Genomic DNA, 53724 nt, shown 5'->3' with positions numbered 1-53724 from the left:
GGCAACCGCGACCTGGGCAAGTCCGGCCTGGTGCTCGGCCTGAAGAAGACCTTCTGAACCGTTCCCCCTCAAGGAGCTTCCATGAAACTCGTCACCGCCATCATCAAGCCCTTCAAGCTCGACGAGGTGCGTGAGGCCCTGTCGGCGATCGGCGTGCAGGGCATCACCGTCACCGAAGTCAAGGGCTTCGGGCGCCAGAAAGGCCACACCGAGCTCTACCGGGGCGCGGAGTACGTGGTCGATTTCCTCCCCAAGGTGAAGATCGAGGCCGCCATTTCCGACGACCTGGTCGAGCGCGTGATCGAAGCCATCGAAGGCTCGGCCCGCACCGGCAAGATCGGCGACGGCAAGGTCTTCGTCTACGACCTCGAGCAGGTCATCCGCATCCGCACCGGCGAGACCGGCAAGGAAGCCCTTTGAACCCCCCAACCTGAAGAGAGTGCAACCCATGCGAAAGCTTCTTGCCTGCCTGGCCCTGGGGCTGGGCCTCCTGAGCGGAGGCGGTGCCGCGCTGGCACAAGCCCCCGCGCCCGCCGCCGCCCCGGCCGCGACGGCCGCCCCCGCCGCCGAAGCGGCGGCGCCTGCGGCTGCGGCCCCCGCCGCCACCGCGCCCGCTGCGCCTGCCGAGGCCGCCGCGGCCCCGGTTCCCAACAAGGGCGACACCGCCTTCATCACCACGGCCACCCTGCTGGTCATCCTCATGACCCTGCCGGGCCTGGCCCTGTTCTACGGCGGCCTGGTGCGCAGCAAGAACATGCTGTCCGTGCTCATGCAGGTCTTCGTGGTCAGTTCGCTGATCTACGTGCTGTGGGCCCTGTACGGCTACAGCCTGGCCTTCACGGGCGGCAGTCCCTTCATCGGCGGCTTCGACAAGCTGTTCCTGCTGGGGGTCACGCCGGAATCGGTCGGTGCCACCTTCAGCAAGGGCGTGGTGATTCCGGAGCTGAGCTTCGTCGGCTTCCAGGCCACCTTCGCGGCCATCACCTGCGCGCTGATCGTCGGCTCCTTCGCCGAGCGCATCAAGTTCTCCGCGGTGCTGCTGTTCGTGGTGATCTGGTTCACCTTCTCCTACCTGCCCATCGCGCACATGGTCTGGTACTGGGACGGCCCGGACGCGATCACCGACGCTGCCTCGCTGGAGACCGTGACGGCCAACGCCGGCTGGCTGTGGGCCAAGGGCGCGCTGGACTTCGCGGGCGGCACCGTAGTGCACATCAACGCCGGCGTCGCCGCGCTGGTGGGTGCCTACCTGGTGGGCAAGCGCATCGGCTACGGCAAGGAATCGCTCACGCCGCACAGCCTGACCCTGACCATGGTCGGCGCCTCGCTGCTGTGGGTGGGCTGGTTCGGCTTCAACGCCGGCTCCAACCTGGAAGCCAACGGCGTGGCCGCCCTGGCCTTCGTCAACACCCTGGTCGCCACGGCCGCTGCCACGCTGGCCTGGATCGCCGGTGAGGCCATGTCCAAGGGCAAGGCCTCCATGCTGGGCGCCGCCTCCGGCGCCGTCGCCGGCCTGGTGGCCATCACGCCGGCCTGCGGCTTCGTGGGCCCGATGGGCGCCATCGTGATCGGCCTGGTGTCCGGCCTGGTGTGCCTCTGGGGCGTCAACGGCCTCAAGCGCATGCTGGGTGCCGACGACTCGCTGGACGTGTTCGGCGTGCACGGCGTCGGCGGCATCGTCGGCGCCTTGCTGACCGGCGTGTTCGCGGCCCCCTCGCTGGGCGGCACGGGCGTGTACGACTACGTGGCCAACGCGGTGAACCCCGAGTACTCCATCGCCGGCCAGGTGTGGGTGCAGTTCCAGGGCGTGATCACTACCGTGATCTGGTCCGCCGTCGTGGCCTTCATCGCCTACAAGATCGTCGACCTGCTGGTGGGCCTGCGCGTGAGCGAAGAGGAAGAGCGCGAGGGCCTGGACATCAGCAGCCACGGCGAAACCGCCTACAACCGCTGAACTCCCGGTGACGACGGCCGCTGCGGCGGCCTCCACCTGGACAACGAGCACGTCTCCCAGGACCTTGGCCCGCCACTCGGCGGGCCTTTTTCATGCCCGCGGGACAGACGCGCGCACGCAGCGCGCTTGGGACAGGGTCCTACACGCCCCGCGCCGCATGCGAAGTACGGTGTTTCCATGCCCACCGCTTCACAACCCCGCGAGTTGCGCGTGGCGAATTCGAAAGCCGACACGCCGCGCGTGGTGCTCTTCGGCCGGTTGGACGACGGCAGCTTCGTCGCCCGCCGGGTCGCTGAAGACCAGGTGCCCTACACGCCAGCCTGGCCCCACGCCACGGCGCAGGTGATGGTGTACCTGGAGCCGGACGAGGAGCAGCTCGAACACATGCTGGCGGCGCTGCACGACGGCCGGCTGGAGTTCGGCCGTCTGCAGGAGTACGGTGGCCTCGATGGGGGCTTCTCGACCGTGCCGGTCTGAGCGCGGGTATGACAAGTTCGACCGCCCCAGGCCGAACGGGCCGCGCGGCCGGTCGGACTCACTCGCCTTCGGGTGGCACCTGCGCCAGCACCAGCTCGATGTGGTCGCCCGTGCGCGTGAAAGCGATCCCCTCGGCTCGTGCGAGCAGCTGCACCTCGGCTGCGCTCAGCGCACGGTAGGGCGGCTCGCCCAGGACGCCTTCGGGCCCTTCAACCGGTTCGAGCGACAGCACCACCCGCACCTGCCCGTCGGCAAGCTGGGCGCCAAGGGTGATCTCCGCGGGCGGGCCCGCCTCGTCGGCCAGCAGGAACAGGCACGCCGGCAGGAGCTGCCGCAGACCGGTCCGCGGCACGCTCCACGGCGCCTCGATGGCGTCGTTGCGCAGGACGAAGCCGCGGAAGCCGAAGCTGCTGCCCAGCAGGTCGACCGTGTCGCGGACCACCTGCTGAACGGGCATGGTCCGCCCGGGCTCGGGGGCCATCCACGTGATCACGTCCAGGCAGGACCGCACGGCCGCACGCGAGAACCCGGTGATGCGCGCCGCCGACTCGCGCAACTGCTTGAGGTCGGGCTGAGGTGCCGCCAGGCGCCGCTCCAGGACTTCGCCCGTCATGGTGATGGGCTGCAGCTCGGCCATCAGGTCATGACGGATCGCAAAGGCCAAGCGCCGCAGCAAGGCGTAGCGCGCGGCCTCGGTCGCGGCATCGACGGGGGCGGGGGAAAGGTGGGGACGTTCAGAAGTCATGGCGGATCCGGCGGCCCATGTTAGCGGCTGAGTGCCCACGGCACCATGCCCTGTGCACAATGGCTCGCATGGACTCCTTCGAGTGGCGCAGCCTCACCGCCCGGGCGCACAAGACCGGCGAATCTCCGTTCTGGCATCCCGACGAGCAGCGCCTGTACTGGATCGACAACGAGGCCAACGAGCTGTGGCGCGTGGCGCCCGGCCAGGAGAGCGCGCAATGCTGGCCGATGCCGTCCGCCCCCGGCTGCATCGCCCCGGCGCGCAGCGGCGGCCTGGTGATCGCGCTGCGCGACGGCATCTACCGCGCACGCCAGTGGCAGGGGCCGCTGGCGTTGCTCGCGCCGGCGCAGCACGACACCGCCACCACCCGCTTCAACGACGGCAAGGCCGACGGCCAAGGGCGCTTCTGGGCCGGCACGATCTACGAGCCGCGCGATGCGCCCGGCGCCGCCCTCTACTGCCTGGACGCCCGCAGCGGCGCGCCGACCCTCGTGCGCAAGCTCGATGGCGTGACCAATGCCAACGGCCTGGCGTTCGCCCCCGACGCGCGGACCCTGTACTGGGCCGACACCAGCCGTCACCTGATCCGCGCCTGGGATTTCGAACCGCAGGCCGCAGGCCTGGGCGGCGAGCGCAGCTTCCACGCCTTCAGCCCCAAGCCCGCCGGCTGGCAGCCGGGGCAGCCCGGCTACGGCGGCCGCCCCGACGGCGCGGCCATCGACGTGCACGGCAACTACTGGTGCGCCCTCTACGAAGGTGGCCGGCTGCTGCAGCTGTCCCCGCAGGGCGAGGTGCTGCGCGACCTGCGGCTGCCGGTTCGCTGCCCCACCATGCCCTGCTTCGGCGGGCCGGACCTGCGGACGCTGTACGTGACCACCGCCAGCCAGGGCCGGCCCGCCGACGAGCTGCAGGGCCTGCCCCTGAGCGGCCATGTCATCTGGGCACAGGTGGACACGCCCGGCCGGCCGGTGGACTTCTTCATCGACTGAAAGCGCGGGGACGGCGCGGGCAGCGCGTACCATCGCGCCCGATGGCCTCCGCACTGTCGCCTCTTGTCGATCGCATCCGCCAAAGCGCCGCCGCCGGCACCCCGCTGCGCATCCGAGGCGGCGGCAGCAAGGACTTCTTCGGCCAGCCGGATGCGGCGCACGAAGTCCTGTCCACGCAAACGCTCACCGGCGTGGTGAGCTACGAGCCGAGCGAGTTGGTGGTCACGGTGCGCGCCGGAACACCGCTCGCGCAGCTCGAAGCCCTGCTGGCCGAGAACGGCCAGTGCCTTCCCTTCGAGCCGCCGCACTACGCCGAGGGCTCGACCGTCGGCGGCATGGTGGCGGCAGGCTTGTCCGGGCCGGCGCGCGCCAGCGTCGGCGCCGTGCGCGACTTCGTGCTCGGCCTGCAGATGGTCAACGGCCGCGGCGAAGCGCTGGTCTTCGGCGGCCAGGTGATGAAGAACGTGGCCGGCTACGACGTCTCTCGCCTGATGGCCGGCGCCTGGGGCAGCCTGGGCCTGATCACCGAGGTGAGCCTCAAGGTCCTGCCGGTGGCGCCGGCCGAGGCCACGCTGCGCTTCGAGATGGACCAGGCCAGCGCGCTGGAGCGCCTCAACGCCTGGGGCGGCCAGCCGCTGCCCCTGAACGCCAGCGCCTGGGTGGACGATGCCGGCGTCCCGTGCCTGTACCTGCGCCTGCGCGGCGCCGTGGCCGCGGTGGAGAGCGCCTGCCGCAAGCTGGGCGGCGAGCGGCTGCCGGACGTGGCCGGCGACTGGACGGCCAGCCGCGACCTGCGCCTGCCCTGGTTCCAGGAACGCGGCGATCGCGACCTGTGGCGCCTCTCGGTCCCGCAGACGGCCCCGGTGCTGGACCTGCCCGATGTCCCCTATGTCGAGTGGCACGGCGCCCAGCGCTGGGTCCGCGCCACGCCGGGCGAAGGGCGGGCCCTGCGCGAAGCGGCCCGCGCCGTCGGCGGCAGCGCGACCCTCTTCATGGCGGGCGGTGCGAACGACACTTCGCGCGCGCCGCGCCTCGATCCCCTCGCACCGCCGCTGGACCGCATCCACCGCGCCCTCAAGCGCGAGTTCGACCCCGCCGGCATCTTCAATCCCGGCCGTCTCCACCCGGATCTCTGACCCATGCAAACCCAGCTCGCGCCCGAGTTCCAGGACACGCCCGAAGGCCAGGAGGCCGAGGCGATCCTGCGCAAGTGCGTGCATTGCGGCTTCTGCACCGCCACCTGTCCCACCTACCAGCTCTATGGCGACGAGCTGGACGGCCCGCGCGGGCGCATCTACCTGATCAAGCAGGTGCTCGAAGGCCAGGCGCCGACCCGCTCGACCCAGCTGCACCTGGATCGGTGCCTGACCTGCCGCAACTGCGAAACCACCTGCCCGAGCGGCGTGGACTACGGGCACCTGGTGGACATCGGCCGCAAGCTGGTGGACGAGCGCGTGCCGCGCGGCGCGGGCTCGCGGGCCCTGCGCTGGGCGCTGAAGGAGGGCCTGCCCTCGCCGCTCTTCGCCCCGGCCATGAAGCTCGGACAGGCGGTGCGCGGGGCGCTGCCGAAGGGCCTGCGCTCGAAGGTGCCCGAAGCGGTGCCGGCGGGCCGCTGGCCCACGCGCGAGCACGCCCGCAAGGTGCTCATGCTGGCCGGCTGCGTGCAGCCGGCCATGGCACCGAACATCAACGCCGCCACCGCGCGCGTGCTCGACGCGGCGGGCATCCAGACCCTGGTGGCGCCCGCGGCGGGCTGCTGCGGGGCGCTGAAGTTCCACCTGAACGACCAGGACGGCGCCCTGGACCAGATGCGCGCGAACGTCGATGCGTGGTGGCCCTTCATCGCGCGTGGCGAGGTGGAGGCGCTGGTGATGAATGCCTCGGGCTGCGGCGTGACGGTCAAGGAGTACGGGCACCTGCTGCGGCACGATGCGGCCTACGCGGACCGGGCCGCCCGCGTGAGCGAGCTCACGCGCGACCTGAGCGAGCTGCTGCCCACGCTGGTGGAGGCGCTGCGCGGCCGCACGCGCCCGCCCGAGGGCGTGCTGGCCTGGCATCCGCCCTGCACGCTGCAGCACGGCCAGAAGCTGCGCGGCGGCGTCGAGCAGTACCTGGGCGAGCTGGGCTTCACGCTGCGGCTGGCGCCGCAGGAGTCGCACCTGTGCTGCGGCTCGGCCGGCACCTACTCCGTGCTGCACCCCGAGGCCGCCGGCGCCCTGCGCGAGCGCAAGCTGGAGAACCTGCAGGCGCTGTCGCCGCAGGCCATCGTCTCCGCCAACATCGGCTGCATCACGCACCTGCAGGCCGGCACCGCGCTGCCGGTGCGCCATTGGGTGGAAGTGCTGGACGTGGCCCTGGCCGCCTGAGCGCCGCCCGCTTCAGGCGCGCACGTCGATCTCCAGGTTGTCGATGAGCCGCGTGGCGCCCAGCCGCGCCGCGCCGAGCACCACGAGCGGGTCGGCCGATTCCGGCGGCTGCAGGTCGCTGCGCCGGCGCACGCTCAGGTAGTCCGGCGCCCAGCCGCGGCGGCGCAGGGTGTCCAGCGCCTCCCCTTCCAGGGCCTCGAAGTCGCGCCGGCCGGCCCGCACGCGTCCGGCCACCCATTCGAGCTGGCGGAAAAGATGCACCGCTTCGTCGCGCTCGCGCGGGCTGAGATAGCCATTGCGCGAGGACAGCGCCAGGCCGTCGGGCTCCCGCTCGGTGGGGGCGGCCACGACGTCGATGGGCAGCGCGAGCTGCCGCACCATGCTGCGGATGACGAGCAGTTGCTGGAAGTCCTTGCGGCCGAATACCGCCACCTGCGGCTGCACGCAGGCGAAGAGCTTGAGCACGACGGTGCTCACGCCGGTGAAGAAGCCCGGCCGGAACTCGCCCTCCAGGACGCCGGACAGCTCGGCGGGCGGCTGCAGGCGCCAACGCTGGGGCTCGGGATAGAGCTCCGCCTCCTCCGGCGCGAACACGATGTCGCAGCCTTCCCGGCGCAGCGCCTCGCAGTCCGTCGCCAGGTTGCGCGGGTAGCGATCGAAGTCCTCGTGCGGCAGGAACTGCAGGCGGTTGACGAAGATGCTGGCCACGGTGGTGTCACCGTACTGGCGCGCCTGGCGCAGCAGGGACAGGTGGCCTGCGTGCAGCTGGCCCATGGTGGGCACGAAGGCCGTCCGGCCGGCCTTGGCCAGCGCGGCGCGCAGCTCAGAGATGGTGTGGATGATCTGCATGGCTCGTGGGTCCCCAGCATGGCGGCGCGCGCGCCGCGAGTTCAGTAGGTATGGACGCCCTCTTCCGGGAAGCGCCCGTTCTTGACCGCTCGCACGTAGGCCTGGACGGCCTTCTCGATCTGCCCCGCGTCTTCCATGAAGTTGCGCACGAAGCGTGGCGTGCGCACGGTCTGCAGGCCCAGCACGTCGTGCAGCACCAGCACCTGCCCGCTGCAGCGCGGGCCGGCTCCGATGCCCAGCACCGGGATGTCCAGTTCGGCACTCACCTGGGCCGCGAGGCCCGAAGGCACCAGTTCCAGCACCAGCATGGCGGCGCCGGCCTCCTGCAGTTCGCGCGCGTGCTGCAGCAGCAAGCCGGCCTCCTGGGCATCGCGCCCCTGCACGCGCCAGCCGCCCAGGGCATGGACCGACTGCGGCGTGAGGCCGAGGTGGCCGCACACCGGAATGCCGCGCTCGCTGAGGAAACGCACCGTGGCCGCGGTCCAGCCGCCGCCCTCGAGCTTGACCATGTGCGCCCCGGCGCGCATCAGCTCGCAGGCGCTGGCCAGGGCCTGCTCGGCCGACTGCTGGTAGCTGCCGTGCGGCAGGTCGCCGATGAGCCAGGCCCAGCGGTTGCCGCGCGCCACGCAGCGCACGTGGTAGCTCATCTGCTCCAGCGTGACCGGCAGGGTGGTGCCGTGCCCCTGCAGCACCATGCCCAGCGAGTCGCCCACCAGCAGGCAGTCGACGCGGGCGTCGTCGAGCACCTGCGCGAACAGGGCGTCATAGCAGGTCAGGGCGGCGATCTTTTCGCCGGCCGCGCGCATGTCGCGCAGGCGCTGCAGGGTGACCGGTTTGCGTCCCGTCAAGACTTCTGGCATCCAGGCTTTCCTCAGGAAAAAGAGCCTGGAGTGTAGCCATATCGTTTGCTATCAGCGCATTGAAAGAAGCCAGAAGCCCACATGGGTCGCGGCATGCGCGGCCATGGCCACTTCCAGCCCGCTGCGACGGAAGAGCCAGCCATAGACCAGACCCGCACCGGCGTTGAGCGCCAGCGTGCGGACGACCCAGCCGGGCGTGAGCTCCACCACCGTCGCGAGCGCCGGCAGGTGTCCGGCCGCGAACAGCAGCGCCGCCACAACATTGGCCGTCCAGAACGCCGCCGCGCCCAGGGGCTCGGTGCCGCGCCGGGCCAGCTTGTGCAGCAGCCAGGCGACCAACACGAGCCAGCCCCAGCGCGCGAGCACTTCCTCGGCCAGCCCGCCGTAGAACAGGCCCACGGCGAGTTGCGGCAGCGGCATGGGCGCCGAACCCGAGAGCAGACGCCCCTCGGGATCGAGTCCGGGCTGCATCCACAGGTCGAGCCCGCGCAGCGCCAGGGCCAGCAGCAGTCCGGTGCCTGCGGCCTGCCACCAGGCTCGCGGCGGCACCGGCGCTGCGGTCCCGGCCAGCAAGCTGCCGAGCCCGACCCGGTGCGCCAGCGCCGCGCCCAGGAGGCTGGAGACGGTGAGCAGCAGCAGCGGGTTCAGCAGGCTGAGCGCCAGCAGGACCGGTGCGGGCAGGCCGGCCAGCTGCGGCGGAAGCGGCGCGCTGCCCAGCTGTCCATGCAGCTGGAAAGCGAGCGCCGCCAGCCCGAGCAGGCTGGCCGCCCAGGGGCCGGCGAAGCGGCGCCCGAAGGGCGCCAGGGTGGTCGGAAACGTCTGGGCCATGGCGCGAGCATACGCAGGCGGCCGGCGTCGGTCGTCGTTCTGCGGCCCACGCGGCTGTGCCGCGCGGCGGTCAGGTGCTCGGCAGCTCCCGCAGCGCCCGGCGGGTGGGCCACGCCGACCAGGCGGCGGCGAGCACGATCAGCGCCGCGCCGACCCAGGTGCGCAGGCTCGTCTCGGCCGCCCCCAGCCAGACCGATGAGGCACTGGCGAACACCACCTCGGAGAGCATCACCAGGGCCGTGGTGTGGGCGGCGAGCCGGGCGGCGCCGAACTGCAGGGCCACGTTCCCGAGCAGGAAGGCCACGGCCAGCCCGAGCGCGTAGGCGAAGGCCGCGGGCGGCGCGACGGGCGCTTCGGCCACGCCCAGCTGCATGCCCAGCCAGGCGGCCGCCACGGCCATGAGCGTGCCACCGCCGAACATGGCCAGCACGCGCGACTCGGCCGGGGCCGCCTGCAGGCGGCGCAGCAGGATGTTGGTGAGCGCGAAGGTGAAGCCGCCCATGAGCGCCAGCCAGTCCGGCAGGCTGCGCGGCAGGGGCAGGCCGGCCTGGCCGGAGTCGAGCACCACGGCCACCCCGAGCAAGGCCAGCAGCAGCCGCAGGAGCGCCACCGCCGTCGGCCGCTCCCCCAGCAGGACCCAGGCGAGCAGGACCGCCCAGGCGGGCATGAGGTAGAACAGCAGCACCACCCGCACCACGTCGCCCACGGTCACGGCCCAGTTGAAGCCGATGTTGGTCAGGCCGGCCGCGATCGCCAGCCAGCACAGCGAGGGATGGCGCACCGCGTGCCGCAGGGCGGCCGGGCGCACGAGCAGCAGGCAGGCGAGGGAGAACAGGTACACCCCCGCCGTAGCCCACAAGGGGTGCAGGCCCATGGCATGCAGGTGGCGAAAGGGCCACCATGAGACGCCCCAGACGAAGGCATTGAAGACCAGGGCCAGGACGGGCGCCCAGGCGGCCGTGGCGGGCGCGGTGCCCGCGAGACGATCAACCATGCACCTTGTCGTGTCGCGCCACCTGCAGGAGGTGATCGACCTCGTCCTTGTGCCGCACGAGGTTGCCCTTGTGCCAGCGCTGGATGGCCCACATGACGCTCGCGACGATCAGCCCGAAGCCGGTGATCGCGCCGAAGGCCGAGACACCGATGCCGGTGGAAAAGCTGTAGAGCGCCCCCAGGCCCAGGATGCATGCCTGCTCGTTGAAGTTCTGGACGGCGATGCTGCGTCCCGCGCCCATGAGGTTGTGTCCGCGGTGCTGCAGCAGCGCGTTCATGGGCACGACGAGGTAGCCGCCCAGCGCGCCGAGAAGGATGAGGAAGGGCGCCGCCATCCAGACGTTGTCGATGAAATTCATCAGCACCACGAGCACGCCCATGGCGATGCCCAGGGGCATGACGCTCGTGGCCTGGTCCAGCCGCACGCGCATGGAGGCGGCGATCGCGCCCACCGCCGTTCCCAGCGCGACCACGCCGGTCAGCGCGGACGCCTGCGAGGTGCCATAGCCGAGGGCGACGGCGGCCCAGGCCAGGATGATGTAGCGCAGGTTGCCCGAGACGCCCCAGAACAGCGTGGTGGTGGCCAGCGAGATCTGGCCGAGCTTGTCGCGCCACAGGCGCATGTTGCAGGTCCAGAAGTCAGGCACGAGCTCCAGCGAATTGCGCGGGATGGGCCGCATCTCGACCCCGGTGTGCGGGATGCGCGTGTTGAACCACGCGGCCACCGCATAGACGAGGATCAGCAGCGCGATGGCGGCTTCGGGCGCGGTGTCGATGCCGGTGTCCACCCATGGCAGGTCCAGCCGCAGCACCTGCCCGGCCACGGCCTGGCTCACCAGCATGCCGCCCATGAGGATGCCCAGGATGATGGACGCGATGGTCAGCCCCTCGATCCAGCCGTTGGCCTTCACCAGCTGCGAGGGCGGCAGGAGCTCGGTCAGGATGCCGTACTTGGCCGGCGAGTACGCCGCGGCGCCCAGCCCCACGACCGCGTACGCGAGCAGGGGGTGCGAACCGAAGAGCATCAGCAGGCAGCCGACCACCTTGATCGCATTGCTGATGAACATGACCCGCCCCTTGGGCAAGGCGTCGGCGAAGGCGCCGACGAAAGGGGCGAGGATGACGTAGAACAGCGCGAACATCGGCACCAGGGCGGCGCGCTGCCACTCGCCGGCGCCTCCGGCTCGCAGCAGTTCCACGGCGGTCACGAACAAGGCATTGTCGGCCAGCGAAGAAAAAAACTGCGCCGACATGATGGTGTAGAAGCCGCGCTTCATGCGTGGTGGCAACCTTGCGTCAGCACGTGCTGAAGCACGGCGAAATGCTCGTCTCCAAAAGTCGGGCGGTTATATCACGCAGCCCCTTGCGACAATGGCTGCTCAACCGCACTGTCCCACCCATGCCACGCCCCATCCAGGCCACCATCCATGCCCAGGCCCTGCGCCACAACCTCGAGCGACTGCGCCGGGCCGCGCAGGGTGCGCGCGTATGGGGCGTGGTCAAGGCCAACGCCTACGGCCATGGCATCGAGCGCGCGTTCGATGCGCTGCGCGGGGTGGACGGCTTCGCGCTGCTGGACCTGCAGGAGGCCGAGCGCGTGCGTGCGCTCGGATGGCGCGGCCCGATCCTGCTGCTCGAAGGCGTGTTCGAGCCGCGCGACCTGGAGCTGTGCTCGCGCCTGTCGCTGTGGCACACGGTGCACTGCACTGAGCAGGTGGACATGCTGGCTTTGCACAAGACGCATGTGCCGCACCGCGTCTTCCTCAAACTCAACAGCGGGATGAACCGGCTGGGCCTGCCGCCCTCGGGACTGCGCACGGCGTGGTCGCGCTTGAACGCCCTGCCCCAGGTGGACGAGATCACGCTCATGACCCACTTCAGCGATGCCGACGGACCGCGGGGCATCGCGGCGCAGCTCGCCGTCTTCGAAGACGCCACGCGCGACCTGCCGGGTGAGCGCAGCCTGGCCAACAGCGCGGCGCTCCTGCGCTTTGCCGACGTTCCCGCGGTGCGCGGCGACTGGGTGCGACCGGGCATCGCGATGTACGGCAGCGCGCCGGACCATCCCGAGCACGACAGCGCGCACTGGGACCTGCAGCCGGCCATGACGCTGTCGAGCCGCCTCATCGGCGTCCAGCGGCTCGCAGCGGGCGACACGGTGGGCTACGGCTCCAGCTTCACCGCGAGCGCGCCCCTGCGCGTGGGCACGGTGGCCTGCGGCTATGCGGACGGCTACCCGCGGCACTGCGGGACGGGAACGCCCGTGCTGGTGGACGGCGTGCGCACGCGCACGCTGGGCCGCGTCTCCATGGACATGATCGCGGTGGACCTGGAGCCGGTGCCCGCCGCCGGGCCGGGCAGCGAAGTCACGCTCTGGGGCCGCTCGCGCAGCGGCACGGTGCTGACCATCGACGAGGTCGCGCGGGCGGGCGGGACGATCGGGTATGAACTGATGTGCGCGCTGGCGCCGCGCGTGCCGGTGGTGGTCGAAGATCCGGACCTGTGAGCCGGCGGGCGGCTGAGTGCCAGCGAAGGTCTCAGCCGCGCAAACGGTCGATGAGCCCGTTGAGGGACTCCAGCGAGCCGAACTGGATCGCAACTTCGCCCATCTCCTCGAAGCTGCCAGCGCGCCGCACGCGCTTTTTCACCCGCACCTCCACTTCGGCGGTGAGCAGGTCCGACAGTTCCTCCTCCAGCCGGCGCAGGTCGCGCGACTTCTCCTTCTTGGGCTTGGGCGAGACCAGGTTGAACTCGGCCCCGATCTTCTTGACCAGGCCTTCGGCCTCGCGCACGGAGAGCTTGCGCGCGGCGATCTGGTTGGCGGCCGTGATCTGCGCCGCCCGCTCCAGCGCGAGCAGGGCCCGCGCATGGCCCATGTCCAGGTCCCCGGCCATGAGCATGGTCTGCACCGGCTCAGCCAGGTTCAAGAGGCGCAGCAGGTTGGAAGCGGCGCTGCGCGAGCGGCCCACGGCCTGCGCGGCCTGCTCGTGCGTGAGGCCGAAGTCGCGGACCAGGCGCTGCAGACCCTGCGCTTCCTCCAGGGGATTCAGGTCCTCGCGCTGGATGTTCTCGATGAGCGCCATCGCCGCGGCGGACTCGTCGGGCACGTCGCGCACCAGCACGGGCACGCTGTCCAGGCCCGCAAGACGCGCGGCGCGGAATCGGCGCTCGCCGGCGATGATCTCGTACTTGCCGCCGTTGGGGCCCTGCTGCAGCCGGCGCACGAGGATGGGCTGCATGATGCCCTGCGACTTGATGCTCTCGGCCAGCTCGTAGAGCGCACCCTCGTCCATGCGTGTGCGCGGCTGGTACACCCCCGGGACCATGTCCGACAGCAGCAGGGAGGCCGGCAGCCCCGGGTTCGCGGCCGGCGCTTCCGCCGCGGCACCCTCGCTCACCTGCGGTCCGAGCAGCGCCTCCAGTCCGCGTCCGAGTCCCTTGAGTTTCTTGGTGGCCATGCCTGCCGTCCTTTGGTCTTGCTGTGTCGAATGAGGAAAGTGGGATCAGTACCCGGCGAGCGCCTGCAGCAGCGACCAGCCCTGGGGCCAGTCGCCCAGCCCGCTGTCGGCATTGACGTGGCCCGCAGGGCCGAGATCCTCCAGCCGCGCGCCCCAGTCCCGTGCGAGGCACTGCGCCTGCTCGAAGTCGCCATACGGGTCATCTCGGCCGGCCACCAGCACGCTGGGAAACCCAAGCGCCTGGCGCGGCGTGGGCGCCCAGCTGGGCAACAGGGTGCGCAGCTCGGGCCGCTCGATGTCGGGGGGCGCCACCAGCAAGGCGCCGCGAACACGGTCTGTGTGCCGGCTGTGGGCAGCCCAGGCCGCGACCAGGTGGCAGCCCAGGCTGTGCGCCGCCAGCACGGCCGGCGTGCGGCGCGCGAGCAGAACCTCTTCCAGCCGCGCGATCCAGTCGCCACGCAGCGGGCGCAGCCAGTCGTGCTGCTCCACGCGATGGCAGCCATGCTGCTGCTCCCACAGCGTCTGCCAGTGCCCGGGCCCGGAGTTCTGCCAACCCGGGAGAAGTAGAACGTCGTCGCCGCGCATGTTTCTTGAAGAGTGGGGACTCACATCCGCTTGATGCGTCCGACCATCTCGTTCGCGAACTCGACGAAAGCCTGGCTGCCGCGCGCGGCCGGATCGAACACCACGCCGGGCAAGCCGTAGCTGGGCGCCTCAGCCAGCCGCACGTTGCGTGGGATCACGGTGTCGAAGACTTTCTCGCCGAAGTGCGCCTTCAACTGCTCGCTCACCTGCTGCTGCAGCGTGATGCGGGCGTCGAACATCACGCGCAGCAGGCCGATGATCTTCAGGTCCGGGTTCAGGTTGGCGTGCACCTGCTTGATGGTGTTGACGAGGTCGGACAAGCCTTCCAGCGCGAAGTATTCGCACTGCATGGGCACCACCACACCGTGCGCGGCGCACAGGCCGTTGAGCGTGAGCAGGGACAGCGAAGGCGGGCAGTCGATGAGGACGAAGTCGTAATCGGCGGCCACGGTCGCGAGCGCCTGCTTGAGCCGCTTCTCGCGCCGCTCCAGCCCGACCAGCTCGACCTCCGCGCCGGCCAGTTCGCGGTTGGCTCCCACAACGTCGTAGCCGCAGCGCTCGGAGCGCACGCGCGCCTCGGCCAGCGTGGCCGACTCCAGCAGCACGTCGTAGACCGTGTTCTCCAGCTCGCGCTTGTCCACGCCCGAGCCCATGGTGGCGTTGCCCTGCGGATCGAGGTCCACCAGCAGCACCCGCTGGCCCACCTTGGCCAAGCCGGCGGCGAGGTTGACGGTGGTGGTGGTCTTGCCGACCCCGCCCTTCTGGTTCGCGATGCAAAAGATCTTGGCCATGGCGTCAGGCCCCTCCGCGGGCCAGGGAAATGTGCGTCGAGCGCTTCACCGGGAGATGGCCAGCTTGATGCCGAAGCCGATCAGGAACACCCCGGCGACCTTCTCCAGCAGGCGCGCGAACCAGGGCTGGGCCCGCAGTCGTTGCGCCAGGAAGTGAGTCAGCAGGGTGATCGCGAGTCCATAAAGAAAGGTCAGCGCCGCGATGGTGAGCGCCATCACGGCGAAGGTCGTGGCGCCCTGGTGGCGCACCGGGTCCACGAAAAGCGGGAAGAAGGCCATGTAGAAGACGATGGCCTTGGGGTTCATCAGGGTGATCAGGGCAGCCTGCCGAAGGTAGTGGCGCGGCAGGATCCGGACCACCGGCTGGTCGCCCGGGCGTGCCATCAGCAGGCGCACACCCAGGTACGCGAGGTAGGCCGCGCCGATCCACTGAACGGTGGCGAAGGCCGCCGGATAGGCCAGCAGCAAGGCGGCAATGCCGGCCACCGCGGCCCACATCAGCACCTGATCGCCCGCGATCACGCCCAGCGTGGCCGCCAATCCGGCGCGGATACCGCCCTGCCCTGTCGAGGTGATCAGCGCGAGGTTGCCCGGGCCTGGGATCGCGAGGAACAGCACGATGGCGGCGACGAATGCGCTGAAGTCTGAGACGCCGAACATGGGTCAGGAACAGCCGGTGAGAAGACGGCGCGTGGAAATGGCCGAGTTTACGTGAGCACCTCGCGCGGCCTCATCCAGACGATGCAGCGCTCGGCGTCCAGGGCGGGAATCGTCAAAGGTTCCACGTGAAACACTTGCGCCCGTGGCGACACCGCCGCGATTTCGTCCTCGGGCCTGCGCCCCTTCATGGCCATCCACGCGCCCCCGGGCGCAAGCCTCGCCTGCGTGAGCGCGACGAAGTCCTGCAGGGAGGCGAACGCCCGGGAACACACCAGGTCGTAGCTTGCGCCCATGGACTCCACGCGCGCATGGACCCCCCGCAGCGCCGGGAGGCGCAGGCTGGCCGCCACGTGCTGGACGAAGGCCGCCTTCTTGGCCACCGTGTCCACGCAGTCCACGGCGAACTCCGGGCAGCAGATGGCGAGCACCACGCCCGGCAGGCCGGCACCGGACCCGACGTCGAGCACGCGCAGGGGTCGACCGGCGGCGTGGCGGCGCAGCGGCTCCACCACCGCCAGGCTGTCCAGGAGGTGGTGGGTCAGCATCTCCTCGGGCGAGCGGATCGCGGTGAGGTTGTACACCCGGCTCCACTTCCCGATCAGCGCCAGGTAGTCCAGCAACTGCCGCCGCTGGTGAGGCTGCAAGTCCACGCCGAGCGCGCTCGCCCCCTGCAGCAGCGCCTGCTCCAGGCCATCGACGGACACGCTCATGGCGTCGTCACGGGGTCGGATGCTGCGGCAAACCCAGCCGCCCGGCTCTTCTTCAGGTGCACGAGCAGCAGCGAGATCGCTGCCGGCGTAACGCCCGAGATTCGGGATGCCTGGCCCAGCGTCTCCGGCCGGTGCTTGGCCAGCTTCTGCCGCACCTCGATGCTGAGCGCCGAGACCTGCATGTAGTCCAGCGACTCCGGAAGTCGGCGGCCCTCGTAGAACGCGGCGCGCTCGACCTCGTCGTTCTGGCGGTCGATGTAGCCGGCGTACTTCACGCCGATCTCGACCTGCTCCACCACCGGCGCGTACAGCTCCCCCAGTGTTTCACGTGAAACAAGTTCCGTGCGGTGCCTGCCGGAGGCGAGCGTCATCAACGCCTCGTAGCCCACGCCCGGGCGCCGCAGCAGGTCGGCGAGCTTGTACTCGCGCTCGATCGCCTGCCCCAGCACGCGAACCGCGTCCTCGCTCGGCAGGTTGCGGGGGTTCACCCAGGTGGATTTCAGGCGCTCTGTTTCACGTGAAACAGCGTCCCGCTTCCGGTTGAACGCGTCCCAGCGCGCGTCGTCGATCAGCCCCATGCGCCGGCCGGCCTCCGTCAGGCGCATGTCCGCGTTGTCCTCGCGCAGCTGGAGCCGAAACTCGGCCCGGCTCGTGAACATGCGGTAAGGCTCGGTCACGCCCTTGGTGATCAGGTCGTCCACCAGGACGCCGAGGTAGGCCTCGTGGCGCGCCGGCAGCCAGGGCGATTCCCCCCGGCACTGCAAGGCCGCATTGATGCCGGCGAACAGTCCCTGCGCGGCGGCCTCCTCGTAGCCGGTGGTCCCGTTGATCTGCCCGGCAAAGAACAGCCCCTTGATCTGTTGGGTCTCGAAGCTGCTTCGCAAGGACCGTGGATCGAAGTAGTCGTACTCGATGGCATACCCCGGCCGCAGGATGTGCGCGTTCTCCAGCCCGGCCATGGAGCGCACCAGCGCCAGCTGGATATCGAAAGGCAGGCTGGTGGAGATGCCGTTCGGGTAGAACTCGTGGGTGCTCAGGCCTTCGGGCTCCAGGAAGATCTGGTGGCTGTCCTTGCCCGCGAAGCGGTTGATCTTGTCCTCCACGCTTGGGCAGTAGCGCGGCCCGACTCCCTCGATCTTCCCCGTGAACATGGGGCTGCGGTCGAAGCCGGAGCGGATGATCTCGTGGGTGCGCTCGTTGGTGTGCGTGATCCAGCACGGCACCTGCCGCGGATGCATGGCCGCCTGGCCCATGAAGCTGAACACCGGCACCGGATCCAGGTCGCCGGGCTGCTCCTCGCATCGCGAGAAATCGATGCTGCGCCCGTCGATGCGTGGCGGCGTTCCGGTCTTGAGCCGCCCCTGCGGCAGCCGCAGCTCCTTGAGCCGCGCGGACAGGGACACCGCCGGCGGATCGCCGGCGCGGCCTGCCGCGTAGCTGTCCAGGCCCACATGGATGCGGCCGTCCAGGAAGGTGCCCGCGGTGAGCACCACCGTGCGGGCGCGGAAGCGGATGCCCACCTGGGTCACGGCGCCGACCACCCGGTCGCCCTCGACCATCAGATCGTCCACCGCCTGCTGGAACAGCATCAGCCCCGGCTGGTTCTCCAGCCGCCGGCGGATCGCCGCCTTGTAGAGCACCCGGTCCGCCTGCGCCCGCGTCGCCCGCACGGCCGGGCCCTTTGAGCTGTTGAGGATGCGGAACTGGATGCCGGCCTCGTCCGTGGCGAGCGCCATGGCTCCGCCCAGCGCATCGACCTCCTTGACCAGATGCCCCTTGCCGATGCCGCCGATGGACGGATTGCAGCTCATCTGGCCCAGGGTTTCGATGTTGTGCGTCAGCAGCAGCGTGCGGCAGCCCATGCGCGCAGCCGCCAGCGCGGCCTCGGTGCCGGCATGGCCGCCACCGACCACGATCACGTCGAACTCTTCGGGATACAACATCCAATCACTCCAGCAAGGGGCTACACCAGCGCATCTCGGCCTGCGCGGACCGCACGCGCGAAAATCCAGGACGCCCATGCCGGACATGAAGTACGCCGGGGGCACGAAGCGCCTCGCAGGCGACGAGGCTCATGGCAGCGCCAAGGACAGCGGCGACGGCGCAAGATTGTAGGCGTCGGGCCCGTTCCGGACAGCAAGGTGGTCTCTTGCCGCCCCGGATCCGATGAGTATTTTTGGACTACACCCAGCACCGCCATGAACTGCCGTCCCGGCTGCGCCGCCTGCTGCATCGCGCCTTCCATCACGAGCCCCATCCCCGGGATGCCCCACGGCAAGCCCGCAGGCGTCCCCTGCGTGCAGCTCGACCGGGAACGGCGCTGCCAACTCTTCGGCCGACCCGAGCGCCCAGCCGTGTGCGCCGGGCTGCAACCCTCGCCGGACATGTGCGGCAACTCGCGCAAAGACGCCCTGCTGTGGCTCGCCCAGCTGGAGCACGCCACGCGGCCTGCGCCGGCTGCCTGAAGCACCTTTGCACACACACTTCACCGCTGGCAACGTGCGCTACCTCAGCACGGCGCGCGGCGTCCGGCTTATCGTGGGCTGAGGAGACGCCTATGCCACGCCTGCTCGCCCGCCACGGACCGCCCCTCCTGCTTGCATTGGCCGCGCTCGGCGCGTGCGGCGGCGGCGGCGGCGACCCGGGCAGCCTGCCCATCGCCGGCGGCACCGGGGCCATCGCGCTGAACGTGACCGACGCACCCGTGGACGGCCTCGTGCGTGCCGTGGTGCAGTTCTCCGGCGTCGCCCTCAAGCGTTTCGGCCAGGACGAACAGGTCTTCACCTTCGACCCGCCCCTGCGCATCGATCTCTTGGCGCTGCAGGGCTTCGAGTCCGCGCCCCTGCTGCCCTCCACGCTGGTCAATGCCGGCCCCTACGAATCGCTGCGCCTCGTGGTCGATGCCGACCGCGACTCGCTGGAGAGCTACGTCGTGCTGCCGGGCGGCGCCCAGCGGCCGCTGTACCTCCCGAGCGGCGCGGAATCGGGGCTGCGCGTCACGCGCGGCTTCAGCGTGCCACCCGGCGGACCGGTCGCCCTCACAATCGACTTCGACCTGCGCAAATCCCTGGGCGAGCCGGATTCGGCGCTCGGGCCCTTTCCGCTGCGGCCCGCGCTGCGCCTGGTCAACAACAGCAGCATCGGTGGCATCCAGGGCACGGCCGGCGTCGCCGCACTCGCCGACGCGAGCTGCCCCTTCCCAGCCAATCCGGAGCTGAACGTCAACCTGGTGTACGTCTTCGACGGTTTCGGCACGCAGCCCGACGACATCGACGGCGGCGGCGTCGAGCCGGTGACCACCGGCCGCCTGCAGCGCAATTCGCTGGGCGCCTGGTTCTACCGCATCGGCTTCCTGCCCCCGGGCCAGTACACCGTCGCCTTCACCTGCCAGGGCGCGAGCGAAGACCCGCAGCGCAGCGACAACCTCGTCTTCCTCGGCGCGCGCAATGTGCTGGTGGTGACGGACCAGGTCACCTCGGCCGACTTCTTCTGAAGCGCCCGAGCGCGTCGCGCGCGGTCGGGCTAGGATGCGCGCTGCACAGTCCCCGCGCGATCCCTCCATGAAGCTGTACTACTCCCCGGGCGCCTGCTCGCTCTCGCCGCACATCGCCCTGCGCGAAGCCGGCCTGGCTTTCGAAGCCGTGCTGGCCAGCACCAAGTCGCACAAGCTGCAGGACGGCACCGACTTCTACACGATCAACCCGCTGGGCTACGTGCCCGTGCTGGAGCTGGACGACGGCACGCGCCTGCGCGAAGGGCCGGCCATCGTGCAGTACATCGCCGACCAGGTGCCCACGCGCCATCTCGCGCCTGCCAACGGAACGCTGCCGCGCTACCGCCTGCAGGAGTGGCTGACCTTCATCAGCTCGGAGCTGCACAAGACCTATTCGCCCCTGTTCAACGCCGCCATGCCCGAGGAGGCCAAGCAGGTGTTCCGGGCCAAGCTGCAGTCCCGCTACCGCTTCCTCGACGGCCACCTGGCACAGCGGCCCTGGCTCATGGGCGAGCACTTCAGCGTCGCCGACCCCTACCTGTTCACCGTCACGCGCTGGGCGACGTTCGCGAAAGTGGACCTGTCCGACTGCCCCCGGGTGGAGGACTTCCAGCAGCGCATGCAGGAGCGCCCGGCCGTGCAGGAGGCCCTGCGCGCCGAAGGCCTGCTCAGGTAGCGTCGTCAGCCCACGCCGAGCGGCGCGGGTGTCTTCAGCACGATGCGCGTGAACAGGCGCTCGTAGCCCGGCTCCTGCTGCCCGGTGGACAGCGGATCGCGATGCTGGCGGAACGCGGCGTCGAGTGCGCTTCGGTCTTCGGGCGACAGTTCGCGTTCGGCCAGCGGCAGCAGCTGCACTTCCTCGACACGCATGTGGTCCAGGTAGAAGCGCACGTACTCGCGCGCGGCCGCCACGAAGGCTTCGCGCCGCGACTCGCCGAGCAGCTCCCAGGCGAGCAGCAGGTGCTGCAGTTCGCGCACGCGGCTTTCGCCCTGCACATGGTCGGCCTCCAGCCGCCGGATCACCGGCATCAGCTCCGGCGCGATGCGCGCGATCCGCGGAAACAGCAGGTCCGACTCCTTGGGGTGGTGGCGCTGTTCGGGGAACTCGTCGATGTAGAACAGCATCGCCCGCAGCACGTCGAAGAAGCGCATGGGCTGGTCCTCGGGCCCCTGCTCCACCAGGCGCAGCATGGAACGCAGGACGGCGGCGACGGCGGCATGCTCGTCGCGGATGATCTGGAAGGCGCTGGGGGCGGTCGGCATGGGGTGATGTCTCCTGCCAGGCAGCATCCCATGCACCCCGCCGGGAAAGCTTGACCCAGGTCAAGCCCCGGGCAGGCGCCACCGCTTGAGCAGCAGCGCATTGGTGATCACGCTCACGCTGGACAGCGCCATCGCGGCGCCCGCCACCACGGGGCTCAGGAAGCCCAGCGCCGCCAACGGGATGCCCGCCACGTTGTAGGCGAAGGCCCAGAACAGGTTCTGGCGGATCTTGCGCACGCTGCGGTCCGAGATGTCCAGGGCCGCCTCCACCAGCCGCAGGTCGCCGCGCATCAGCGTGATGCCCGCCGCGTGCATGGCCACGTCGGTGCCGGTGGCCATGGCGATCCCGACGTCGGCCGCCGCCAGTGCGGGCGCATCGTTCACGCCGTCGCCCACCATGGCCACCACCGTGCCGTCCGCGCGCAGCGCCGCCACGCGGGCCGACTTGTCGCCGGGCAGCACCTGGGCCATGACTTCGTCCTCCTTCAGGCCCAGGCGGCGTGCCATGACCTGGGCCGCGGCCGTGTTGTCGCCCGAAATCATCATCAGGCGCAGGCCACGCCGACGCAGCGCCGCCAGCACCTCGGCGGCTTCGGGCTTGGGCTCGTCGGCAAAGGCCATCAGCGCCCGCAGCGCGAGGCCCTCGGTCACGCGCTCGACCAGCAGGGACACGGTGGCCCCTTCGGCTTGCCGAGCCGCCAGCGCCGGCGCGAGCGGACCGGGGTCGATGCCCAGCTCCGCGGCCCAGGGCAGGCTCGCGATCAGCAGGCTGCGCCCGCCCACCTCGCCTTCGGTGCCCCGTCCCGGCACGGCGCGCACCGCATCCGGTGCCGGCACGTCCAGGCCGCGCTCGCGCGCCAGGGTCACGACCGCCCGCGCCAGCGGGTGCTCGCTGCCGCTTTGCAGGCTGGCCGCCAGGGCCAGCAGGGCCGCGCCGTCGGCGCCTGGCGCCGCGACGAAATCGACCAGGCGCGGCCGGCCCACCGTCAAGGTCCCCGTCTTGTCGAAGGCGATGGTCTGGATGCGGTGCGCCTGCTCGAGCGCCTCGGCGTCCTTGATCAGGATGCCGTGCCGCGCCGCCACGCCGGTGCCGGCCATGATCGCGGCCGGCGTCGCCAGGCCCAGCGCACAGGGGCACGCGATGACCAGCACCGTGACCGCGTTGATCAGGGCCAGCTCCATGGGCGCGCCCGCGAGCAGCCAGCCGACCACCGTGAGCGCCGCGATGACCAGCACCACCGGGACGAACACGGCCGCCACGCGGTCCACCAGGCGCTGGATCGGTGCCTTGGCGGCCTGCGCGTCCTCGACCAGGCGGATGATGCGCGCCAGCACCGATTCGCTGCCCACGGCCGTGGCGCGCATCACCACGCGCCCTTCGCCGTTGATGCTGCCCCCGGTCAGCCGCGCGCCCACGCCCTTGGCCACCGGCAGCGGCTCGCCGGTGAGCATGGACTCGTCCACCTGGGTCTCGCCCTGCTCGAGCGTTCCGTCGGCGGGAATGCGCTCGCCCGGCCGCACCACCAGCCGGTCGCCGGCCAGCACCTCCGCCAGCGGAAGGTCCACCTCCTCGCCCGAGCGTTGCAGCACGTGCGCGCTCTCCGGCCGCAGCGCCTGCAGGGCGCGGATGGCCGCCGTCGTCTGCCGCTTGGCCCGGCCTTCCAGCCACTTGCCCAGGAGCACCAGCGTCACCACGACGGCGGAGGCTTCGAAGTACAGGTGCGGGGACTCGCGCGTGAGCCACAGCCACACCGACAGGCCCCAGCCCGCCGAGGTGCCGATGGCCACCAGCAGGTCCATGTTGCCCGTGCCGGCGCGCAGCGCATGCCAGCCCGCCTTGTAGAAGCGCGCCCCCAGGATGAACTGCACCGGCGTGGCCAGCGCGAACTGCAGCCAGGCCGGCAGCATCCAGTGGCGGCTCAGCAGGTCGCCCAGCATGGGAACGACAAGGGGCGCGGACAGCAGCAGCCCCCAGGCGACCGGCCCGAAGCCGGCCCAGGCCGACAGGTCCTGCTGGACCTCCTCCTGCAGGGCGCGGGGTTCGTAGCCCGCGTTGCGCACCGCGCGCCGCAGCTGGGCCAGGGCCTGCTCGCCGGGCGCGTACACCACGCGCGCCGACTCGGTGGCCAGGTTCACGGTCGCTTCCTGAACGCCGGGCACCTTCTTCAGCGCGCGCTCCACGCGCCCCACGCAGGAGGCGCAGGTCATGCCGCCGATGCCCAGGTCGAGCGTGGCGAAGTCGGGCGCCGGATCGTCGGCGTGGGCGGGGGCGGTCGTCGTATTCATGTTGTCATCGTCAACCTTGACATGATGGAAAGCTCAAGGTTTGATGCAGATCAACCCTGCGCGTCGCGCGGTCAATCGACAAGGCCTTGACCTTGCCACCATGGGAGGCTTGAAGCTTCGTGTCCTTCATCATCCAGCTTCCCATCAGAAAGGAACCATCATGAACCAGACCTTCGACGTGCAGGGCATGACCTGCGGACACTGCGAACGCGCCGTGACCGAGGCCGTGAAGTCGGTGGACGAATCGGCCCAGGTGAAGATCGACCGCGCCGCCGGCAAGGTCGAGGTGCAGACCAGCCAGCCCCGCGAGGCCGTGGCCCGCGCCATTGCCGAAGAAGGCTACCGGGTGCAATGAACATCGGCGAAGCAGCCCGCCTGTCGGGCGTGTCGGCCAAGATGGTGCGGCACTACGAATCGCTCGGCCTGCTGCCCGCTGTGTCCCGCAGCGACGGCGGCTACCGCCAGTACGGCGACACCGAGGTGCACCTGCTGCGCTTCATCAAGCGCGCCCGCGAACTGGGCTTTTCCATGGCCGACATCACGGAGCTCGTGGGCCTGTGGCGCAACCGCCGGCGCAGCAGCGCGACGGTGCGGCGCATCGCGCAGAAGCACGCCGACGACCTTTCCGCGCGCATCGAGGCCATGCGCGAGATGCAGGGCACGCTCACGCACCTCATCGACTGCTGCCACGGCGACGAGCGGCCGGACTGCCCCATCCTGGACGACCTGTCCGGCGAGCGCGCGCTCTTGAGCGAGGCCCGGGCCCGCCGCGCCTGAAGCGCGCAAGCGGCGCCACAATCCCCGGGCTCCTTTTCTCTTGGGAACGCCATGGACACACTCACCCAGCCCCGCCGCGTCGAGCGGCTCGTCACCGGCCAGGCCACGCAGGACGGCGCCGGCGTGAAGCTCACGCGCGTGCTCACGCAGGACCTGCAGCGCCGGCTCGATCCCTTTCTCATGCTGGACAACTTCGCCAGCGACGACCCGGACGACTACGGCGCGGGCTTCCCCAACCATCCGCACCGCGGATTCGAAACCGTGACCTACATGATCGCCGGGCGCATGCGGCACCGCGACAGTGCGGGTCACGAAGGCCTGCTGCAGAACGGCGGCGTGCAATGGATGACGGCCGGCCGGGGCCTCATCCACAGCGAGCTGCCCGAGCAGGAGGAAGGCCTCATGGAAGGCTTCCAGCTCTGGCTCAACCTGCCGTCCGATCGCAAGATGGGCGAGCCCGGCTACCGCGACATCCAGAGCGCCGAGATCCCGGAGTTCGAGCTGCCCGGCGGCGGCCGGGTGCGGGTGATCGCGGGTGAGTCGCACGGCACGCGCGGGGCCGTGCAGCGCGAACGCACCGAGCCGCTGTACCTGGACATCCACCTGCCCGCGGGCGAGGCCGTGTTCCGCCAGCCCCTGCCCGCGCAGCACAACGCCTTCGTCTACGTCTACCGCGGTGCGGTGGAGGTCCTCGACGGCCAGGACTACGGCACCGAGGTGGGCCGCCAGCGCATGGCCATCCTCGCCAACGAGGGCGACGGCGTCGCGCTGCGCGCGAGCGGCTCGCAGGAGGCCCGCCTGCTGCTGATCGCCGGGCGGCCGCTGCGCGAGCCCATCGCGCAGTACGGTCCTTTCGTGATGAACACGCGCGAGCAGCTGATCCAGGCCGTGGAGGACTTCCAGGGCGGACGACTGGGCTGAGGGGCCGGCGGGATTTACACGGCCGAAACCGAGCCGGCACCTGGGGTTCACAGCCGCCGTGGACACTGCCTTCACACCGCCACCCGAAGGCCGTGTTCATCCCAAGGAGAGCCCCGCATGACTTCGATCCGCACTTCCCTCGTCCTGGCCGCGATGATGGCCGCACTGGCCGGCACCGCGCAGGCGCATGCACCCTCGGCCGAGGCGGGACAGCCCCAGGCCGGCCAGCGCGAGGCGCACAGGCATGGCGATCCCGCCCAGCGCCAGGCCCGCTTCACCGAGCGCATGAGCGATCTGAAGCAGAAGCTCCAGATCACCTCGGGCCAGGAGTCGGCCTGGAACAGCTTCGTGGCCGCCATGCAGCCCAAGCCGCGGGGCGAGCGAATGGACCGCGAGGCGCTCGCGAGCCTCACCACGCCGCAGCGCATCGACCAGATGCGCGTGCTGCGCCAGCAGCGCATGCAGGCCATGGACCAGCGTGGCGAGGCCGTGAAGGCCTTCTATGCCGCGCTGTCGGAGCAGCAGCAGAAGACCTTCGACGAACTCTCGGCGCGGCCCCTGCAGCGTGGCCATCGTGGCGGCCCCGGCCACCACGGTCCGCACCGCGGCTGACGCTCCTCAGAAGGGCTGGCTCCAGCGCAGCATCACGATGTCTGCGCCGGGGTTGGGCCGGCGGATGCCGGCATTGGACACGTGCACGGCCCGCAGGCTCAGCTCGCCCGGGCCGACGCTGCGGCCCACGGCGAGCACGTCGTAGAAGTTCAGCCGCGTGCTCATTCGGATGTCCTCGGCCTCGTAGGGCTCGGGGTGCAGCGACAGGCCGATGCCGCCTTCGACGAACCAGGGCGAGGCGCCGGCCGAGGGCCGGAACCGCAGCAGCGGAATGAGCGCGAAGTGCGCACGGTCGGAGCGGCCGGTGAGCGTCGTGGCCCGCCAGTAAGCCACCGACAGTTCGGTGCCGCCGCTGAAGTGGCCGCCCCAGCGCTGCGCCTGCCACGCCCAGTTCCAGCGCAGTCCCACGCCCGCGATGCTCGTGTCGCGCGCGGACCGCCCCACTTCCAGGAAGTAGCCGTCGGGCCGCCACCCGTTGTCCTGCACCTGTGCGACCACGGGCACAGTGAACAGCGAGGCAAGGAGCGCGCAGCAGGCCGTGATCGTGCGAGCCGTGCGATGTCCGGGCGTACGTGGCTGATCCATAGGGCAAGTGTGTCGCGGCCGGCGCGCGCCGTGGCCGAGGCGCCCGGCAGCGGCGCGGAATTGGGCCCGTTCCGGCATGGCGGTGCGGTGCCCACCGTCAACGCACCCTGCCGGCGTCCTACACCGACTCGAAGCAGCCGCGGCTCCCGGGCCCGCAGACAAGCACTTGGCTTGGCGTCCTACAGTTGGCCGAGTGGCCCGTCGGTTGAAATGCAGCACACGACGAACGGAGAACCGATCAGCCGGCCCATGACCGACAGCACGGCCACCCAGCCCATCCTGACCGTGCTCACGGTCAACATCCACAAAGGCTTCACGGTGTTCAACCGCAAGTTCATGCTGCCCGAGCTGCGTGACGCCGTGCGCAAGGTGGGTGCGGACGTGGTATTCCTGCAGGAGGTGCTCGGCACCCACGAGGACCACGGCAGCCGCTTCGCCGGCTGGCCCGAGGCGCCGCACTACGAGTTCCTGGCCGACGAGATCTGGCCGCAGTACGCCTACGGCCGCAACGTGGTGGGCCCCAAGAGCCACCACGGCAATGCGATCATGTCCAAGTTCCCCATCATCCACGACCGCAACCACGACGTGTCCGTGGCCGGTCCCGAAAAGCGGGGCCTGCTGCATTGCGTCCTGCGCGTACCGGGCCAGCCGATCGACGTGCACGTGGTCTGCGCCCACCTGGGCCTGGCCGAGGCGCACCGCCAGCAGCAGCTTGCGCTTCTGTGCGAGATGATCCGCAACGAAGTGCCGGAGAACGCGCCGCTCATCGTCGCGGGCGACTTCAACGACTGGCGCCGGCGCGCCAACGACGTGCTCTGGAAGGGCGCGGGCCTGAAGGAAGTGTTCGTCGATGCCTATGGCGAGCCGGCCCGCACCTTCCCCTCGCGACTGCCGCTGCTGTGCCTGGACCGCATCTATGTGCGCAACGCCTCGGTGCACCTGCCGGTCGTGCTGCCGCGCCGGCCCTGGTCGCACCTGTCCGACCATGCGCCGCTCGCGGCGGAGATCCACCTGTGACGCGCGCGGAGGCCCGGCCGTGAACGACTGGATTCCCGGCAACCGCTTCGAGGTGCTCGAGAACGGCGAGGAGTTCTACCCGCGCGTGTTCGAGGCCATCGCCGCGGCGCAGCGCGAAGTCGTCATCGAGACCTTCATCCTCTGGGAGGACAAGGTCGGCGTGCAGCTGCGCGACGTGCTCGTGGCCACGGCATCGCGCGGCGTGCAGGTGGACCTGACCATCGACGGCTGGGGATCGCCGGATCTGTCCGACGCGTTCCTGGGCTCGCTGACCCGGGCCGGCGTGCGGGTGCACGTCTTCGAACCCGGCCCGCGCTCGACGCGCTGGCGCTTCCTGAACATCCTGCGGCGCATGCACCGCAAGATCGTGGTCGTGGACGGCAGCCTGGCCTTCGTCGGCGGCATCAACTACTCGGCCGACCACCTGGCCGACTACGGCCCGGAGGCCAAGCAGGACTACGCCGTCGAGGTCCGCGGGCCGATCGTCGCGGCCATCCATCGCTTCACGCACGGCGAGCTGGCCAAGGGATTGCGGCAGCAGCGCCGCCGAAGCTGGTGGCGCCGGCGCAAGCACCTGCGCGCGCAACCGGGCGAGCTGCCCCATGCCGGCAAGGCCGAGGCGCAGTTCGTGGTGCGCGACAACGTGGACCACAAGGACGACATCGAGCGCCATTACCGCGAGGCCATCCGCTCGGCCCGCGAGCGCGTGGTGATCGCCAATGCCTACTTCTTCCCCGGCTACCGGCTCGTTCGCGAGCTGCGCCAGGCCGCCCGGCGCGGCGTGGAGGTCCGCCTGGTGCTGCAGGGGCAGCCCGACATGGCCATCGTCAAGACGGCCGCGACCACGCTGTACCACCACCTGCTCAAGGCCGGCGTGCGCGTCTTCGAGTACTGTGATCGGCCGCTGCACGGGAAGGTGGCGCTGGTGGACCGCGAGTGGTCCACCGTGGGGTCGAGCAACCTCGACCCGCTGAGCCTGGCGCTCAACCTCGAAGCCAACGTCTTCATCCGCGACCGCGACTTCAACGCGCAGCTCGCCGCCCGCCTGGAGCGCCTGGTGCAGGAAAGCTGCCGCGAGATCCGGCGGGAGACGCTCGGAAAAGTGCGCGGGCTGGACCTCGTGCGCAGCTACCTGGCCTTCCATGTGATGCGCAAGTTCGCGCGCTGGGCCGACTGGCTGCCCCGCCATGCGCCCAAGGTGCGCACCACCCAGCCCGAGGAGGCCGCAACGCCGCTGGCCAGCCCCGCTTCGCTGGAGGAACAGCGCCCATGAACGCGCCGGCCGACGCCGCGCCGGTCGGCACGGCGCGGCCGGCCTGGGCACGCGTCAAGCGGGCCCTGGCGCTGCTGCTGTTCCTGGTCGTCGCCGTCATCATCGTGCGCTACGCGCGCGGCGTGAAGTGGGACCAGGTCTGGGCCTCCATCACCGGCCTGCCCTGGCAGGTGCTGCTGGCCTGTTCAGCGCTCACGGCCGCCAGCTTCACCCTCTACAGCAGCTTCGACCTGCTGGGCCGCCACTACACCGGGCACAAGCTGCCGACCCGCCGGGTCATGAAGATCAACTTCATCAGCTATGCCTTCAACCTGAACGTGGGCGCCTTCGTCGGCGCGGTGGCCTTCCGCTTCCGGCTCTATTCGCGCCTGGGGCTGAACAACGCCACCATCACGCGGATCATGTCGCTGAGCCTGCTGACCAACTGGCTCGGCTACCTCGTGCTGGCAGGCGCCACGCTGGCGATCGCGCCCCTGCCGCTGCCGCCGGACTGGGGGCTGGACAGCTTCGAGCTGCGCTGGCTGGGTGTCGCGCTGCTCGCCGTGGCGCTGCTGTACATCGGCATGTGCCTGTGGTCGCCGCGGCGCAGCTTCGACATCCGCGGCCACGAGCTGCTGCTGCCGCCGCGCCGCATGGTGCCCCTGCAGCTGGCGATGTCCTGCGCCAACTGGATGCTCATGGGCGCCATCATCTGGCTGCTGCTCGGACGCCAGGTCGCCTACCCCTCGGTGCTGAGCGTGCTGCTGGTGGCGGCCATCGCGGGGGTCATCACCCACGTGCCGGCGGGGCTGGGGGTGCTGGAAGGCGTGTTCGTGGCCCTGCTGTCGCACCGGGTGTCCGAATGGGAGTTGATCGGCGCGATCCTCACGTACCGGGCGCTCTACTACATCGCGCCGCTGCTGCTGGCCGTCGTGCTGTACCTCTGGGTCGAGGCCCGCGCCCCGGCGCGGATACGGCCTTGATCGTCACCGGCAGGAGCCGCGGCGCCGCGGTCATGCGCGAGCGACGCGCCGTGGCGTCGCGGCACATTCTTCGCCAAAGCGTGTGACCTTTTGCTGCGTGGCGCCGGCGCGCGCGATCCGCGTCCCGCCGGTTCCCACAGGGATGTAGGAAGCGGCCGGCGCCACTGTTAAGATCGCCGCGCCGAACCAGGCTCCCGCGTCCTTCCCGCTCCGACATCGATGACCGTCGCCTCCGCAGGCCGCACGCCCGCCACTTTCGAGATCAAGAGCGCCAACCTGCCCCTGGTCTGCCTGCTCCTGAAATCGGACGACCTGGCCGCGCTGGCCTCCGAGCTGCAGGCACGCTTCGGCGACACCCCCGACTTCTTCGACCACGATCCGGCGGTGATCGAGCTGTCGCCGCTGCGCGCCGCCGGCATCGAGACCGCGCCCGATTTCGCCGCGCTGATTCCCCTGCTGCACAGCCTGCGCCTGCGGCCGGTGGCGGTGCGGGGCGGCAGCGCCGCCCAGATGGCCGCGGCCCAGGCCGCCGGGCTGGCCGCCGCCCAGGACCTCGTCATGCCCCGCGAACGGCCCGCCCGCAGCGAAGCGCCCGCACCGCAGGCGCCGGCACCTGCACCCGCGGCCGAAGCCGCGCCCACCAGCGCCCTGGTGATCGACCGGCCGCTTCGCTCCGGCCAGCAGGTGTACGCGCGCGGGCGTGACCTGATCGTCATGTGCATGGTCAACCCCGGCGCCGAAGTCATCGCCGACGGGCACATCCACGTCTATGCGCCCCTGCGCGGCAAGGCCATCGCGGGCGCGCGCGGCAACGTGGACGCGCGCATCCTGTCGCTGTGCCTGGAGCCCGAGTTGATCAGCATCGCGGGCGTCTACCGCACCAGCGACGTGCCCCTGCCACCCGAGGTGCAGTCCCGGCCGACCCAGGTGCGCCTGGTCGGCGGCACCGAGGGCAAGCTCGTGATGGACGCCATCACCTGAATTTTTCCCAGCATCCAACCCACCGAGGAAGTACCTGAACATGGCCAGAATCATCGTCGTGACGTCCGGCAAGGGCGGGGTGGGCAAGACCACCACGAGCGCGAGCTTCGCCTCCGGACTGGCCCTGCGTGGCCACAAGACCTGCGTCATCGACTTCGACGTGGGCCTGCGCAACCTGGACCTCATCATGGGTTGCGAGCGGCGCGTGGTCTATGACCTCATCAACGTCATCCACGGCGAGGCCACGCTCAACCAGGCCCTCATCAAGGACAAGAACTGCGAGCAGCTCTTCGTCCTGGCGGCCTCGCAGACCCGCGACAAGGAAGCCCTCAGCCGCGACGGCGTCGAGAAGGTCCTCACGGACCTGGCTGGCATGGGCTTCGACTACATCGTGTGCGACTCGCCGGCCGGCATCGAGACCGGCGCGCTCATGGCCATGCACTTCGCCGACGAGGCGCTGGTCGTGACCAACCCCGAGGTCTCCTCGGTGCGCGACTCCGACCGCATCCTGGGCATGCTGTCGAGCAAGACCAGGCGCGCCATCGAAGGCAAGGAGCCGATCAAGGAGCACCTGCTCATCACGCGCTACAACCCCAATCGCGTGGACCAGGGGCAGATGCTGTCCCTGGAGGACATCCAGGACATCCTGCGCATCAAGCTGATCGGGGTCGTCCCCGAGAGCGAATCGGTGCTGCAGGCGAGCAACCAGGGCACGCCCGCGGTGCACCTGAAGGGCACCGACGTGGCCGAGGCCTACCAGGACATCGTCGCGCGCTTCCTCGGCGAAGACCGTCCGCTGCGCTTCGTCGATCCGCAGAAGCAGGGGTTCTTCAAGCGCCTGTTCGGGGGGAGGTAAGCAGTGGCGTCGTTCCTCTCCTTCCTGCTCGGTGAAAAGAAGAAGACCGCGACGGTCGCCAAGGAGCGGCTGCAGATCATCCTGGCGCACGAGCGCAGCGGCCGCAACGCCGCCGAGCCCGACTACCTGCCCGCGCTGCAACGCGACCTGGTCGCCGTGATCAGCAAGTACATCAAGATCAACCCGGACGACATCAAGGTGCAGCTGGAGCGCCAAGACAACCTGGAAGTGCTCGAAGTCAAGATCGAGCTGCCGGACCACAAGTAGGCCCGCGGCAGCTTCTCAGCTCGCTGCCTTGAGGGCGACCGCGCCCGCCGCGGCCGCCGCACCGCTCACGACGGCCCCCCAGGCGATGTCCAGCAGCGTGAGGCCCACCGGCCAGTCGCGGATCACGGCCAGGCTGGTGAGGTCGTAGGTGCCATAGGCGAAGGCGCCGAAGAGCGCGCCCAGGAACAGGGCGCGCGTCCAGTCGCCCTCCGAGGGCCAGGCCGCGAAGAAGACCACTCCCGCCGGGTACAGCAGGTAGAAGGCGCCGGCCGCCCACCAGTTCGGCTGTGGCGCCAGCACGTGCGCCATGCCGGCCTCGTACCAGTCGATGGCGATGTGGCGCAGCCAGACATAGTCCAGCAGGCCGAAGGCGAGCAGGGCGGCGAGGTAGGTGAGGGCGGGGCGGCTCATGCGGGCATTGTTGCGCCCCGCCCGTGCCGCAGTGGCCGGCTCGGCTATTCGCTGCGCATCAGCCGCCCGAGGGGCCGTGGCTCTCGCCGGCCTGCGGATTGGCCTGGCGCGACTGGATGCGGTTGTCGCCGCCCACGTGCATCTCGTTGTCGTGCCGGCTCTGGGGCGTGCGCTGGCCTTCGTTCTTCTGCGTCGGCTGCTGCTCGCCCATCTTGTTGTGGTCGTTGCCGTACTTGCCGCGGTGCGGCTCCTGCCGGTCCTGCGCGCTCACGTTCTGCACGCTCTCGCGGCGCTGCTGCTCCTCCTGCTGCGCGGCGCTGCCGACCATCTGCGACTCGGGGTGCTTGTCGCGGTTCTGTTCGCTGCGGAGGAAGTCGTGCTTCTTGCTCATGGGGGCCTTTCCCCGGGCGACCGTGGCCCGGTCCTGATGTCGATGCCCCCATTCTGGACGCGCGTCGCCGGCCGGCTGTCGGACGGTGCCGGGCAGGCCAGGCCCTTTGTGAGCGTTTGTCAACCGCTCGCGGTGGCTCCGCGGCGCCCTACATGCCGAAGGGCCGCACGCCGATGAGCCAGCCGTGCGCCCAGAACGCGAACAAGGCCCAGGCGGCCACGCCCACCAGCAGGGTGGCCGCCGTGGCGCCACCGGAGCCGCGTCCGGCCGGGGCGCCGGCGTCGGGCGCGCGCCGGCGTGCGGAGCGGAAGTCGAACACGGCCCAGAGCAGGAAAGCCCCGAAGAGGACCACGTCCGCCAGCGTGCCGTTGGCCAGCAGGTGTGCCAGCGCCCACAGCTTCACGCCCAGGATCATGGGATGGTGCACCCGGGCGCGGATGGCGTTGCGCGGCACGTAGGCGGCCACCAGCAGCACGAACGCGGGCAGCGTGAGCAGGGCGGCGAGGTGGGCCATGCCGCGCGGCGGCGTCCACAGCACCACCGGGTCCTGGCGGGCCAGGCCGTAGCCCCACACGATGAGGACGAAGCCCACGAGCGCGATCAGGCTGTAGAGCCCCTTCCAGGGGCCCTCGCCCATGCCGGCGACGCGGCGCGTGCGCCAGTCCTCCGCGACGATGCGGACGGAGTGAACGCCCAGGAAGACCACCAGCCCGAGGATCAGGACCACCATGCTTGCGCTCCGACGACGGCGCACCGGGCCGTCCGCCGCGCATCATACGAAGCGCGGCTGGACTTCAATGCGGACCCGGGGACAGGGCGGCCTCGATCTGCGCCGCCGACAGGCCGGCTTCCCGCAGGATCTCGGCGCCGTGCTCGCCCACGGCCGGCGGATGCGCCGAGCGCGGCCGCGCGGTCCAGGGCGCGGCGCCGGGGATGCGCACCAGCGGAACGGGCCCCCAGCCGGGCATCTCGCCCTGGTCCACCAGGTCCAGGCCGTCCGCGGCCTGTGAATCGAGGAAGCCACCGATGTCGCGGACCGCGCAGGCCAGCAGGCCCTGGCCGGCCAGCAGCCCTTCCCATTCCAGCGCGGAGCGTTCCAGCAGCCGCTGCGCCAGCACCTCGCGCATCGCCTCGCCGTGGCGCGCACGCGCCGCAGGGCTGTCGAAGCGCGGGTCCTGCAGCAATTCGGCGCATCCGGTGAGCGTGCACAGCGTGGCGACGTCGCCGGGCGTGCGCACGGCGAGCACCAGCAGGCCGTCGGCGGTGGCGTAGTCACCGGTGGGCACGGTGAATTCGACCTGCGTGGCGCGGCCTTCGCTCAGCACGTGGGAGACGATGCGCGGCGCGAGGAAGGCCGCCATGGCACCGGCCAGGGTCACCTCCAGCGTGGCGCCCTGGCCGCTGCGGAAGCGCCCCAGCAGGGCGCTGGCGATCGCCTGGCTGGCAAAAAGGCCGGTCACCTGGTCGGCCAGCACGATGTTGCGGGTGCGCTGCGGGACGCCCTGGGCGTCTGCGTTCAGGCTCATCCAGCCGCAGTAGGCCTGCGCCACGTGGTCGATCACCGGCCGGCCGCTGAGCGGGCCGCGGCTGCCGAAGCCGTTGATGGAGCAGTACACGAGTTCCGGCCGCTCGGCGCGCAGCGTCGCCGCGTCCAGCCCCAGCCGCGCCACGACGCCGGGGCGGAAGCTCTCCAGCACCACGTCGCAGCCGGCCGCCACGAACCGCGCCGCCTCGCGCGCCGGCGGGTGCTTGAGGTCCAGCGCCAGGCTGCGCTTGCCCACGTTCACCGACAGCCCGGCCGGAACATGGCCGCGCACGGCCTGGCGCTGCAGGCGGATCCAGTCCCCCTCAGGCGGCTCCACCTTGATCACGTCCGCACCCTGCGCCGCCAGCAGCATGGAGGCATAGGGGCCGGCGATGCCCTGGCTCAGGTCGAAGACCCGAAGGCCCTGCAGGGGAAGCATGGGATCGTTCATGGCTCGCGGCAGGGTAGCCCGGCCGCGCCGAGCCGAGCGGCTTGCGCCTGCATGGCGGAACGTCGGAAGACATATCGAAACGGTCGGCTTCGGAAGCTGTGAACGAATTCGGCGCGTCCGAGGCGGGCGTGGCGAAGTCGTTCACAGCTTCTCAGTTCAGCCGCCGTGCGAGCCGCACCAGTTGCGGACCGACCTGCTCCACCAGCCAGGCCTCGTCCAGCCTGCGCTTCTGGAACGAGCAGTTCAGGACGGCCAGCTCGCCCCGGTCCACGCGACCCAGGGGGACCGCCACCGCCTGGACGTCCCCGTACAGCTCGCCCACCGACACGCAGCAGCCCCGGCTCGCGTACTCCGACAGGTTGTGCTGCAGGCGCTCCTGGTGGCGCTCCCATTCCTGGGGCAGCTTGACCCGGACCTGGTTGAGCAAGCTCTCGCGCTCGGCGGCGCCGCAGCCGGCGAGGTAGGCGCGTCCGACGGCGGAGCCGCACAAGGAGTAGGTCAGGCCGACGTCGATGGGGTGCCCCGTGCGTTCGCCGCGCCGCGCCACCTCCACGCACACCATCTCCAGCCGGCTGCGGATGGCGATGGCGACCGAGCCGCCGACTTCCTGCGCCAGCTCCAGCATGGCCGGCCGCGCGCGCTGCCGCACCGAGAGCGTCTCCAGCAACGGGTAGCCCAGCGACAGCACGGCAGAACCCAGTCGGTAACGGCCCGAGTCGAGGTCCTGCGCCAGGTAGCCCATGGCCACCAGGGTGTAGACCAGGCGCGAGACCGTGGGGCGCGGCAGCTTCAGCATCTGCGCCAGTTCCTTGTTGCCCAGCACCGGCTGCTCGGGCGAGAAGCAGCGCAGCAGCTCCATGCCGCGCGCCAGCGTGGTGGCGAACTGGCGGTCGCCCTCGAAATCGGCATAGGCGGCGGGAGTCCGGTAGGCAGCATTCGACATATCGAAATTGTTGCCGATATATCGATTCGCGTCGGGCCGATCGGCGCCTGTCTGCCTAGAGTGGCCCGGACCCTGGAGCCCTTGCCATGCAGACCCCCGAGCTTCCCGTCCACGACATTCCCGCGCTCAGCGGCAACAACGCGCCAGTGCATGAGGAAGACGTGTTCGAGGACCTGGCGGTCATCGGCGAGATGCCGCGCGACTTCGCCGGCCTCTATGTGCGCAACGGACCCAACGCGTTCTTTGCGCCCGGCTGGCGCTACCACGCCTACGACGGCGACGGCATGCTGCACGCGGTCCACTTCGACCACGGGCGCGTGAGCTACCGCAACTGCTGGATCCGCACCGAGGGCCTGCGCGAGGAGCAGGCCGCCGGCCGCACGCTCTGGAAGGGCCTCAAGGAACCCTTCCGCACCGACCGGCCCGACCAGCCGCTGAAGAACACCTCCAACACCGACGTGAAGTTCCACGCCGGCCGGCTGCTGTCCATGTGGTACCGCTCCGGCATGCCCTATGCCGTGGACCCGATGACGCTGGAGACCCTGGGCGTCGCCGACTACGGCGGCGCCGTCAGCCGCATCTCGGCCCACTCGCGGCCGGACGAGCACACGGGCGAGCTGCTGTGGTTCGACTACGCCATGGAGCCGCCCTACATGCGCTACGGCGTCATCGGACCGGACCGGCAGGCGCGCCACGAAATCGAGATCCCGCTGCCCGGTCCCAACCTGCCGCACGACATGGCCGTCACCGAGCGCCACACCATCCTGCACGACTTCCCCCTGCGCCTGGACATGGAAGCGATGGCGGCCGGGCGCTACAAGGTGCGCTTCCACCCCGACGAACCCAGCCGCTTCGCGGTGGTGCCGCGCTATGGCCAGGCCAGCGACATCCGCTGGTTCGAAGCCAAGCCCGGCTACATGCTGCACGTGGTCAACGCCTGGGACGAGGGCGAGGAGGTCGTGATGGTGGGCACGCCCTACCGCCTGTACCACGATGTCCATGGCCGCATCGACGCGCGCCGCCTGGAGCGCACCATCAACCAGCGCCAGCGCGACTTCCTGCTGTACGAGTGGCGCTTCGACCTGCGCAGCGGCCAGACCCGCGAGCGCGTGATCGACGACGTGCTCAACACCGAGTTTCCGGTCATCAACGGCGCCTACCAGGGCCGGCGCAACCGCTGGTCGTACCACATCGTGTTCCCGCCGGGCGGGCGCGAGGAGCCGCGGTTTCCGGGCCTGGTGAAGTACGACCTGCAGACCGGCGGCTACATCGCCTACAGCGCCGGGCCGCAGTACTTCTACAACGAGCCCGGTTTCGCGCCGCGCGACGATCCGCGCTCGGAGGACGACGGCTACCTCGTCACCCTGGCCTGGAACCCGGTGGAGGTGCGCTCGGAGATCCAGGTCTTCGACTGCCTGGGCGCGCGCCTGGCCGAAGGGCCGGTGGCCCGCCTGCCGCTGCCCCGCCGCGTGCCCAACGGCTTTCACGCCACCTACGTGAGCCAGCGCACGCTGGACCGGTGGAAGTGAGGCGCGGCGCGTGATCCTCGTTCCCCCCGAGCGCATCGCGCAGTACCTCGCCCGCGGCTGGTGGGGCGAGCGCACGCTGTCCGAGCTGTTCATCACCACCGCCGAACGCCAGCCCGCGGCCTTCGCCGTCGCCGACCCGCCCAACCGCGCGCAGATCACCGGCGAGGCGGCGCGGCGCTGCACCTGGGGCGAGCTGCTCGCCGACGTGGGCCGCATGGCGGCGTTCCTGCACGCGCAGGGACTGCGCAAGGACGACGTGATCGTCGTGCAGCTGCCCAATGTCGTGGAACTGCATGTGCTGTACCTCGCCTGCGCGGCGCTGGGCATCGTGATCTCGCCCGTTCCCATGCAGTACCGCGCGCACGAGCTCACGCACGTGGTGGCGACCACGCGGGCGCGCATGGCCATCACCGTCGCGCGTTGCGGCTCCCACGAGCCCGCGCGGCACTGGGCCACGCTCGCCTCCCAGCTGCCTTCGCTGGAGCAGCTCTGGGCTTTCGGCCATGCCGTGCCGGACGCCGTCCGCGACCTGGGCGACGCGCTGGCCGCAACGCCCGAGTGGAGCGCAGCGGCCCTGCGGTCACACGGCGAACGTGCCGGCGTGAGCGCCCACGACGTGCTCACCGTCTGCTGGACCTCCGGCACCGAGGCGCAGCCCAAGGGCGTTCCGCGCAACCACAACGAATGGCTGATCGTCGGCCAGTCTGTCGTGGACGCCGGGCAGCTGCAACCGGGCGCGCAGATGCTGATCCCCTTCCCCTTCGTGAACATGGCGGGCGTGTCCACCAGCCTGGCGGCCTGGCTGCTGGTGGGCGGCGGCCTGCACCACCACCATCCCTTCGACATCGAGGTGTTCACCGCGCAGCTGCGCGAGCAGCCCACCGACTACACCGTCGCTGCGCCCGCCGTGCTGCACATGCTGCTCAAGGAGCCGCAGCGCCTGCAGGGCGTGGACCTGTCGCGCCTGCGCCGCGTCGGCTCGGGTGGCGGCCCCCTGCCCGAGGGGCTGGTGGAAGCCTTCGCCGAGCGCTTCGGCGTGGAGGTGGTCAACTACTTCGGCTCCAACGAGGGCGCGGCACTGTCCTCCACCCCCCAGGACGTGCCTGACCGGGCGCAGCGAAGCCGCTACTTCCCGCGCTACGGCGTCGCCGGCTTCGACTGGTCGGCCAGCAACGCGCGCAAGGTGCGCACGCGACTGGTGGACCTGGACACGGGCGAGGACATCGACGCGCCGGGCCGCGTGGGCGAGCTGCGTTTTTGCGGCCCCACCATCTTCAGCGGCTACTTCAACGCGCCCGAACTCACGCGCCGCGCCTTCGACGAGCAGGGCTACTACCGCACCGGCGACCTGTTCGAGATCGCCGGGGACCACGGCCAGTTCCTGCGCTTTTGCGGGCGCCACAAGGACATCGTGGTGCGCGGCGGCATGAACATCTCCTCCGAGGAAGTGGAGTGCCTGCTCATGGCCCACCCCAAGGTGCGCGAGGCCGCCGTCATCGGCGTGCCGGACCCGGTGCTGGGCGAGCGGGTGTGCGCGGTGGTCGCACCCACCGAAGGCGCGCAGCTGGACCTGCCGGAGCTGGTCGAGTTCCTGCGGCGCGTGGAGCAGGTCGCGGCCTTCAAGTGGCCCGAGCGGCTGGTGCTGGTGGACAGCCTGCCGCGCAATCCCCTGGGCAAGGTGCTCAAGCGCGAGCTGCGGCACCTGCACGCCGCGGGAGGCGCTGCGTGAAGCCGGTGCTGCTGCTGGTCCCCGGCATGCTCAACGACCCGGGCGTGTGGGACGAGGTCGCTGCCGCGATGCCCGAGACCGTCGAGGTACGCAGGATGGCCACGCTCACGCAGGACAGCGTGCCGGCGATGGCGCAGGCCGCCTGGGCGCAAGTGGCCGACGTGTCGCCCGCGGTGCCGCTGTTAGTGGCGGGCTTCTCCCTGGGCGGCTACGTCGTGCTGGAGATGCTCGCGAACGCCCCCCGCGCCGTCGCCGGCGTGGCACTGGTCTCCACGTCCGCGCGGCCCGAATCCGCCGAAGGCGCCGCCAACCGCGAGAAGACCATGGCCGCCATGCGCGGCGACTTCGCCAAGGTCGTGGAGGGCATCGTGAAGTGGGGCATGCACGCGCCCTCCCCGGAACTGGCGCAGAGGCTGCGTCGCATGATGCTGGACGTCGGGGCGGCCATCGGCATCGCCCAGACCCGCGCGACCATGGCCCGGGGCGACCACCGTGCCCTGCTGCCCCGCCTGCGCATGCCGGCCAGCGTGCTGTGCGGCGCGCAGGACCGGATCACGCCGCCGGCCCTGTCCGAGGAACTCGCCGCGTTGCTGCCCTCGGGGCGGCTGTCGCGCATCGACCTGGCCGGCCACATGCTGCCGCTGGAGCAGCCCGGGGCCGTGGCCGCGGCCCTGGTGGAACTCCTGGCGCGCGCGAGCGCGCCGGGCCCGACGATCGACAACGACGAAGGAGACAAGTGATGGACAAGCGAACCTTTCTGCTCGGCGCGCTGGCGGCCGGTGTCCTGCCCGCGACGGGCCTGCGGGCCCAGGGCTTCCCGGACCGGCCGCTGCGCGTGGTGGTGCCTTTCGCGCCCGGCAACACGCTGGACGCCGCCATGCGGCAGGTGGCCGAGGAGTTCAAGAAGAACACCGGCCAGCCCATCGTGGTGGACAACAAGCCGGGCGGCGGCGGCGCCGTGGCGGCGAACTCGGTGGCCAATGCCGCCCCCGACGGCTACACCCTGCTGATGACGAACAGCAGCATGCTCAGCATCAACCCGCACACCTACAGCAAGCTCTCCTATGACCCGGACGGCTTCAAGCCCGTGGGCGGCTTCCTGGGCGCCTCGCTCGCCATGGCCGTGAACGCGGACAAGGTGCCGGCGAACAACCTGCGCGAGTTCGTGGCCTGGGCCAAGTCGCAGCCCAAGGGGAGCGTCTCCTACGCGTCCTTCACGCCGGGCGGCTCCTCGCACTTCGCAGGCGTCATCCTCAATCGCCAGACCGGCATGGACATGCTGCACGTGCCCTTCAACGGCACGCCGCCGGCCGTGCAGAACCTGCTGGGCGGCCAGGTGCACGCGGCCTTCCTGCCGCTCCTGGCGGTCAAGCCGCACGTGGAGGCCGGGCGCGTGAAGATCATCGCCATCAGCAGCCCGCAGCGCTCGGCCCTGGTGCCGCAGGTGGCCACCTTCACCGAACAGGGCGTGCCCGAGCTGGAAATCTACGTCTGGTCGGGCCTGGCCGTCCCGGGCGCCACGCCGGAGGCGGTGGTCAAGCAGCTCAACACCGAGTTCAACAAGGTGATCGGCTCGCCGGGCATCCGCGACAAATGGCGCCCGCTGGACTTCGAGCCCATGGCCATGAGCCCGGCCGAATTCGACAAGTACGTCAAGGCCGACAGCAAGCGCTGGGGCGAGGCGGTGAAGCTCTCGGGCTTCAAGGCTGCCGAATGACGCCACGCGACCTGCTCGCCCGGCTGCAGGTGCCGGTGGTGGCGGCGCCGATGTTCCTGGTGTCCGGGCCCGAGCTGGTGGTGGCCGCCTGCCGGGCCGGCATCGTCGGCGCCTTCCCCACGCCCAACGCCCGGCCCATCGAGGTGCTGGAGCGGTGGCTGGAGGACATCACCGCGGGCCTGGACCGGGCCCGCGACGAGCAGCCTGAGAACACCATCGCACCCTGGTGCGCCAACCTCGTGACGCATTCGTCGAACATGCGGCTGCCCGAGGACCTGCGCCTGGTCGGACGCTACCAGCCGCCCCTGGTGGTCACCGCGCTGGGCAGTCCGCGCCCGGCCATCGAGACGGTGCACGGCTACGGCGGCCTGGTGCTGGCCGACGTGACCACGCTCGCCCTCGCCCGCAAGGCCGTGGAGGCCGGCGCCGACGGCCTGGCCTGCATCTGCCACGGCGCGGGCGGCCACACCGGCGCGCTCTCGCCTTTCGCCTTCGTGAGCGCGGTGCGCGAATTCTTCGACGGCCTGGTCATCGTGGGCGGTGCGATCAGCGACGGCTGGGGCGTGGCCGGTGCCATCGCCGCCGGCGCGGACCTGGTCTACATGGGCACCCGCTTCATCGCGGCCCGCGAAAGCCTGGCCGACGCGGCCTACAAGCAGATGCTGGTGGACTCCAGTGCCTCGGACATCGTCGTCAGCGCCGGCCTGACCGGCACGCCCGCGAGCTGGCTCAAGCCCTCGCTGCGGGCCAACGGCATCGACCCCGAGCAGCTGCCCGCCACGCCGCCGCCGCGCAGCTACGACAGCAGCGACGTGGAGAAGACCAAGCGCTGGCGCGACATCTGGGCCGCCGGCCAGGGCGTGGGCGCGGTCAAGTCGGTGCAGCCGGTGGCGCAGATCGTGCGCGAGCTGCGCGAGGAGTACCTGGCCGCCGGAGAACGCTTCCAGCGCCGGCTGGCCCGCGGCACCGCCGCCATCGACATGCAGGAGAGCGTCCATGAGTGAACCCGTCTACCTCCTCGGCGGCGTGCAGACCGACTTCGCCAAGGTCTGGTCGCGCCAGGGCCAGGACCTCTCGGACATGATGCGCGAGGCCACGCTCGGTGCACTGGAAGCCAGCGGCCTGCACGCGCAGGACATCCAGAGCGTGCACGTGGGCAACGCCTTCGCCGAGCTGCAGCGCCAGCAGGCGCACCTGGGCGCGATGGTGCCGCAGGTGGTGCCCCAGCTGTGGGGCGTGCCGGCCATGCGGCACGAGGGTGCCTGCGCGTCGTCTTCGCTCGCCGCGCTGGCGGCCATGGCGGAGATCGAGGCCGGCCGCTACGACTGCGTGCTGGTGCTGGGCGTGGAGGAGTTCAAGAACCTCTCGGGCAACGAGGCCAGCGTGAACCAGAACGCCGCCGCCTGGCAGGGCCACGAAGGCTTCGACTGCACCTTCATGTGGCCAGCCGCCTTTGGCCGCGTGGCGCAGGCCTACGAGCAGCGCTTCGGCCTGGACCGCCGCCACCTGAACCGCATCGCTGAAATCAACTACGGCAACGCGAAACGCAACCCGCTGGCCCAGACGCGCCACTGGCGCTTCGACGAACGCAGCTTCACCGACGACGACGAGGCCAACCCCGTCATCGAGCCCGGCACGCGGCGCCAGGACTGCGGCCAGATCACCGACGGCGCCTGCGCCATCGTGCTGGCCTCGGGCCGCTTCGCCCAGGCCCACGCACGGCGCACCGGCCGGCGCATCGAGGACATCGCACGCATCAGCGGCTGGGGCCACCGCACGGCCGGCCTGCGCCTGCTGGACAAGCTCGAACGCAGCGAGGGGCAGCCCTACGTCTTCCCCCACATGCGCCAGGCGCTGGAGGATGCCTGGCGGCGCGCGGGCGTGTCCGGCGTCGAGGCGATGGACGGCGTGGAGACGCACGACTGCTTCACCACCACCGAATACGCGGCCATCGACCACCTGGGCCTCACGCCGCCGGGCCAGAGCTGGCAGGCGGTGGAGGACGGCACCATCGCCCCGGGCGGGCGCTGTCCGGTCAACATGAGCGGCGGCCTCATCGGCTGCGGCCATCCGGTGGGCGCCACCGGCGCGCGCATGCTGCTGGACGCGGCACGGCAGGTGAGCGGCCAGGCCGGCGACTGCCAGATCGAGGGCGCCCGGCGCATGCAGACGCTGAACATCGGCGGCTCCTGCGCGACGGTGGTGAGCTTCGTGGTGGAAGGCGGTGCGGCCTAGGCTCCTGACCAATTTAGGACCAATCGACGGCGCCCCGCGCCACGGCCGAGCCTGCCCTGTGCTGCAGGGGAAACCCTGCGTCCTCGCTCCTGCGACGTGAGATACGATCGACCACATTGGTCCAAGTGGTCCACGTATCTAACCAATCTGGAGGAGTTCCCTTGCGCATCGCCACCTTCACCCATGACGGCCGCCGGCAGGTGGGTATCGTTTCGCCGGACGGGCAGCAGCTGCGTCCCTTCAAGCTCGCGCCCGAGCAGGCCGCCCTGGGCGCGCAGCTGCTGGTCGAAGCGCAGGTGCGCGGCGAGCCGCTGCCCGAGACCGGCGCGCCCATCGACATGTCGGCGGTGCGCCTGGAAGCCCCGCTGCCGCGCCCGCGCCGCAACGTGTGGTGCGTGGGCCGCAACTACCACGCCCACGCCAAGGAGCTGGCCGGTTCGGTTTTCAAGAACAACGCGGCCAACCCCATGGAATGGCCCATCGTGTTCACCAAGGTGCCCGAATGCGTGGTGGGGCCCACCGACACGGTGAAGCTGCCGGGCGCCGACGTGTCCGACCAGATCGACTACGAGGCCGAACTGGCCCTCGTCATCGGCAAGGGCGGCAAGAACATCACCAAGGCGGACGCGCTGTCGCACATCTACGGCTACACCATCGTCAACGACGTGACCGCCCGCGACGTGCAGATGCGCCACCAGCAGTGGGACATGGGCAAGTCCTTCGACACCTTCTGCCCCATGGGCCCGTGGATCGTCACCGCCGACGAGCTGGACGGCACGCGCACGCAGGTGCGCTGCCACGTCAACGGCGAGCTGCGCCAGGAAGCCGGCACCGAGAACCTGATCTTCGACATCCCCACCCTGATCGAGACCATCTCGCGCGGCATCACCCTCTATCCCGGTGACGTCATCGCCACCGGCACGCCCGCCGGCGTGGGCATGGGCTTCCAGCCGCCGCGCTACCTGCGAAGCGGCGACGTCGTCCGCGTCGAGGTGGACGGCATCGGGTTCATCGAGAACCGCTTCGAGTGATTCGCTTCGCACCGCTACAACCAGGAGACACGATGAAAGTACGTTCCGCCCTTCGCTTCGCCGCAGCCGCGGCCCTGTGCCTGTCCGGCGCCGCCGCCATGGCCCAGGCCACGGACTTCCCCAGCAAGCCCGTGAAGATGATCGTTCCCTTCCCGCCCGGCGGCCTGGCCGACACGGTGGCCCGCCCGGTGGCCGAGGCCATGTCGCGCGAGCTGGGGCAGCCGGTGGTGATCGAGAACAAGGGCGGCGCCGGCGGCGGCATCGGCATGGCCCAGGCGGCCAAGTCGCCCGCCGACGGCTACACGGTTCTGATGGCCCTGTCGTCCTACAGCGTGCTGCCCGAGGCCGACAAGGTGCTGGGCCGCCCGCCCATGTACACCTACGACGCCCTGCGGCCCATCGCCCGCTACACGGCCGATCCCACGGTGCTGGCCGTGCGCGCCGATGCGCCCTGGAAGACGGTGAAGGACTTCGTCGAGGATGCCCGCCGCCGCCCCGGCGCGATCAACTACGGCTCCTCGGGCAACTACGGCACCATGCACGTGCCCATGGAAATCCTGGCGCAGCAGACCGGCACCAAGCTCACGCACGTCCCCTTCACCGGCGCCGGCCCGGCCGTCGTCGCCCTCTTGGGCGGCCAGGTGGAAGCCCTGTCCACCGGGCCGGCCACGGTGCTGCAGCACGTCAAGGCGGGCAAGCTCAAGGTCCTGGGCCACTGGGGCACGCAGCCCCTGCAAAGCATGCCGGACGTTCCGTCGCTGAAAGACGCGGGCTATGACGCCACCTACGCCCAGTGGTCGGGCCTGTTCGTTCCCGCGGGCACGCCCGAGCCGGTGGTGCAGAAGCTGCGTGCCGCCGCCAAGGCCGCGGCGGAGGACCCGAAGGTCAAGCAGGTGATCCTCGCCGCCGGCAGCCCCATCCAGTACCAGGACGCACCGGCCTTCGACCAGTACGTGCAGGGCGACGTACGCCGCATGTCGGACGTGGTCAAGAAGATCGGCAAGGTCGACTGAGCCCACGAAGCGCCACGCCGCCCGGTGCCGGGCGCGTGGCTCAAGATTCACGCCAGGCCGCCGACATCCAGGGGAAGTCCGGGAAAACCCGGGCGCCCTCCCTGGAATCGGATCACCCCATGACCTGGCTGAACCATCTTTCCGTGCGCGCCAAGCTGGCCGCGCTCGTCGCCATCCTCGCCCTGGGCATGCTGGTCGTCGCCGGCGTGTCCCTCTGGAGCATCCAGCGGGCGGTCGCCGCCGGCCACGGCATCCTGCGCTCCGAACTGGGCACCACCCAGGACCTGGGCAATGTGCGCGCGGGCATCGCCAACATGCGCCGCTACGTGACCGCCCGCTCGGCGCGCCGCATCGAACACCTCTCGGCCCTGGAACGCCAGGCCACCCGGCTCACGGTGGGCATGACCGCCTGAGCAGGCGGTGAACGCGGCGCGCCGGGTCGCCACCGGGGACCTGGGCGTGCCCATCGTGCCCGTGGGTCGCGACGAGACGGCGCAACTGCTGTCCGCGCTGCGCGACATGCAGGGCGCGCTCGTGGAGGTGGTTCGCACGGTGCGCGACAACGCAGAGAGCGTGGCCAGCGCCACCGAGCAGGTCGCGCAGGGCAACCACGAGCTGTCCGCGCAGACGCAGCAGCAGGCGAGCGCACTGCAGCAGACGGCCGCTTCCATGGTGGCCCTAGGCGCGACGGTGCGCGGCAACGCCGACAACGCGGCGCAGGTCAGCGAGTTCGCCCGCGGCGCCTCCGACACCGCCGAACGCGGCGGCGCACTGGTGGGCGAAGTGGTGACGGCCATGCAGGACATCCGCGGCGCCTCGACCAAGGTGGCGGACATCGTGGCCGTGATCGACGGCATCGCCTTCCAGACCAACCTGCTCGCGCTCAATGCGGCCGTCGAGGCGGCACGCGCGGGCGACGCCGGCCGGGGCTTCGCCGTCGTAGCCGGTGAAGTGCGGCAGCTCTCCCGGCGATGCGCCGACGCGGCCCGCGAGATCAAGGCACTGATCGTCACCAGTGGCGAGCGCGTGGAGCAGGGCGTGGTGCTCGCGAAGCGGGCCGGCGCCAGCATGCAGGACATGGTCGCGTCCATCCAGCGCCTGGCCACCACCGTGGGCGAGATCAGCGCATCGGCGGCGCAGCAGAGCACGGGCGTGGGAGAAGTGCGCGATGCGGTGGCTACCATGGACGAGGTCACGCAGCGCGGTGCGGCGGCGGTGGAAGAATCGGCAGCGGCGGCCGAGAGCCTGCGCGCGCAGGCCCGGGCGCTGGTCGGCGCGGTGGGGCAGTTCAGGATCGATGCGGCGCCACCGCTCGCGCCGGCCTCCTGAGACCCGCCGTCGCCGGTTCAGTTTCGAAAGCTGCCCGGTGCCTTCATGGGCGAAGTCCAGCGGGACAAGGCCCACCGGATGGAATACAGCACCATCAGCGTGCCCACCAGGTCGCCCACCACCATGGCCACGAACCCACCGGCCAGTCCCGGCTTGTCTTCCCAGGCGATGTACACATGGTGCAAGGCGGGGCTGGCCACCGAGTACGCCACGGCCAGCACCAGCAGGCGCGTCGGACTCAGGTTCTGCAAGGAGGCCTGCAAGCCCCAGGCCTGCCGTGCCGCGCGGTAGGTGAGCCAGGGCGCCAGGGCGCTGGCGAAGGCGCCCGCGATCGCACGCGCAGGATCGAGCGGGAAGAAGTAGAGGTGGTTGACGAGCAAGCTGGCCAGCAGCAGCCCGATTCCCCCGGCTTCGGCGAACAGCAGCGTGCACAGCAAGCGAACCCCGGCCGGCAGGTACACCCAGGCGATGCCCGGGGTGTGCTCGAAGACGGCCTTGAACAGCAACGTGTTGAGCACCAGCGTCAGCAGGAAGATGACGACGGTGAGAAGGACGTAGCTCAGGTGAAGGCGCAGGGCGGCCATCCGCATCGGCTCCGACGTAAGCTGGGTGAAGTGTCCGTGTAGCTCAGACGTCGATGTTCGCCGCCCGCAGTGCGTTCGTCTCGATGAAGTCGCGGCGCGGCTCCACCTCGTCGCCCATCAGCATGGTGAACACGCGGTCGGCCTCGATGGCGTCGTCGATCTGCACGCGCAGCAGGCGACGCACGTTCGGGTCCATGGTTGTTTCCCACAACTGGGCGGGGTTCATCTCGCCCAGGCCCTTGTAGCGCTGGCGGCTGGTGGCGCGCTCCGCTTCGCCGATCAGCCAGCGCATGGCCTGGCGGAAGTCGCTCACCTTTTCCTCCTTGGCGCGCTCGCCTTCGCCGCGCCGCACCGTGGCGCCTTCGTGCAGCAGGCCGCGGAAGGTGTCGGCGGCTTCCGCCAGGGCCAGGTAATCGGCGCCATGCACGAAGTCCTGCGTGATGACGCTGCTCTTGACGTTGCCGTGGTGGCGACGGCTGATGCGCAGGATGGGCTTGTCGGTGCGGACGTCGAATTCGCCGGCCACTTCGGCCGGCGCGGCATTGGTGAGGCGGTCGATCTCCTGCAGGCGCGCCTGCAGGGCCAGCGCGGAAGCCTCGGCCTCGGGCACCGTGTCGAGGTTCAGGCGCACGCCGCCGGCGACGGCGCGCAAGGCCTCGGCGTCCATGAAACCGGCCAGGCGGTCGATCACGCGCTCGGCCACCTGGTGCTTGCGCGCGAGTTCGGCCAGCGTGTCGCCGCTGATGACCGTCGGGTTGTCACCGCCGGTGGCAACGCTGGCGCCCTGCAGCGCGATGCGCAGCAGGAACGCGTCGAGCTCTGTGCCGTCCTTGAGGTAGAGCTCCTCCTTGCCGGCCTTGACCTTGTACAGCGGCGGCTGCGCGATGTAGATGTGGCCACGCTCGACCAGTTCGGCCATCTGCCGGTAGAAGAACGTGAGCAGCAGGGTGCGGATGTGGGCGCCGTCCACGTCCGCGTCGGTCATGATGATGATGCGGTGGTAGCGCAGCTTGGCGACGTTGAAGTCGTCCGCGCCACCGCCGTTGCTGCCGCCGGCCTTGCCGATGCCGGTGCCCAGCGCGGTGATCAGCGTGAGGATCTCGTTGCTGGTCAAAAGCTTCTCGTAGCGCGCCTTCTCCACGTTGAGGATCTTGCCGCGCAGCGGCAGGATCGCCTGGAACTTGCGGTCGCGTCCCTGCTTGGCGCTGCCGCCGGCGGAGTCACCCTCGACGATGTAGATCTCGCACAGCGCGGGGTCCTTCTCCTGGCAGTCGGCCAGCTTGCCGGGCAGGCCCATGCCGTCGAGGACGCCCTTGCGGCGCGTCATCTCGCGGGCCTTGCGGGCCGCCTCGCGGGCCCGGGCGGCCTCGATGATCTTGCCGACGATGATCTTGGCGTCGTTGGGACGCTCCTGCAGGTAGTCGTTGAGCGTGCGGGCCACCACGTCCTCCACCGGGCCGCGCACCTCGCTGGAGACCAGCTTGTCCTTGGTCTGGCTGGAGAACTTGGGCTCGGGCACCTTCACGCTCAGCACGCAGGTCAGGCCCTCGCGCATGTCGTCGCCGGAGACCTCGACCTTGGCCTTCTTGGCCAGCTCGTTCTCCTCGATGTACTTGTTGATCACCCGCGTCATGGCCGCGCGCAGGCCGGTGAGGTGGGTGCCGCCGTCACGCTGCGGGATGTTGTTGGTAAAGCAAAGGACCTGCTCGTTGTAGCCGCTGTTCCACTGCATGGCGACCTCGACACCGATGTTGGTGTTCTGGTCGCTCATGCGCTCGCCGGTGGCGTGGAAGACGTTGGGGTGCAGGACGGTCTTGCCCTTGTTGATGAAGTCGACGAAGCCCTTGACACCGCCGGCGCCGGAGAAGTCGTCATGCTTGCCGCTGCGCTCGTCCATCAAGCGGATGTTGACCCCGTTGTTCAGGAAGCTCAGCTCGCGCAGGCGCTTGGACAGGATCTCGTAGTGGAAGTCGCTGTTCTCGCGGAAGATGTCCGTGTCGGGCAGGAAGTGGACTTCGGTGCCGCGCTTGTCCGTGTCGCCCAGGATGTTCATGGGCGAGACTTCCACGCCGCCCTCGTTGCGGACGATGCGGTTCTGCACCACGCCGCGGCTGAACTCCAGCACATGCACCTTGCCGTCACGGCGCACCGTCAGGCGCAGCATCTTGGACAGCGCATTGACGCAGCTCACGCCCACGCCGTGCAGGCCGCCGGAGACCTTGTAGCTGTTCTGGTTGAACTTGCCGCCGGCGTGCAATTCGGTGAGGGCGATTTCGGCCGCCGAGCGCTTGGGCTCGTGCTTGTCGTCCATCTTGATGCCGGTGGGAATGCCGCGGCCGTTGTCCACCACGCTGATGGAGTTGTCGGTGTGGATGGTCACCACGATGTCGTCGCAGTGGCCGGCCAGCGCCTCGTCGATGGAGTTGTCCACCACCTCGAACACCAGGTGGTGCAGGCCGGTGCCGTCGGAGGTGTCGCCGATGTACATGCCGGGGCGCTTGCGCACCGCCTCCAGGCCTTCGAGGATCTGGATGGCGCTTTCGCCATAGCCCTCGCTCGCTCCGGCCTGCCGGGTGTCGATCCGGGTCGGCTCGCTGGGAGCGGGGTTCACGTCGTTCTGTTCGGACATCTGGGGAATCTCTCAATCAGGGCCCGGCCGCATGCCGCGGCGGGCTCGTGCCTTGGCGCCATGCGGGGCCACGGCAAGGACATCGGGGCGTCGGCCGGGGCTCAGATCCGCATGGGCATGACCACGTACTTGAAGGCGGCGTTCTCGGGGTTGGTGACGAGGGCCGAGCTGTTGGCGTCCTGCAGCTCGATCCGCACCATGTCCTGGTCCATGTTCGCCAGCGCGTCGATCAGGTAGGTGACGTTGAAGCCGATCTCGATGGCATCGCCGCCGTAGTCCACGTCGAGTTCGTCCAGCGCCTCTTCCTGTTCGGCGTTGTTGGAGGCCACGCGCAGCACGCCCGGCTCGATGTTCAGGCGCACGCCCTTGAACTTCTCGCTGGTAAGGATGGCCGTGCGCTGCAGACTCGCCAGCAGCGGCGCCCGCCCGAGGATCACCTGGTTGCGGTGGTTCTTGGGAATGACGCGGTTGTAGTCGGGGAACTTGCCCTCGACCAGCTTGGTGACGAACTCCATGCCGCCGAAGCTGAAGCGCGCCTGGTTGGCGGCGAACTGCATCTCGATGGCCCCTTCGGCGTCCGAGAGCAGGCGCTGCATCTCCAGCACGGTCTTGCGCGGCAGGATCACTTCCTGGCGCGGCACCTCGACTTCCAGCTTGGCGCTGGCGAAGGCCAGGCGGTGGCCGTCGGTGGCCACCAGCGACAGCTGCTTGCCCTCGGCCACGAAGAGGATGCCATTGAGGTAGTAGCGGATGTCGTGCACCGCCATGGCGAAGGACACCTGCTGCAGCAGGTCCTTGAGCGTCTTTTGCGGCACGGAAAAGGCGGGGCCGAAGCTCGCGGCCTCCTGCACCAGCGGGAAGTCCTCCGCCGGCAGGGTCTGCAAAGTGAAGCGGCTCTTGCCACCCTTGAGCGTGAGCTTGTTCTGGCTGGACTCCAGGCTCACCGTCTGGTCGGCCGGCATGGTGCGCAGGATGTCGATCAGCTTGCGCGCCCCCACGGTGGTCGCGAAGGTGCCGGGGTCGCCGTCGAAGTCGGCCGTGGTGCGGATCTGGATCTCCAGGTCGCTGGTGGTGAACTGGACCTGCGGGCCGTTCCTGCGAATCAGCACATTGGCCAGCACCGGCAGGGTGTGGCGACGCTCCACGATCCCGGCGACCGATTGCAGCACCGACAGTACTTTTTCTTGGGTGGCCTTCAGGACGATCATCTGTGCCTCTTGTCTTCCAGGTTTTCTTCAGCTTGGGATGGGTCTGCGGCGGCCAGGTCGGACGCCCGTGTGGACAACCGCGATTTTCCCTGTTTTCTCAAGTACTTAATCGGTTTCAGTGGAAGCGCATGCCGGGCCCGGCTTGCGCTGTCTCGAAATTGCGCAAGCGCATCGGTAACCAGGCCTGACCCGCGGGGGTCGGCGACCCGCCAGGAACCGAGCCGGCCGGCCCGAAACCGAGGCGCGACGTGCTTCTACTGTTTTCCTTGTTTTCTTCTTATTCAAATTAGTAGTAGCTAGTAAGCCAGGCCGTCCACTGTGGACAAGCCATCTTCCGCCTTTGAAATCAACAGCTTGCAAAACCGTCAACCCTGTGCGCCGAGCCCGGCGCCCGCTGTCGCGCCAACAGGGACAAGTCGGCGATGCGGCCCGCGGCTGTGGATAAGGTCGAGCTTGTTCAAGAACTGTCCCCAGGCTTGTTCAGGCGCGCGAATGGAGAGGGGCGCCGCATCAACCCTTGAGGGTCTGCTCGAGCACGTGCAGCTGCTGGTTGAGGTCCGACAGCTGCTGGCGCTCGCCGGCGATCTTGCGCACCGCATGCAGCACGGTGGTGTGGTCGCGCCCGCCGAACAGCTCGCCGATCTCGGGCAGGCTCTTTTGCGTGAGTTCCTTGGCCAGGTACATGGCGATCTGCCGCGGCCGGGCGATGGAGGCGGGCCGCTTCTTGCTGTACATGTCGGCAACCTTGATCTTGTAGTAGTCGGCCACCGTCTTCTGGATGTTCTCCACGCTGATCTGCCGGTTCTGGATGGACAGCAGGTCGCGCAGCGCCTCGCGGGCGAGCTGGATGGAGATCTCCTTCTGGTTGAAGCGCGAATACGCCAGGATCTTGCGCAGTGCACCTTCGAGCTCGCGCACGTTGGAGCGCACGTTCTTGGCCACGAAAAAGGCGACCTCCTCCGGCATCTCGGCGCTCTCCGCCCGGGCCTTGTTGATCAGGATGGCCACGCGCATTTCCAGCTCGGGCGGCTCGATGGCCACCGTGAGGCCCGAGTCGAAGCGCGAGACGAGGCGTTCGTGGATGTCGGCCAGGCCCTTGGGGTAGGTGTCGCTGGTCATCACGATGTGCGACTTCTTGGCCAGCAGCGCCTCGAAGGCGTTGAAGAACTCCTCCTGCGTGCGGTCCTTGTTGGCGAAGAACTGCACGTCGTCGATCAACAGCAGGTCCAGCGAGTGGTAGCGCTCCTTGAACTGGTCGAAGGTCTTGCGCTGGTAGGCCTTGACCACATCCGAGACGAACTGCTCGGCGTGGATGTAGAGAACCTTGGACTGCGGCCGGTCGGCCAGCAGGCGGTTGCCCACCGCATGCACCAGGTGCGTCTTGCCCAGGCCGACGCCGCCGTAGATGAACAGCGGGTTGTAGAGCTGGCCCGGCATGCCGGCCACGTGCATGGCGGCGGCGCGTGCCATGCGGTTGGCTGTTCCTTCGACCAGCGTGTCGAAGGTCAGGGCCGGGTTGAGCCGGGTCTTGAATGCACCCGGGTCTTCCACGGGGTCTGCGGTTTCCGCGGGCGCAGCGTCGTCGTCGGGCGCGCGTGCGGGAGCGACGAACGTCTTGGCGGGCGTTTCCCGGTGAGCAAGCGCTAGCTCCAGCTGAACGGGTTGACCATAGAGCCGCTCCAGCAGCGCGGCGATGCGGCCGGCGTACTGGGCGCGGACCCAGTCGAGCTTGAAGCGGTTGGCAACGAAGAGCGTGACCTTCGAGAAGTCTTCGGCCACCTGCACGGACAGGGGCTTGATCCAGGTGTTGAACTGCTGCTCCGGCAGTTCCTGGGCCAGTTGCTCGGTGCAGGCCTGCCAGAGGCTGTGACTGGTGCCGAGCAGGTCGCCGGGCGTGGCTGAATGGTGCGGCCCCTCACTCATGAATGCTTGTCGCTTCTGTGGATATTGTTGATCGGCGCAAACGCGAAAGTCTAACTTATCAAGGGCTTATCCACAACATTGCCCAGCAGGATGGGCCGCTGTGCAGCGGGTGCCCATGCCCTTCACGCTTGCCGGGCCTCAGCGTTTTGGCAGATAATCGCGGGTTTCCCCGAGACGTCACCATGAAACGCACCTACCAACCTTCCAAAGTGCGCCGCGCGCGTACGCACGGCTTTCTGGTTCGCATGAAGACCCGTGGTGGCCGCGCAGTCATCAACGCCCGCCGCGCCAAGGGCCGCAAGCGCCTGGGTCTCTGAGCACCGCGGCCCCGGCGCGGACGCAGCAGGCGGGTCGCCCGAAGCGGGCCGGCAAGTCGCCATGACCGCGCCGGTGCAGCGCCTGAAGACACGGGCGCAGTTCCAGGCGGTGATGGGCGGCCGCACCGTTTCGCGGACCACCCACTTCGTCCTCCACCGCGTTCTGCTCGAGGCCTCTCCGGCATCTCCCTCCGATCCTCGGCCCGCGCTCTTTCCGGTCCAGGCGCCCTGGCTCGGTGCCGTCATTCCCAAGCGCTGGGCACGCCGCGCAGTGACCCGCAATACCATCAAGCGCCAGATCTTCGCCATGGCCCAGGACGGATCCGCCGCATTGCCGGTGGCGGCTCATGTCGTGAGATTGCGCTGCGGGTTCGACCGCACCCGCTTTCCGAGCGCCACCTCCGAGGCCTTGCGCAAGGCCCTGCGGGCGGAACTGCAGCAACTCTTTCGGGAGGCTTGAATGAAGCGTGTGCTGATCGGCCTGGTCAAGGGCTATCGCCTGTTGCTGTCGCCGTGGCTGGGATCGAGCTGCCGCTTCACCCCCAGTTGCTCCGCCTATGCCCTCGAGGCGCTCGAGTGCCACGGCGCGGGCGCCGGAAGCTATTTCACGGTGGCTCGCCTGGCGCGATGCCACCCCTGGTGTGCCGGCGGGCATGATCCCGTGCCCGCGCAAGCGCCACGCCTTTTCCGGCGCCTGGCCACTTTCACTCAACCTGATTCGTCCACATGAACGACATTCGTCGATCGATTCTCTGGGTAGTCTTCGGCTTTTCACTGGTCATGCTCTGGGACCAGTGGCAGATCCACCAGGGCCGGGAGGCGACGTTCTTTCCGCGCCCCGCGGCAACGGCACCGGCACCCAGCACGCCGACGTCCGCTCCGGTGGCCGGGCGCGACGCGGCACTGCCGACCCCGAGCACACCTGCCGGCATGGCCACGCCGCCGGTGGACCTGGCCCCGGCGCCCGCCCGCGAGCTGGTCACCGTGACCACCGACGTGCTGCGCCTGAGCTTCGACACCGAGGGCGGGTCGCTGGTGCGCGCCGAATTCCTGAAGCACGCGGCCGACTCCGTGGCGGGCGGCAAGGGCGGCGACTACGTGCTGCTGGAACAGAGCAGCAACCGCGTGTACGTGGCCCAGAGCGGACTGATCGGGGGCGACTTCCCCAACCACAAGACGCCCATGACCTTCAGCGGCGACC

59 protein-coding genes (2 of these 59 running past the window's edge) are annotated in these 53724 nt (G+C 70.1%); 35 read left to right on the top strand and 24 right to left on the bottom strand.

Annotated features, from left to right (window positions below; genetic code table 11):
* The 4 genes from EZ242_RS16290 to EZ242_RS16275 all read left to right on the top strand — a co-directional run.
* Positions 1-57, top strand: partial view of a TorF family putative porin gene (locus EZ242_RS16290; RefSeq protein ID WP_135286241.1) — the 3' end only. It extends 708 nt beyond the left edge of the window; only the last 57 of its 765 coding nucleotides appear in the window; its start codon lies beyond the left edge, outside the window; its stop codon occupies positions 55-57.
* A 24-nt stretch (positions 58-81) separates the two neighbouring features.
* Positions 82-420, top strand: coding sequence for a P-II family nitrogen regulator (glnK, locus tag EZ242_RS16285; protein ID WP_135286240.1), 339 nt, complete (start codon positions 82-84; stop codon positions 418-420).
* A gap of 28 nt (positions 421-448) precedes the next feature.
* Entirely contained in the window at positions 449-1954 is a 1506-nt protein-coding gene (locus tag EZ242_RS16280) for an ammonium transporter (protein ID WP_135286239.1), read from the top strand.
* Positions 1955-2131: 177 nt separating this feature from the next.
* Entirely contained in the window at positions 2132-2431 is a 300-nt protein-coding gene (locus EZ242_RS16275; RefSeq protein WP_135286238.1) for a hypothetical protein, read from the top strand.
* A gap of 58 nt (positions 2432-2489) precedes the next feature.
* On the opposite strand, the gene EZ242_RS16270 is transcribed toward EZ242_RS16275, so the two are convergent.
* Positions 2490-3176: a hypothetical protein gene (locus EZ242_RS16270; protein WP_135286237.1), complete on the bottom strand. Its 687-nt coding sequence runs from the start codon at positions 3174-3176 to the stop codon at positions 2490-2492.
* Between the two features lie 68 nt (positions 3177-3244).
* Between EZ242_RS16270 and EZ242_RS16265 the strand changes: the two genes are divergently transcribed.
* The 3 genes from EZ242_RS16265 to glcF are packed head-to-tail and all read left to right on the top strand — an operon-like array spanning position 3245 to position 6531.
* On the top strand, positions 3245-4165 hold the full coding sequence (locus EZ242_RS16265) for an SMP-30/gluconolactonase/LRE family protein (RefSeq protein WP_135286236.1): 921 nt from the start codon (positions 3245-3247) through the stop codon (positions 4163-4165).
* 41 nt (positions 4166-4206) lie between these two features.
* On the top strand, positions 4207-5301 hold the full coding sequence (glcE, locus tag EZ242_RS16260; RefSeq protein WP_135286235.1) for a glycolate oxidase subunit GlcE: 1095 nt from the start codon (positions 4207-4209) through the stop codon (positions 5299-5301).
* 3 nt (positions 5302-5304) lie between these two features.
* Complete coding sequence (glcF, locus tag EZ242_RS16255) at positions 5305-6531, top strand: glycolate oxidase subunit GlcF (RefSeq protein WP_135286234.1); 1227 nt, start codon at positions 5305-5307, stop codon at positions 6529-6531.
* 12 nt (positions 6532-6543) lie between these two features.
* Here the strand turns inward: glcF and panC are convergent, their stop codons facing one another.
* The 5 genes from panC to lplT form a co-directional block, all read right to left on the bottom strand.
* Positions 6544-7380, bottom strand: coding sequence for a pantoate--beta-alanine ligase (gene panC / locus EZ242_RS16250; RefSeq protein WP_135286233.1), 837 nt, complete (start codon positions 7378-7380; stop codon positions 6544-6546).
* A gap of 41 nt (positions 7381-7421) precedes the next feature.
* Complete coding sequence (gene panB / locus EZ242_RS16245; protein ID WP_135286232.1) at positions 7422-8240, bottom strand: 3-methyl-2-oxobutanoate hydroxymethyltransferase; 819 nt, start codon at positions 8238-8240, stop codon at positions 7422-7424.
* A gap of 51 nt (positions 8241-8291) precedes the next feature.
* A complete protein-coding gene (locus EZ242_RS16240; RefSeq protein ID WP_135286231.1) occupies positions 8292-9068 on the bottom strand; it encodes a CPBP family intramembrane glutamic endopeptidase in 777 nt (258 codons plus the stop codon).
* 70 nt (positions 9069-9138) lie between these two features.
* Positions 9139-10062, bottom strand: coding sequence for a DMT family transporter (locus EZ242_RS16235; protein ID WP_135286230.1), 924 nt, complete (start codon positions 10060-10062; stop codon positions 9139-9141).
* Entirely contained in the window at positions 10055-11338 is a 1284-nt protein-coding gene (lplT, locus tag EZ242_RS16230) for a lysophospholipid transporter LplT (protein ID WP_135286229.1), read from the bottom strand. The genes EZ242_RS16235 and lplT overlap by 8 nt, the downstream gene beginning before the upstream one ends.
* Before the next feature lie 122 nt (positions 11339-11460).
* Between lplT and alr the strand changes: the two genes are divergently transcribed.
* Positions 11461-12567, top strand: coding sequence for an alanine racemase (gene alr / locus EZ242_RS16225; protein WP_135286228.1), 1107 nt, complete (start codon positions 11461-11463; stop codon positions 12565-12567).
* Between the two features lie 31 nt (positions 12568-12598).
* Here the strand turns inward: alr and EZ242_RS16220 are convergent, their stop codons facing one another.
* The 6 genes from EZ242_RS16220 to mnmG are packed head-to-tail and all read right to left on the bottom strand — an operon-like array spanning position 12599 to position 18208.
* Positions 12599-13519 (bottom strand): ParB/RepB/Spo0J family partition protein, encoded by a 921-nt coding sequence (locus EZ242_RS16220; RefSeq protein ID WP_135286227.1) that lies wholly within the window; start codon positions 13517-13519, stop codon positions 12599-12601.
* A 45-nt stretch (positions 13520-13564) separates the two neighbouring features.
* Positions 13565-14104: an RBBP9/YdeN family alpha/beta hydrolase gene (locus tag EZ242_RS16215; RefSeq protein ID WP_135286226.1), complete on the bottom strand. Its 540-nt coding sequence runs from the start codon at positions 14102-14104 to the stop codon at positions 13565-13567.
* A gap of 20 nt (positions 14105-14124) precedes the next feature.
* Positions 14125-14895 (bottom strand): ParA family protein, encoded by a 771-nt coding sequence (locus EZ242_RS16210; protein WP_135286225.1) that lies wholly within the window; start codon positions 14893-14895, stop codon positions 14125-14127.
* Positions 14896-14940: 45 nt separating this feature from the next.
* Positions 14941-15555 carry a LysE family transporter gene (locus EZ242_RS16205; RefSeq protein ID WP_135286224.1) on the bottom strand — a complete coding sequence of 205 codons (615 nt, stop codon included), beginning with the start codon at positions 15553-15555 and terminating at the stop codon, positions 14941-14943.
* Positions 15556-15602: 47 nt separating this feature from the next.
* Positions 15603-16265, bottom strand: coding sequence for a 16S rRNA (guanine(527)-N(7))-methyltransferase RsmG (gene rsmG / locus EZ242_RS16200; RefSeq protein ID WP_135286223.1), 663 nt, complete (start codon positions 16263-16265; stop codon positions 15603-15605).
* Positions 16262-18208, bottom strand: a complete 1947-nt coding sequence (mnmG, locus tag EZ242_RS16195) for a tRNA uridine-5-carboxymethylaminomethyl(34) synthesis enzyme MnmG (protein ID WP_135286222.1) — start codon at positions 18206-18208, stop codon at positions 16262-16264. The genes rsmG and mnmG overlap by 4 nt, the downstream gene beginning before the upstream one ends.
* 255 nt (positions 18209-18463) lie before the next feature.
* Between mnmG and EZ242_RS16185 the strand changes: the two genes are divergently transcribed.
* The 3 genes from EZ242_RS16185 to gstA all read left to right on the top strand — a co-directional run bounded on the left by EZ242_RS16185 (position 18464) and on the right by gstA (position 20434).
* A complete protein-coding gene (locus EZ242_RS16185; RefSeq protein ID WP_167784821.1) occupies positions 18464-18730 on the top strand; it encodes a YkgJ family cysteine cluster protein in 267 nt (88 codons plus the stop codon).
* Between the two features lie 92 nt (positions 18731-18822).
* Positions 18823-19758: a DUF4382 domain-containing protein gene (locus tag EZ242_RS16180; RefSeq protein ID WP_135286219.1), complete on the top strand. Its 936-nt coding sequence runs from the start codon at positions 18823-18825 to the stop codon at positions 19756-19758.
* A 67-nt stretch (positions 19759-19825) separates the two neighbouring features.
* Positions 19826-20434 carry a glutathione transferase GstA gene (gene gstA, locus EZ242_RS16175; RefSeq protein WP_135286218.1) on the top strand — a complete coding sequence of 203 codons (609 nt, stop codon included), beginning with the start codon at positions 19826-19828 and terminating at the stop codon, positions 20432-20434.
* Positions 20435-20439: 5 nt separating this feature from the next.
* Here gstA and EZ242_RS16170 read toward each other — a convergent pair whose 3' ends face one another.
* Positions 20440-21021, bottom strand: a complete 582-nt coding sequence (locus EZ242_RS16170; protein ID WP_135286217.1) for a hemerythrin domain-containing protein — start codon at positions 21019-21021, stop codon at positions 20440-20442.
* Between the two features lie 60 nt (positions 21022-21081).
* Positions 21082-23307 carry a heavy metal translocating P-type ATPase gene (locus EZ242_RS16165; protein ID WP_135286216.1) on the bottom strand — a complete coding sequence of 742 codons (2226 nt, stop codon included), beginning with the start codon at positions 23305-23307 and terminating at the stop codon, positions 21082-21084.
* Positions 23308-23467: 160 nt separating this feature from the next.
* On the opposite strand from EZ242_RS16165, the gene EZ242_RS16160 reads away from it, so the two are divergent.
* From EZ242_RS16160 to EZ242_RS16145, 4 genes are all read left to right on the top strand, one after another.
* A complete protein-coding gene (locus tag EZ242_RS16160; protein WP_135286215.1) occupies positions 23468-23662 on the top strand; it encodes a heavy-metal-associated domain-containing protein in 195 nt (64 codons plus the stop codon).
* On the top strand, positions 23659-24084 hold the full coding sequence (gene cueR / locus EZ242_RS16155; RefSeq protein ID WP_135286214.1) for a Cu(I)-responsive transcriptional regulator: 426 nt from the start codon (positions 23659-23661) through the stop codon (positions 24082-24084). The genes EZ242_RS16160 and cueR overlap by 4 nt, the downstream gene beginning before the upstream one ends.
* Before the next feature lie 51 nt (positions 24085-24135).
* Complete coding sequence (locus EZ242_RS16150) at positions 24136-25005, top strand: pirin family protein (protein ID WP_135286213.1); 870 nt, start codon at positions 24136-24138, stop codon at positions 25003-25005.
* 117 nt (positions 25006-25122) lie between these two features.
* Entirely contained in the window at positions 25123-25617 is a 495-nt protein-coding gene (locus EZ242_RS16145; RefSeq protein WP_135286212.1) for a Spy/CpxP family protein refolding chaperone, read from the top strand.
* 6 nt (positions 25618-25623) lie between these two features.
* Here EZ242_RS16145 and EZ242_RS16140 read toward each other — a convergent pair whose 3' ends face one another.
* The gene (locus EZ242_RS16140; RefSeq protein ID WP_167784819.1) at positions 25624-26202 is read right to left on the bottom strand and encodes an acyloxyacyl hydrolase; all 579 of its coding nucleotides are present in this window, start codon (positions 26200-26202) and stop codon (positions 25624-25626) included.
* A 249-nt stretch (positions 26203-26451) separates the two neighbouring features.
* Between EZ242_RS16140 and EZ242_RS16135 the strand changes: the two genes are divergently transcribed.
* The 6 genes from EZ242_RS16135 (at position 26452) to minE (ending at position 31558) form a co-directional block, all read left to right on the top strand.
* Positions 26452-27219, top strand: coding sequence for an endonuclease/exonuclease/phosphatase family protein (locus EZ242_RS16135; protein ID WP_135286210.1), 768 nt, complete (start codon positions 26452-26454; stop codon positions 27217-27219).
* Positions 27188-28492, top strand: a complete 1305-nt coding sequence (gene clsB, locus EZ242_RS16130; RefSeq protein ID WP_135286209.1) for a cardiolipin synthase ClsB — start codon at positions 27188-27190, stop codon at positions 28490-28492. The genes EZ242_RS16135 and clsB overlap by 32 nt, the downstream gene beginning before the upstream one ends.
* Positions 28489-29454 (top strand): lysylphosphatidylglycerol synthase domain-containing protein, encoded by a 966-nt coding sequence (locus EZ242_RS16125; RefSeq protein ID WP_135286208.1) that lies wholly within the window; start codon positions 28489-28491, stop codon positions 29452-29454. The genes clsB and EZ242_RS16125 overlap by 4 nt, the downstream gene beginning before the upstream one ends.
* Positions 29455-29673: 219 nt before the next feature.
* Positions 29674-30435, top strand: coding sequence for a septum site-determining protein MinC (gene minC / locus EZ242_RS16120; RefSeq protein WP_135286207.1), 762 nt, complete (start codon positions 29674-29676; stop codon positions 30433-30435).
* A 40-nt stretch (positions 30436-30475) separates the two neighbouring features.
* A complete protein-coding gene (minD, locus tag EZ242_RS16115) occupies positions 30476-31291 on the top strand; it encodes a septum site-determining protein MinD (RefSeq protein WP_135286206.1) in 816 nt (271 codons plus the stop codon).
* Between the two features lie 3 nt (positions 31292-31294).
* Positions 31295-31558, top strand: a complete 264-nt coding sequence (minE, locus tag EZ242_RS16110; RefSeq protein WP_135286205.1) for a cell division topological specificity factor MinE — start codon at positions 31295-31297, stop codon at positions 31556-31558.
* Positions 31559-31573: 15 nt separating this feature from the next.
* On the opposite strand, the gene EZ242_RS16105 is transcribed toward minE, so the two are convergent.
* The 5 genes from EZ242_RS16105 to EZ242_RS16085 all read right to left on the bottom strand — a co-directional run bounded on the left by EZ242_RS16105 (position 31574) and on the right by EZ242_RS16085 (position 35279).
* Positions 31574-31969: a DUF2177 family protein gene (locus EZ242_RS16105; RefSeq protein ID WP_135286204.1), complete on the bottom strand. Its 396-nt coding sequence runs from the start codon at positions 31967-31969 to the stop codon at positions 31574-31576.
* A gap of 58 nt (positions 31970-32027) precedes the next feature.
* Positions 32028-32360, bottom strand: a complete 333-nt coding sequence (locus EZ242_RS16100) for a hypothetical protein (protein ID WP_135286203.1) — start codon at positions 32358-32360, stop codon at positions 32028-32030.
* Between the two features lie 148 nt (positions 32361-32508).
* Positions 32509-33090 (bottom strand): NnrU family protein, encoded by a 582-nt coding sequence (locus EZ242_RS16095; protein ID WP_135286202.1) that lies wholly within the window; start codon positions 33088-33090, stop codon positions 32509-32511.
* Between the two features lie 64 nt (positions 33091-33154).
* The gene (locus EZ242_RS16090) at positions 33155-34336 is read right to left on the bottom strand and encodes a CaiB/BaiF CoA transferase family protein (RefSeq protein ID WP_135286201.1); all 1182 of its coding nucleotides are present in this window, start codon (positions 34334-34336) and stop codon (positions 33155-33157) included.
* 151 nt (positions 34337-34487) lie between these two features.
* Positions 34488-35279, bottom strand: a complete 792-nt coding sequence (locus EZ242_RS16085) for an IclR family transcriptional regulator (RefSeq protein ID WP_135286200.1) — start codon at positions 35277-35279, stop codon at positions 34488-34490.
* An 86-nt stretch (positions 35280-35365) separates the two neighbouring features.
* Between EZ242_RS16085 and EZ242_RS16080 the strand changes: the two genes are divergently transcribed.
* The 10 genes from EZ242_RS16080 (at position 35366) to EZ242_RS16035 (ending at position 45862) form a co-directional block, all read left to right on the top strand.
* Positions 35366-36808, top strand: a complete 1443-nt coding sequence (locus tag EZ242_RS16080; RefSeq protein ID WP_135286199.1) for a carotenoid oxygenase family protein — start codon at positions 35366-35368, stop codon at positions 36806-36808.
* A gap of 10 nt (positions 36809-36818) precedes the next feature.
* A complete protein-coding gene (locus EZ242_RS16075; RefSeq protein ID WP_135286198.1) occupies positions 36819-38537 on the top strand; it encodes a class I adenylate-forming enzyme family protein in 1719 nt (572 codons plus the stop codon).
* A complete protein-coding gene (locus EZ242_RS16070; RefSeq protein ID WP_135286197.1) occupies positions 38534-39277 on the top strand; it encodes an alpha/beta fold hydrolase in 744 nt (247 codons plus the stop codon). The genes EZ242_RS16075 and EZ242_RS16070 overlap by 4 nt, the downstream gene beginning before the upstream one ends.
* Positions 39277-40254: a Bug family tripartite tricarboxylate transporter substrate binding protein gene (locus EZ242_RS16065; protein WP_240787121.1), complete on the top strand. Its 978-nt coding sequence runs from the start codon at positions 39277-39279 to the stop codon at positions 40252-40254. Before EZ242_RS16070 ends, EZ242_RS16065 begins: the two co-directional genes overlap by 1 nt.
* The gene (locus EZ242_RS16060) at positions 40251-41258 is read left to right on the top strand and encodes an NAD(P)H-dependent flavin oxidoreductase (RefSeq protein WP_135286196.1); all 1008 of its coding nucleotides are present in this window, start codon (positions 40251-40253) and stop codon (positions 41256-41258) included. Before EZ242_RS16065 ends, EZ242_RS16060 begins: the two co-directional genes overlap by 4 nt.
* Positions 41251-42489 (top strand): acetyl-CoA acetyltransferase, encoded by a 1239-nt coding sequence (locus tag EZ242_RS16055; RefSeq protein ID WP_135286195.1) that lies wholly within the window; start codon positions 41251-41253, stop codon positions 42487-42489. Before EZ242_RS16060 ends, EZ242_RS16055 begins: the two co-directional genes overlap by 8 nt.
* A gap of 161 nt (positions 42490-42650) precedes the next feature.
* Positions 42651-43520 (top strand): fumarylacetoacetate hydrolase family protein, encoded by an 870-nt coding sequence (locus EZ242_RS16050; RefSeq protein WP_135286194.1) that lies wholly within the window; start codon positions 42651-42653, stop codon positions 43518-43520.
* A 32-nt stretch (positions 43521-43552) separates the two neighbouring features.
* The gene (locus tag EZ242_RS16045) at positions 43553-44533 is read left to right on the top strand and encodes a tripartite tricarboxylate transporter substrate binding protein (protein WP_135286193.1); all 981 of its coding nucleotides are present in this window, start codon (positions 43553-43555) and stop codon (positions 44531-44533) included.
* A gap of 119 nt (positions 44534-44652) precedes the next feature.
* Positions 44653-44946 (top strand): MCP four helix bundle domain-containing protein, encoded by a 294-nt coding sequence (locus EZ242_RS16040; RefSeq protein ID WP_135286192.1) that lies wholly within the window; start codon positions 44653-44655, stop codon positions 44944-44946.
* 7 nt (positions 44947-44953) lie between these two features.
* Complete coding sequence (locus EZ242_RS16035; RefSeq protein ID WP_135286191.1) at positions 44954-45862, top strand: methyl-accepting chemotaxis protein; 909 nt, start codon at positions 44954-44956, stop codon at positions 45860-45862.
* A 17-nt stretch (positions 45863-45879) separates the two neighbouring features.
* Here the strand turns inward: EZ242_RS16035 and EZ242_RS16030 are convergent, their stop codons facing one another.
* From EZ242_RS16030 to dnaA, 4 genes are all read right to left on the bottom strand, one after another.
* A complete protein-coding gene (locus tag EZ242_RS16030) occupies positions 45880-46446 on the bottom strand; it encodes a hypothetical protein (protein ID WP_135286190.1) in 567 nt (188 codons plus the stop codon).
* A gap of 43 nt (positions 46447-46489) precedes the next feature.
* A complete protein-coding gene (gyrB, locus tag EZ242_RS16025) occupies positions 46490-49075 on the bottom strand; it encodes a DNA topoisomerase (ATP-hydrolyzing) subunit B (RefSeq protein ID WP_135286189.1) in 2586 nt (861 codons plus the stop codon).
* A 101-nt stretch (positions 49076-49176) separates the two neighbouring features.
* Complete coding sequence (gene dnaN / locus EZ242_RS16020) at positions 49177-50283, bottom strand: DNA polymerase III subunit beta (protein ID WP_135286188.1); 1107 nt, start codon at positions 50281-50283, stop codon at positions 49177-49179.
* Positions 50284-50793: 510 nt separating this feature from the next.
* On the bottom strand, positions 50794-52206 hold the full coding sequence (gene dnaA, locus EZ242_RS16015; RefSeq protein WP_135286187.1) for a chromosomal replication initiator protein DnaA: 1413 nt from the start codon (positions 52204-52206) through the stop codon (positions 50794-50796).
* 182 nt (positions 52207-52388) lie between these two features.
* On the opposite strand from dnaA, the gene rpmH reads away from it, so the two are divergent.
* The 4 genes from rpmH to yidC all read left to right on the top strand — a co-directional run.
* Positions 52389-52523: a 50S ribosomal protein L34 gene (gene rpmH / locus EZ242_RS16010; RefSeq protein WP_029463016.1), complete on the top strand. Its 135-nt coding sequence runs from the start codon at positions 52389-52391 to the stop codon at positions 52521-52523.
* Between the two features lie 73 nt (positions 52524-52596).
* Positions 52597-52983 carry a ribonuclease P protein component gene (locus EZ242_RS16005; protein ID WP_135286383.1) on the top strand — a complete coding sequence of 129 codons (387 nt, stop codon included), beginning with the start codon at positions 52597-52599 and terminating at the stop codon, positions 52981-52983.
* Positions 52984-53253: a membrane protein insertion efficiency factor YidD gene (gene yidD, locus EZ242_RS16000; RefSeq protein ID WP_135286186.1), complete on the top strand. Its 270-nt coding sequence runs from the start codon at positions 52984-52986 to the stop codon at positions 53251-53253. It begins immediately after the preceding gene.
* On the top strand, positions 53250-53724 hold the 5' end (the start) of the coding sequence (gene yidC / locus EZ242_RS15995) for a membrane protein insertase YidC (protein WP_135286185.1). It continues 1217 nt past the right edge of the window; 475 of the gene's 1692 nt are visible here — the first part of the coding sequence; it begins with the start codon at positions 53250-53252; its stop codon lies beyond the right edge, outside the window. The genes yidD and yidC overlap by 4 nt, the downstream gene beginning before the upstream one ends.

It is taken from the genome of Ramlibacter rhizophilus (genome assembly GCF_004681965.1).
GTDB classification, from domain to species: domain Bacteria; phylum Pseudomonadota; class Gammaproteobacteria; order Burkholderiales; family Burkholderiaceae_C; genus Ramlibacter; species Ramlibacter rhizophilus.
This window is presented reverse-complemented; position numbering and strand designations above follow the sequence as displayed.

Excerpts from the sequence above, each read along its gene's own strand:
- glnK (WP_135286240.1), top strand. The coding sequence starts at position 82 with ATGAAACTCGTCACCGCCATCATCAAGCCCTTCAAGCTCGACGAGGTG.
- EZ242_RS16280 (WP_135286239.1), top strand. The coding sequence starts at position 449 with ATGCGAAAGCTTCTTGCCTGCCTGGCCCTGGGGCTGGGCCTCCTGAGC.
- EZ242_RS16275 (WP_135286238.1), top strand. The coding sequence starts at position 2,132 with ATGCCCACCGCTTCACAACCCCGCGAGTTGCGCGTGGCGAATTCGAAA.
- EZ242_RS16270 (WP_135286237.1), bottom strand. The coding sequence starts at position 3,176 with ATGACTTCTGAACGTCCCCACCTTTCCCCCGCCCCCGTCGATGCCGCG.
- EZ242_RS16265 (WP_135286236.1), top strand. The coding sequence starts at position 3,245 with ATGGACTCCTTCGAGTGGCGCAGCCTCACCGCCCGGGCGCACAAGACC.
- glcE (WP_135286235.1), top strand. The coding sequence starts at position 4,207 with ATGGCCTCCGCACTGTCGCCTCTTGTCGATCGCATCCGCCAAAGCGCC.
- glcF (WP_135286234.1), top strand. The coding sequence starts at position 5,305 with ATGCAAACCCAGCTCGCGCCCGAGTTCCAGGACACGCCCGAAGGCCAG.
- panC (WP_135286233.1), bottom strand. The coding sequence starts at position 7,380 with ATGCAGATCATCCACACCATCTCTGAGCTGCGCGCCGCGCTGGCCAAG.
- panB (WP_135286232.1), bottom strand. The coding sequence starts at position 8,240 with ATGCCAGAAGTCTTGACGGGACGCAAACCGGTCACCCTGCAGCGCCTG.
- EZ242_RS16240 (WP_135286231.1), bottom strand. The coding sequence starts at position 9,068 with ATGGCCCAGACGTTTCCGACCACCCTGGCGCCCTTCGGGCGCCGCTTC.
- EZ242_RS16235 (WP_135286230.1), bottom strand. The coding sequence starts at position 10,062 with ATGGTTGATCGTCTCGCGGGCACCGCGCCCGCCACGGCCGCCTGGGCG.
- lplT (WP_135286229.1), bottom strand. The coding sequence starts at position 11,338 with ATGAAGCGCGGCTTCTACACCATCATGTCGGCGCAGTTTTTTTCTTCG.
- alr (WP_135286228.1), top strand. The coding sequence starts at position 11,461 with ATGCCACGCCCCATCCAGGCCACCATCCATGCCCAGGCCCTGCGCCAC.
- EZ242_RS16220 (WP_135286227.1), bottom strand. The coding sequence starts at position 13,519 with ATGGCCACCAAGAAACTCAAGGGACTCGGACGCGGACTGGAGGCGCTG.
- EZ242_RS16215 (WP_135286226.1), bottom strand. The coding sequence starts at position 14,104 with ATGCGCGGCGACGACGTTCTACTTCTCCCGGGTTGGCAGAACTCCGGG.
- EZ242_RS16210 (WP_135286225.1), bottom strand. The coding sequence starts at position 14,895 with ATGGCCAAGATCTTTTGCATCGCGAACCAGAAGGGCGGGGTCGGCAAG.
- EZ242_RS16205 (WP_135286224.1), bottom strand. The coding sequence starts at position 15,555 with ATGTTCGGCGTCTCAGACTTCAGCGCATTCGTCGCCGCCATCGTGCTG.
- rsmG (WP_135286223.1), bottom strand. The coding sequence starts at position 16,265 with ATGAGCGTGTCCGTCGATGGCCTGGAGCAGGCGCTGCTGCAGGGGGCG.
- mnmG (WP_135286222.1), bottom strand. The coding sequence starts at position 18,208 with ATGTTGTATCCCGAAGAGTTCGACGTGATCGTGGTCGGTGGCGGCCAT.
- EZ242_RS16185 (WP_167784821.1), top strand. The coding sequence starts at position 18,464 with ATGAACTGCCGTCCCGGCTGCGCCGCCTGCTGCATCGCGCCTTCCATC.
- EZ242_RS16180 (WP_135286219.1), top strand. The coding sequence starts at position 18,823 with ATGCCACGCCTGCTCGCCCGCCACGGACCGCCCCTCCTGCTTGCATTG.
- gstA (WP_135286218.1), top strand. The coding sequence starts at position 19,826 with ATGAAGCTGTACTACTCCCCGGGCGCCTGCTCGCTCTCGCCGCACATC.
- EZ242_RS16170 (WP_135286217.1), bottom strand. The coding sequence starts at position 21,021 with ATGCCGACCGCCCCCAGCGCCTTCCAGATCATCCGCGACGAGCATGCC.
- EZ242_RS16165 (WP_135286216.1), bottom strand. The coding sequence starts at position 23,307 with ATGAATACGACGACCGCCCCCGCCCACGCCGACGATCCGGCGCCCGAC.
- EZ242_RS16160 (WP_135286215.1), top strand. The coding sequence starts at position 23,468 with ATGAACCAGACCTTCGACGTGCAGGGCATGACCTGCGGACACTGCGAA.
- cueR (WP_135286214.1), top strand. The coding sequence starts at position 23,659 with ATGAACATCGGCGAAGCAGCCCGCCTGTCGGGCGTGTCGGCCAAGATG.
- EZ242_RS16150 (WP_135286213.1), top strand. The coding sequence starts at position 24,136 with ATGGACACACTCACCCAGCCCCGCCGCGTCGAGCGGCTCGTCACCGGC.
- EZ242_RS16145 (WP_135286212.1), top strand. The coding sequence starts at position 25,123 with ATGACTTCGATCCGCACTTCCCTCGTCCTGGCCGCGATGATGGCCGCA.
- EZ242_RS16140 (WP_167784819.1), bottom strand. The coding sequence starts at position 26,202 with ATGGATCAGCCACGTACGCCCGGACATCGCACGGCTCGCACGATCACG.
- EZ242_RS16135 (WP_135286210.1), top strand. The coding sequence starts at position 26,452 with ATGACCGACAGCACGGCCACCCAGCCCATCCTGACCGTGCTCACGGTC.
- clsB (WP_135286209.1), top strand. The coding sequence starts at position 27,188 with ATGCGCCGCTCGCGGCGGAGATCCACCTGTGACGCGCGCGGAGGCCCG.
- EZ242_RS16125 (WP_135286208.1), top strand. The coding sequence starts at position 28,489 with ATGAACGCGCCGGCCGACGCCGCGCCGGTCGGCACGGCGCGGCCGGCC.
- minC (WP_135286207.1), top strand. The coding sequence starts at position 29,674 with ATGACCGTCGCCTCCGCAGGCCGCACGCCCGCCACTTTCGAGATCAAG.
- minD (WP_135286206.1), top strand. The coding sequence starts at position 30,476 with ATGGCCAGAATCATCGTCGTGACGTCCGGCAAGGGCGGGGTGGGCAAG.
- EZ242_RS16105 (WP_135286204.1), bottom strand. The coding sequence starts at position 31,969 with ATGAGCCGCCCCGCCCTCACCTACCTCGCCGCCCTGCTCGCCTTCGGC.
- EZ242_RS16100 (WP_135286203.1), bottom strand. The coding sequence starts at position 32,360 with ATGAGCAAGAAGCACGACTTCCTCCGCAGCGAACAGAACCGCGACAAG.
- EZ242_RS16095 (WP_135286202.1), bottom strand. The coding sequence starts at position 33,090 with ATGGTGGTCCTGATCCTCGGGCTGGTGGTCTTCCTGGGCGTTCACTCC.
- EZ242_RS16090 (WP_135286201.1), bottom strand. The coding sequence starts at position 34,336 with ATGAACGATCCCATGCTTCCCCTGCAGGGCCTTCGGGTCTTCGACCTG.
- EZ242_RS16085 (WP_135286200.1), bottom strand. The coding sequence starts at position 35,279 with ATGTCGAATGCTGCCTACCGGACTCCCGCCGCCTATGCCGATTTCGAG.
- EZ242_RS16080 (WP_135286199.1), top strand. The coding sequence starts at position 35,366 with ATGCAGACCCCCGAGCTTCCCGTCCACGACATTCCCGCGCTCAGCGGC.
- EZ242_RS16065 (WP_240787121.1), top strand. The coding sequence starts at position 39,277 with ATGGACAAGCGAACCTTTCTGCTCGGCGCGCTGGCGGCCGGTGTCCTG.
- EZ242_RS16060 (WP_135286196.1), top strand. The coding sequence starts at position 40,251 with ATGACGCCACGCGACCTGCTCGCCCGGCTGCAGGTGCCGGTGGTGGCG.
- EZ242_RS16055 (WP_135286195.1), top strand. The coding sequence starts at position 41,251 with ATGAGTGAACCCGTCTACCTCCTCGGCGGCGTGCAGACCGACTTCGCC.
- EZ242_RS16045 (WP_135286193.1), top strand. The coding sequence starts at position 43,553 with ATGAAAGTACGTTCCGCCCTTCGCTTCGCCGCAGCCGCGGCCCTGTGC.
- EZ242_RS16040 (WP_135286192.1), top strand. The coding sequence starts at position 44,653 with ATGACCTGGCTGAACCATCTTTCCGTGCGCGCCAAGCTGGCCGCGCTC.
- EZ242_RS16030 (WP_135286190.1), bottom strand. The coding sequence starts at position 46,446 with ATGGCCGCCCTGCGCCTTCACCTGAGCTACGTCCTTCTCACCGTCGTC.
- gyrB (WP_135286189.1), bottom strand. The coding sequence starts at position 49,075 with ATGTCCGAACAGAACGACGTGAACCCCGCTCCCAGCGAGCCGACCCGG.
- dnaN (WP_135286188.1), bottom strand. The coding sequence starts at position 50,283 with ATGATCGTCCTGAAGGCCACCCAAGAAAAAGTACTGTCGGTGCTGCAA.
- dnaA (WP_135286187.1), bottom strand. The coding sequence starts at position 52,206 with ATGAGTGAGGGGCCGCACCATTCAGCCACGCCCGGCGACCTGCTCGGC.
- rpmH (WP_029463016.1), top strand. The coding sequence starts at position 52,389 with ATGAAACGCACCTACCAACCTTCCAAAGTGCGCCGCGCGCGTACGCAC.
- yidD (WP_135286186.1), top strand. The coding sequence starts at position 52,984 with ATGAAGCGTGTGCTGATCGGCCTGGTCAAGGGCTATCGCCTGTTGCTG.